Source organism: Aeromonas sp. Y289-2 (genome assembly GCF_027705925.1).
GTDB lineage: Bacteria > Pseudomonadota > Gammaproteobacteria > Enterobacterales > Aeromonadaceae > Aeromonas > Aeromonas veronii.
Window position 1 is genome coordinate 56717 of record NZ_JAPDCH010000007.1, and the last position, 56570, is coordinate 113286.

The 56570-nt window shown below is 56.6% G+C and carries 59 protein-coding genes (1 of these 59 cut by a window edge); 16 read left to right on the forward strand and 43 right to left on the reverse strand.

The annotated features are described in order from the left end of the window. Nucleotides 1-85 carry the 5' portion of a 30S ribosomal protein S6 gene (gene rpsF, locus OKC43_RS12205; protein WP_005308887.1) on the reverse strand. Its footprint begins 302 nt before the window's first position, so 85 of the gene's 387 nt are visible here — the first part of the coding sequence; it begins with the start codon at nucleotides 83-85; its stop codon lies off the left edge, out of view. Nucleotides 86-322: 237 nt separating this feature from the next. Between rpsF and OKC43_RS12210 the strand changes: the two genes are divergently transcribed. The 3 genes from OKC43_RS12210 to OKC43_RS12220 all read left to right on the forward strand — a co-directional run bounded on the left by OKC43_RS12210 (nucleotide 323) and on the right by OKC43_RS12220 (nucleotide 3123). Beyond that, nucleotides 323-1546, forward strand: a complete 1224-nt coding sequence (locus tag OKC43_RS12210; protein WP_236271914.1) for an Nramp family divalent metal transporter — start codon at nucleotides 323-325, stop codon at nucleotides 1544-1546. Nucleotides 1547-1657: 111 nt separating this feature from the next. Then, a complete protein-coding gene (locus OKC43_RS12215; protein WP_236271915.1) occupies nucleotides 1658-2515 on the forward strand; it encodes a hypothetical protein in 858 nt (285 codons plus the stop codon). A 164-nt stretch (nucleotides 2516-2679) separates the two neighbouring features. Further along, entirely contained in the window at nucleotides 2680-3123 is a 444-nt protein-coding gene (locus tag OKC43_RS12220) for a PACE efflux transporter (protein WP_005358045.1), read from the forward strand. Nucleotides 3124-3251: 128 nt separating this feature from the next. On the opposite strand, the gene hupA is transcribed toward OKC43_RS12220, so the two are convergent. Continuing rightward, nucleotides 3252-3524 carry a nucleoid-associated protein HU-alpha gene (gene hupA / locus OKC43_RS12225; RefSeq protein ID WP_005340484.1) on the reverse strand — a complete coding sequence of 91 codons (273 nt, stop codon included), beginning with the start codon at nucleotides 3522-3524 and terminating at the stop codon, nucleotides 3252-3254. Between the two features lie 337 nt (nucleotides 3525-3861). Between hupA and OKC43_RS12230 the strand changes: the two genes are divergently transcribed. Both OKC43_RS12230 and OKC43_RS12235 read left to right on the forward strand, forming a co-directional pair. Then, entirely contained in the window at nucleotides 3862-4344 is a 483-nt protein-coding gene (locus OKC43_RS12230) for an Rsd/AlgQ family anti-sigma factor (RefSeq protein ID WP_005348975.1), read from the forward strand. 100 nt (nucleotides 4345-4444) lie between these two features. Further along, nucleotides 4445-4825 carry a PilZ domain-containing protein gene (locus OKC43_RS12235; RefSeq protein ID WP_005340482.1) on the forward strand — a complete coding sequence of 127 codons (381 nt, stop codon included), beginning with the start codon at nucleotides 4445-4447 and terminating at the stop codon, nucleotides 4823-4825. 81 nt (nucleotides 4826-4906) lie between these two features. On the opposite strand, the gene radA is transcribed toward OKC43_RS12235, so the two are convergent. Continuing rightward, entirely contained in the window at nucleotides 4907-6274 is a 1368-nt protein-coding gene (radA, locus tag OKC43_RS12240; protein ID WP_005340481.1) for a DNA repair protein RadA, read from the reverse strand. 100 nt (nucleotides 6275-6374) lie between these two features. On the opposite strand from radA, the gene OKC43_RS12245 reads away from it, so the two are divergent. Further along, a complete protein-coding gene (locus OKC43_RS12245) occupies nucleotides 6375-8753 on the forward strand; it encodes a PilZ domain-containing protein (RefSeq protein WP_236271916.1) in 2379 nt (792 codons plus the stop codon). A gap of 54 nt (nucleotides 8754-8807) precedes the next feature. Here the strand turns inward: OKC43_RS12245 and OKC43_RS12250 are convergent, their stop codons facing one another. Continuing rightward, complete coding sequence (locus OKC43_RS12250; RefSeq protein ID WP_236271917.1) at nucleotides 8808-9713, reverse strand: alpha/beta hydrolase family protein; 906 nt, start codon at nucleotides 9711-9713, stop codon at nucleotides 8808-8810. A 28-nt stretch (nucleotides 9714-9741) separates the two neighbouring features. Continuing rightward, nucleotides 9742-10752 (reverse strand): phosphoserine phosphatase SerB, encoded by a 1011-nt coding sequence (serB, locus tag OKC43_RS12255; protein ID WP_236271918.1) that lies wholly within the window; start codon nucleotides 10750-10752, stop codon nucleotides 9742-9744. Nucleotides 10753-10871: 119 nt separating this feature from the next. Between serB and OKC43_RS12260 the strand changes: the two genes are divergently transcribed. Further along, nucleotides 10872-11492, forward strand: a complete 621-nt coding sequence (locus OKC43_RS12260) for an AhpA/YtjB family protein (protein ID WP_005340472.1) — start codon at nucleotides 10872-10874, stop codon at nucleotides 11490-11492. Nucleotides 11493-11559: 67 nt separating this feature from the next. Here OKC43_RS12260 and deoD read toward each other — a convergent pair whose 3' ends face one another. The 7 genes from deoD to OKC43_RS12295 all read right to left on the reverse strand — a co-directional run bounded on the left by deoD (nucleotide 11560) and on the right by OKC43_RS12295 (nucleotide 18781). Next, the gene (gene deoD / locus OKC43_RS12265) at nucleotides 11560-12276 is read right to left on the reverse strand and encodes a purine-nucleoside phosphorylase (protein WP_005340471.1); all 717 of its coding nucleotides are present in this window, start codon (nucleotides 12274-12276) and stop codon (nucleotides 11560-11562) included. 76 nt (nucleotides 12277-12352) lie between these two features. After that, nucleotides 12353-13561 (reverse strand): phosphopentomutase, encoded by a 1209-nt coding sequence (locus OKC43_RS12270; RefSeq protein ID WP_139408470.1) that lies wholly within the window; start codon nucleotides 13559-13561, stop codon nucleotides 12353-12355. Between the two features lie 14 nt (nucleotides 13562-13575). Then, entirely contained in the window at nucleotides 13576-14907 is a 1332-nt protein-coding gene (gene deoA, locus OKC43_RS12275) for a thymidine phosphorylase (protein ID WP_005341327.1), read from the reverse strand. Between the two features lie 109 nt (nucleotides 14908-15016). Further along, nucleotides 15017-15790, reverse strand: a complete 774-nt coding sequence (deoC, locus tag OKC43_RS12280) for a deoxyribose-phosphate aldolase (protein WP_005340468.1) — start codon at nucleotides 15788-15790, stop codon at nucleotides 15017-15019. Nucleotides 15791-16214: 424 nt separating this feature from the next. Beyond that, nucleotides 16215-16385, reverse strand: a complete 171-nt coding sequence (locus OKC43_RS12285; RefSeq protein WP_005340467.1) for a XapX domain-containing protein — start codon at nucleotides 16383-16385, stop codon at nucleotides 16215-16217. 125 nt (nucleotides 16386-16510) lie between these two features. Further along, nucleotides 16511-17785, reverse strand: a complete 1275-nt coding sequence (locus OKC43_RS12290) for a NupC/NupG family nucleoside CNT transporter (protein ID WP_005340466.1) — start codon at nucleotides 17783-17785, stop codon at nucleotides 16511-16513. 222 nt (nucleotides 17786-18007) lie between these two features. Then, complete coding sequence (locus tag OKC43_RS12295) at nucleotides 18008-18781, reverse strand: TatD family hydrolase (protein ID WP_164537715.1); 774 nt, start codon at nucleotides 18779-18781, stop codon at nucleotides 18008-18010. Nucleotides 18782-18822: 41 nt separating this feature from the next. On the opposite strand from OKC43_RS12295, the gene OKC43_RS12300 reads away from it, so the two are divergent. Then, nucleotides 18823-19461 (forward strand): type II secretion system protein, encoded by a 639-nt coding sequence (locus OKC43_RS12300; RefSeq protein ID WP_236271919.1) that lies wholly within the window; start codon nucleotides 18823-18825, stop codon nucleotides 19459-19461. A gap of 325 nt (nucleotides 19462-19786) precedes the next feature. Here OKC43_RS12300 and luxS read toward each other — a convergent pair whose 3' ends face one another. Genes luxS through OKC43_RS12320 form a run of 4 tightly spaced genes read right to left on the reverse strand, consistent with a single transcriptional unit; the run spans nucleotide 19787 to nucleotide 22938 of the window. Further along, nucleotides 19787-20296 carry an S-ribosylhomocysteine lyase gene (gene luxS, locus OKC43_RS12305; RefSeq protein WP_236271920.1) on the reverse strand — a complete coding sequence of 170 codons (510 nt, stop codon included), beginning with the start codon at nucleotides 20294-20296 and terminating at the stop codon, nucleotides 19787-19789. A gap of 18 nt (nucleotides 20297-20314) precedes the next feature. Beyond that, on the reverse strand, nucleotides 20315-20908 hold the full coding sequence (locus OKC43_RS12310) for a transglycosylase SLT domain-containing protein (RefSeq protein ID WP_322112498.1): 594 nt from the start codon (nucleotides 20906-20908) through the stop codon (nucleotides 20315-20317). Between the two features lie 59 nt (nucleotides 20909-20967). After that, complete coding sequence (gene glnB, locus OKC43_RS12315) at nucleotides 20968-21306, reverse strand: nitrogen regulatory protein P-II (protein WP_005308848.1); 339 nt, start codon at nucleotides 21304-21306, stop codon at nucleotides 20968-20970. A gap of 9 nt (nucleotides 21307-21315) precedes the next feature. Further along, a complete protein-coding gene (locus OKC43_RS12320; protein ID WP_236271921.1) occupies nucleotides 21316-22938 on the reverse strand; it encodes an NAD+ synthase in 1623 nt (540 codons plus the stop codon). An 11-nt stretch (nucleotides 22939-22949) separates the two neighbouring features. Between OKC43_RS12320 and OKC43_RS12325 the strand changes: the two genes are divergently transcribed. Both OKC43_RS12325 and OKC43_RS12330 read left to right on the forward strand, forming a co-directional pair. Then, the gene (locus OKC43_RS12325) at nucleotides 22950-23633 is read left to right on the forward strand and encodes a pilus assembly FimT family protein (RefSeq protein ID WP_236271922.1); all 684 of its coding nucleotides are present in this window, start codon (nucleotides 22950-22952) and stop codon (nucleotides 23631-23633) included. Nucleotides 23634-23731: 98 nt separating this feature from the next. After that, nucleotides 23732-24259, forward strand: a complete 528-nt coding sequence (locus OKC43_RS12330; protein WP_236271923.1) for a GspH/FimT family pseudopilin — start codon at nucleotides 23732-23734, stop codon at nucleotides 24257-24259. A 27-nt stretch (nucleotides 24260-24286) separates the two neighbouring features. Here the strand turns inward: OKC43_RS12330 and tapY2 are convergent, their stop codons facing one another. From tapY2 to murJ, 12 genes are all read right to left on the reverse strand, one after another. Then, a complete protein-coding gene (gene tapY2 / locus OKC43_RS12335) occupies nucleotides 24287-24568 on the reverse strand; it encodes a type IVa secretion system protein TapY2 (RefSeq protein WP_043826141.1) in 282 nt (93 codons plus the stop codon). Next, entirely contained in the window at nucleotides 24565-28227 is a 3663-nt protein-coding gene (locus OKC43_RS12340) for a pilus assembly protein (protein ID WP_236271924.1), read from the reverse strand. The genes tapY2 and OKC43_RS12340 overlap by 4 nt, the downstream gene beginning before the upstream one ends. A 10-nt stretch (nucleotides 28228-28237) precedes the next feature. Further along, nucleotides 28238-28675, reverse strand: coding sequence for a type IVa pilus pseudopilin TppD (tppD, locus tag OKC43_RS12345; RefSeq protein ID WP_074042661.1), 438 nt, complete (start codon nucleotides 28673-28675; stop codon nucleotides 28238-28240). Continuing rightward, a complete protein-coding gene (locus tag OKC43_RS12350) occupies nucleotides 28672-29667 on the reverse strand; it encodes a PilW family protein (RefSeq protein ID WP_074042660.1) in 996 nt (331 codons plus the stop codon). The genes tppD and OKC43_RS12350 overlap by 4 nt, the downstream gene beginning before the upstream one ends. Further along, complete coding sequence (gene pilV / locus OKC43_RS12355; protein WP_236271925.1) at nucleotides 29664-30233, reverse strand: type IV pilus modification protein PilV; 570 nt, start codon at nucleotides 30231-30233, stop codon at nucleotides 29664-29666. The genes OKC43_RS12350 and pilV overlap by 4 nt, the downstream gene beginning before the upstream one ends. Nucleotides 30234-30235: 2 nt before the next feature. Next, nucleotides 30236-30640: a type IV pilin protein gene (locus OKC43_RS12360; RefSeq protein WP_005348937.1), complete on the reverse strand. Its 405-nt coding sequence runs from the start codon at nucleotides 30638-30640 to the stop codon at nucleotides 30236-30238. A gap of 110 nt (nucleotides 30641-30750) precedes the next feature. Continuing rightward, the gene (ispH, locus tag OKC43_RS12365) at nucleotides 30751-31686 is read right to left on the reverse strand and encodes a 4-hydroxy-3-methylbut-2-enyl diphosphate reductase (protein ID WP_058057986.1); all 936 of its coding nucleotides are present in this window, start codon (nucleotides 31684-31686) and stop codon (nucleotides 30751-30753) included. After that, entirely contained in the window at nucleotides 31686-32138 is a 453-nt protein-coding gene (gene fkpB / locus OKC43_RS12370) for an FKBP-type peptidyl-prolyl cis-trans isomerase (RefSeq protein ID WP_236271926.1), read from the reverse strand. The genes ispH and fkpB overlap by 1 nt, the downstream gene beginning before the upstream one ends. Further along, nucleotides 32135-32632 carry a signal peptidase II gene (gene lspA, locus OKC43_RS12375; RefSeq protein WP_005340447.1) on the reverse strand — a complete coding sequence of 166 codons (498 nt, stop codon included), beginning with the start codon at nucleotides 32630-32632 and terminating at the stop codon, nucleotides 32135-32137. Before lspA ends, fkpB begins: the two co-directional genes overlap by 4 nt. Then, nucleotides 32632-35493, reverse strand: coding sequence for an isoleucine--tRNA ligase (gene ileS, locus OKC43_RS12380; protein WP_236271927.1), 2862 nt, complete (start codon nucleotides 35491-35493; stop codon nucleotides 32632-32634). Before ileS ends, lspA begins: the two co-directional genes overlap by 1 nt. Next, nucleotides 35493-36467 (reverse strand): bifunctional riboflavin kinase/FAD synthetase, encoded by a 975-nt coding sequence (gene ribF / locus OKC43_RS12385; protein WP_139443034.1) that lies wholly within the window; start codon nucleotides 36465-36467, stop codon nucleotides 35493-35495. The genes ileS and ribF overlap by 1 nt, the downstream gene beginning before the upstream one ends. Nucleotides 36468-36622: 155 nt before the next feature. Continuing rightward, complete coding sequence (gene murJ, locus OKC43_RS12390) at nucleotides 36623-38185, reverse strand: murein biosynthesis integral membrane protein MurJ (protein ID WP_005348927.1); 1563 nt, start codon at nucleotides 38183-38185, stop codon at nucleotides 36623-36625. A gap of 191 nt (nucleotides 38186-38376) precedes the next feature. On the opposite strand from murJ, the gene rpsT reads away from it, so the two are divergent. Beyond that, a complete protein-coding gene (rpsT, locus tag OKC43_RS12395) occupies nucleotides 38377-38640 on the forward strand; it encodes a 30S ribosomal protein S20 (RefSeq protein ID WP_005308808.1) in 264 nt (87 codons plus the stop codon). Between the two features lie 49 nt (nucleotides 38641-38689). Here the strand turns inward: rpsT and OKC43_RS12400 are convergent, their stop codons facing one another. From OKC43_RS12400 to rppH, 8 genes are all read right to left on the reverse strand, one after another. Then, nucleotides 38690-38992, reverse strand: coding sequence for an ArsR/SmtB family transcription factor (locus tag OKC43_RS12400; RefSeq protein WP_013724128.1), 303 nt, complete (start codon nucleotides 38990-38992; stop codon nucleotides 38690-38692). A gap of 48 nt (nucleotides 38993-39040) precedes the next feature. Next, on the reverse strand, nucleotides 39041-39973 hold the full coding sequence (nhaR, locus tag OKC43_RS12405; RefSeq protein WP_005340434.1) for a transcriptional activator NhaR: 933 nt from the start codon (nucleotides 39971-39973) through the stop codon (nucleotides 39041-39043). Beyond that, nucleotides 39960-40367: a hypothetical protein gene (locus OKC43_RS12410; protein ID WP_236271929.1), complete on the reverse strand. Its 408-nt coding sequence runs from the start codon at nucleotides 40365-40367 to the stop codon at nucleotides 39960-39962. The genes nhaR and OKC43_RS12410 overlap by 14 nt, the downstream gene beginning before the upstream one ends. After that, nucleotides 40364-41554, reverse strand: a complete 1191-nt coding sequence (gene nhaA, locus OKC43_RS12415) for a Na+/H+ antiporter NhaA (RefSeq protein ID WP_150390236.1) — start codon at nucleotides 41552-41554, stop codon at nucleotides 40364-40366. The genes OKC43_RS12410 and nhaA overlap by 4 nt, the downstream gene beginning before the upstream one ends. Before the next feature lie 223 nt (nucleotides 41555-41777). Next, nucleotides 41778-42572, reverse strand: coding sequence for a thymidylate synthase (gene thyA, locus OKC43_RS12420; RefSeq protein ID WP_005340427.1), 795 nt, complete (start codon nucleotides 42570-42572; stop codon nucleotides 41778-41780). Beyond that, nucleotides 42572-43396, reverse strand: a complete 825-nt coding sequence (gene lgt / locus OKC43_RS12425) for a prolipoprotein diacylglyceryl transferase (protein WP_041201849.1) — start codon at nucleotides 43394-43396, stop codon at nucleotides 42572-42574. Before lgt ends, thyA begins: the two co-directional genes overlap by 1 nt. 76 nt (nucleotides 43397-43472) lie before the next feature. Further along, on the reverse strand, nucleotides 43473-45743 hold the full coding sequence (gene ptsP, locus OKC43_RS12430) for a phosphoenolpyruvate--protein phosphotransferase (RefSeq protein ID WP_150390235.1): 2271 nt from the start codon (nucleotides 45741-45743) through the stop codon (nucleotides 43473-43475). Between the two features lie 14 nt (nucleotides 45744-45757). Continuing rightward, a complete protein-coding gene (rppH, locus tag OKC43_RS12435) occupies nucleotides 45758-46285 on the reverse strand; it encodes an RNA pyrophosphohydrolase (RefSeq protein WP_005340421.1) in 528 nt (175 codons plus the stop codon). Between the two features lie 733 nt (nucleotides 46286-47018). Between rppH and mutH the strand changes: the two genes are divergently transcribed. Together mutH and OKC43_RS12445 are read left to right on the forward strand one after the other, a co-directional pair. Further along, on the forward strand, nucleotides 47019-47693 hold the full coding sequence (mutH, locus tag OKC43_RS12440; protein WP_236271931.1) for a DNA mismatch repair endonuclease MutH: 675 nt from the start codon (nucleotides 47019-47021) through the stop codon (nucleotides 47691-47693). 80 nt (nucleotides 47694-47773) lie between these two features. Continuing rightward, nucleotides 47774-48097 (forward strand): isoamylase early set domain-containing protein, encoded by a 324-nt coding sequence (locus OKC43_RS12445; RefSeq protein ID WP_236271932.1) that lies wholly within the window; start codon nucleotides 47774-47776, stop codon nucleotides 48095-48097. A gap of 108 nt (nucleotides 48098-48205) precedes the next feature. Here the strand turns inward: OKC43_RS12445 and rplS are convergent, their stop codons facing one another. The 5 genes from rplS to ffh form a co-directional block, all read right to left on the reverse strand. Beyond that, on the reverse strand, nucleotides 48206-48553 hold the full coding sequence (gene rplS / locus OKC43_RS12450; protein ID WP_005313505.1) for a 50S ribosomal protein L19: 348 nt from the start codon (nucleotides 48551-48553) through the stop codon (nucleotides 48206-48208). A 32-nt stretch (nucleotides 48554-48585) separates the two neighbouring features. Next, on the reverse strand, nucleotides 48586-49335 hold the full coding sequence (gene trmD, locus OKC43_RS12455) for a tRNA (guanosine(37)-N1)-methyltransferase TrmD (RefSeq protein ID WP_005340400.1): 750 nt from the start codon (nucleotides 49333-49335) through the stop codon (nucleotides 48586-48588). Between the two features lie 34 nt (nucleotides 49336-49369). Then, nucleotides 49370-49891 carry a ribosome maturation factor RimM gene (gene rimM / locus OKC43_RS12460; RefSeq protein ID WP_005340394.1) on the reverse strand — a complete coding sequence of 174 codons (522 nt, stop codon included), beginning with the start codon at nucleotides 49889-49891 and terminating at the stop codon, nucleotides 49370-49372. A gap of 24 nt (nucleotides 49892-49915) precedes the next feature. Then, nucleotides 49916-50164 carry a 30S ribosomal protein S16 gene (rpsP, locus tag OKC43_RS12465; RefSeq protein ID WP_005340392.1) on the reverse strand — a complete coding sequence of 83 codons (249 nt, stop codon included), beginning with the start codon at nucleotides 50162-50164 and terminating at the stop codon, nucleotides 49916-49918. A gap of 177 nt (nucleotides 50165-50341) precedes the next feature. Next, entirely contained in the window at nucleotides 50342-51718 is a 1377-nt protein-coding gene (gene ffh / locus OKC43_RS12470; RefSeq protein WP_005340391.1) for a signal recognition particle protein, read from the reverse strand. Nucleotides 51719-51920: 202 nt separating this feature from the next. On the opposite strand from ffh, the gene OKC43_RS12475 reads away from it, so the two are divergent. Both OKC43_RS12475 and OKC43_RS12480 read left to right on the forward strand, forming a co-directional pair. Next, on the forward strand, nucleotides 51921-52709 hold the full coding sequence (locus OKC43_RS12475) for a cytochrome C assembly family protein (RefSeq protein ID WP_005340390.1): 789 nt from the start codon (nucleotides 51921-51923) through the stop codon (nucleotides 52707-52709). A 42-nt stretch (nucleotides 52710-52751) separates the two neighbouring features. Further along, nucleotides 52752-54032, forward strand: coding sequence for an HlyC/CorC family transporter (locus tag OKC43_RS12480; protein WP_139441869.1), 1281 nt, complete (start codon nucleotides 52752-52754; stop codon nucleotides 54030-54032). Between the two features lie 27 nt (nucleotides 54033-54059). Here the strand turns inward: OKC43_RS12480 and OKC43_RS12485 are convergent, their stop codons facing one another. Continuing rightward, a complete protein-coding gene (locus tag OKC43_RS12485) occupies nucleotides 54060-54530 on the reverse strand; it encodes an Rrf2 family transcriptional regulator (protein WP_058057978.1) in 471 nt (156 codons plus the stop codon). Between the two features lie 111 nt (nucleotides 54531-54641). Between OKC43_RS12485 and hmpA the strand changes: the two genes are divergently transcribed. Then, entirely contained in the window at nucleotides 54642-55835 is a 1194-nt protein-coding gene (gene hmpA, locus OKC43_RS12490; RefSeq protein ID WP_139461348.1) for an NO-inducible flavohemoprotein, read from the forward strand. 99 nt (nucleotides 55836-55934) lie between these two features. Here hmpA and OKC43_RS12495 read toward each other — a convergent pair whose 3' ends face one another. Then, complete coding sequence (locus OKC43_RS12495) at nucleotides 55935-56519, reverse strand: tetratricopeptide repeat protein (protein ID WP_041202422.1); 585 nt, start codon at nucleotides 56517-56519, stop codon at nucleotides 55935-55937. Nucleotides 56520-56570 lie beyond the last annotated feature (51 nt).

The following is a 56570-nucleotide window of genomic DNA, read 5'->3' on the forward strand; positions in this document are numbered from 1 at the left end:
TGGCGCCGGTGTAACGCTCGATCATGCCGGGAACTTGCTCGCTCTGGTCCGGATGAACCATGAAGACGATTTCGTAATGACGCATTTTAGCTCCTTACGGATTAATTCAGCCTCCGCCCAGGTGCAGCCAGACCTCGGAGGCAAGGAACATAAAGGTGTTTAGTCGCTGCTTTTCTAGGGCGGCGTATTGTACGAAATCACATCCCTCACTGCAACTGACCGCCTTAAATGTTTTTCCCGATGGAAATCATCAGAAACAACAATTGATAATGATTATCACTTAGATCTATTCTCTCTCCATATCCTTATGGAGGGTGATGCCATGCAACCCGCACTGACGACTACGATTCCAGCCCGCAAATTCAAACTGACCCTGCTCGGGCCTGCCTTTATCGCCGCCATCGGCTATATCGACCCGGGCAACTTCGCCACCAATATTCAGGCGGGCTCTACCTTTGGCTACCAGTTGCTCTGGGTGGTGGTATGGGCCAACCTGATGGCCATGGTGGTGCAAACCCTCTCGGCCAAACTTGGCATCGTCACCGGCAAGAATCTGGCGGAGCACATCCGCGACCGACTGCCAAAACCGGTGGTCTGGGCCTACTGGGTGCAGGCAGAGATCATCGCTATGGCCACCGATCTCGCCGAATTTATCGGCGCCGCAGTCGGCTTCAAGCTGCTGCTTGGCGTGACCTTGCTTGAAGGAGCCTGCATCACCGCCGTGGTGACCTGGGGGATCCTGATGTTGCAATCCCGTGGCCAGAAACCGCTGGAGTTTGTGGTCGGTGGCCTGCTGCTGTTTGTCGCGGCGGCCTACATCGTCGAGCTGATCTTCTCCCGCCCCCATCTGCCCAGCCTGCTGGAAGGGGCTCTCTTCCCCGGTCTGCCCAACAGCGATGCCGTCTATCTGGCCGCCGGTGTGCTCGGTGCTACCGTGATGCCCCACGTTATCTATCTGCACTCGGCACTGACCCAGCACACGCAGGATCAGGGCTCGGTCAGCCAGCGGCTGCACACCACCCGGGTCGATGTGGCGATTGCCATGACCATCGCCGGTTTCGTCAATCTGGCGATGATGGCGATGGCGGCCGCCGCGTTCCACAGCTCGGGCCACCAGCAGGTAGCGGAGCTGGAATCCGCCTACCAGACCCTCACTCCGCTGCTGGGTAAGGCTGCCGCCACCCTGTTTGGCCTCTCGCTGGTCGCATCCGGCATCAGCTCTACCGTGGTGGGCACCCTGGCCGGGCAAGTGGTGATGCAGGGCTTTGTCCGCTTTACCATCCCGCTCTGGCTGCGTCGCGCCATCACCATGGCTCCCGCCTTCGTGGTAATCGCCATGGGACTCAACACCACCGAAATTCTGGTGTTGAGTCAGGTGATCCTGAGCTTTGGCATCGCGCTGGCCCTGATCCCGCTGTTGATGCTGACCGGCGATCGGGCGCTGATGGGGCAACATCGCAACCATCCGGTCACACAAGCCGTCGGCCGCCTTATCGTTGCGCTGGTGATCGGGCTCAATGCCTATCTGCTGGTCGCCATGATCTAGCGAACCGTAAAACCGAGAAGAGAGGCTCATTAACTCTGGTTAATGAGCCTCTTCGCACTTTGGCGTATGCTGCCGCTTTCTCTTCTCATTTATCGTTGCGGGAGCCTTGCCATGGAACATACCCGAGCCAGCTTCGTACTGGGCCATCATCAAGAGCAGGCCAGCGTGGTCTGCTGCCAGCGCGGTGACACCACGCTGCTGGTCACCGACCTCACCCCCTTTCATCCCCAGAGCCACCTCTGGCCCGATCAGCCAGGGGATGTGGGCCATGTTCGCTGGGAAGGAGGCGAAGCCACCATTGGCCCTTGCCGAATGGGGGCCATCAGCCCGGATGGCGAGCTGTTCGTCGATACTGCCATTCCGGTCAAGCGGGGCGCAGAGGGGTGGCGTTTCGTGGTGGTCCACCCGCTGACCGGTGACCACGCGCTAGCCGTTGGCAGCCAGGTCGAATTGCAAGTAGATAGCGCGGCCCGCCACGCGTTGAGTCTGGGCCATAGTGGCTGCCATCTGGCGGCACTGGCGCTCAATCGAGTACTCACCCCCTACTGGCGCAAGGAGGTAAGCGAGTGCGATGCACTGGGCCAGCCCGACTTCGATCGCCTGGCTATTCAAAGCTCTCGGGTCGAGCCTTGTGGATCGCGGGAGCAGTACCGCATCGGCAAGAGCCTGCGCAAGAAGGGGGTCAACAGCGAGGCGCTGCTGGCAGATCTGGCGCTGATTGAAGAGAAGGTCAACCAGCAACTGGCCGACTGGATCGCAGCCGGAGGCGAGATCCGCCGTAGCCGCGCTGGCGAGGCGATCATCGATTCCCGTTACTGGCACTGCATGCTGGAAGGCCAGGAGGTCACCATCCCCTGTGGCGGCACCCATGTTGCCTCGCTCGCCGAGTTGGGAGAGGTCAAGGTAGAGCTCACACAAGTGGAAGAGGGCTTTGCCATGCTGACCCGGGTCACGCCAACCGGCGCCTGAGTCGCAGACTTGACCACTCAGGGCTAACGCCCAAATTGGCAATAGAGAAGTATCGCAAATGAAGGGGCATCATCATGCCCCTCAACGCCAGTCATGACGGACCGATGCTTCTCTTTTAACCACTCCCTGATTAGAATGCGCCTCCCACAGGAGGCACATCACCCATGAGTAGTACCCAACTACGCACCACCCCGGATCGACTTCGTTATCTGGTTCTCTACGAAGGCATCGGACTGGCACTGGTCGCACCGCTGATCAGCCAGCTGTTCGGTCAGGGCGTCGCCGAGGTCGGTTCGCTGGCCATCTTCTTCTCCATCGTCGCCACAGCCTGGACCTACGGCTGGAACCTGTTGTTCGACAAGGGGTTGCTCAAACTGTGCGGGCGCACCAACAAGCGACCACTGGACCGCTTCCTGCACGCGTTTGGCTATGAGGCGAGCTTTATGATGCTCTCCCTCCCCTGCGTCATGTTCTGGCTCGATTTGGGAGTGTGGGACGCCCTGATGCTGGATCTCGGCTTCGTCGCCTTCTACCTCGTCTACATCATGGTCTTTACCTGGGCCTATGAGCGGATCTGGCCGCTGCCATCCAACCCGCAGACGGCATAAGGCCTCAGCCGCAACGAGGCCGACAGAAGGAAAAGTCAGTAAGGACTAACTAGGAAGGATGGGAGAATCCCATAAAAACAATGCCAGTCAGCAAGCTGACTGGCATTGGACAAAACAGACTTTCGGACTTACTTGACGGCGTCTTTCAGAGCCTTGCCAGCCACGAATGAAGGCACGTTGGCAGCAGCAATCTGGATCTCTTTACCAGTTTGCGGGTTACGACCGGTGCGGCCTGCGCGGTGGGTGACCTTGAAGGTGCCAAAACCGACCAGTTGCACAGCATCGCCTTCTTTCAAGCTCTGGGTAATACCATTGATGATCTCTTCCAGAGCCACTTTGGCCTGAGCTTTGCTCAGATCTGCTTTGGCGGCAATCGCATCGACAAGTTGAGCTTTGTTCATAACATTTCCTTTATGATCGGGCATTTAGCGCTGGGTCACTCTATGCAAAAAAAAACGCACAGGCAAAGCCTTTATCGAGCCGAACGCGTCAAACGCTGGGGTTTTCATCAAGATCTGCGGAAATAGTCACATTCCACACGCGAAAAACCGTGAGCAGGCCTGAAACCTGCTAGCACGCAGACACAATCCGCTGACTATTTCTTCGCCACTTAACATTATCCCCCCATGGCTATTGACGCTTGCCCAGATTTTCCCTAGTTATAGGTTGTGTCACTGCTCAAACGGCTCGGAATACCGAACAATCGGCCAGCCTTTGCCCCACGGAGGGATAGGGATTATGTTGACGAAACTGGAACAGACCAAGCAGGCGCTGGCAGGCAAGCATAAAGCTATCGACGACTGGCTGGATGCAAGGCAAGCGTTGCTGGTTGGATACATGCAGCTGGCAGGCCTCACTCCGGCGCGGACCAAACAACGCAGCCTGCCCAAAACAGAAGAGCTGCATCAGTTTTGCGACCGCCTGGTCGACTATGTCAGTGCAGGCCATTTCGAGATCTACCACCACGTCGTCACCGCCTTCGAGCAAGCCAGCGGCGAAACACTGGAGCTGGCCAAGCGCATCTATCCCCATATTCGTAACAGCACTGAATTCGCCCTCGAGTTCAACGACAAATACAGTGATGCCGACGAGGCCCAATTGCTGCTACTGGATGATGATCTCAATGAGTTGGGTCCGGTTCTGGAAGAGCGGTTCAAACAGGAAGATCGCCTGGTCAAGGCGCTTCATGTGGTGGAATCCTTGAGTACCCAGCAAGCCTGAATGCCATTTTCGGAGCAAGTTCAAGATACTGGCAACCAAGGTGGATTACACTCAGAGCAATGACCCTAGCGTCCACACTTATTGCATACAGGAGATGAGCATGTCTGAGCGCCGCCGTTTTGCACGGATCCTCTACTTGACCATGGCAGAACTCACCCAGGGGGAACAGAAGTGGCAGACCCAGCTTGTCGACGTCTCCTTGCAGGGAGCCCTGCTGATCCGCCCCGACGACTGGGAGAGCCGTGACAACAAGGAGTACCAGCTCAGCTTTATCCTGAGTGGTAGCGATATCGAGATAAAAATGCAGGTCGAGCTGACCCACGAAGCCAGCAAGAAGCTGGGGTTCTACTGCCACCACATCGATATCGACAGCGCCACCCACCTCAAGCGGATGATCGAGCTCAACGTCGGCGACGAAGAGCTACTCCACCGCGAGCTGGAACAACTGCTGAGCGAACATTTGGAACATAGCCAGCCCTGATGGCAGGTGCCAGCCCATAAAAAAGAGCGCCGAGGCGCTCTTTTTCCGTTGTGCGGTTGTCTCGATTGCAATGCTGAGGGATTACAGCGCCTCGAGTGCCTCAGACAGCTTCTTGACCGGCACCACTTCCATCCCTTCGATGGGATGCTTGGGGGCATTGGCGTGCGGCACGATTGCGCGACGAAAACCGTGTTTGGCCGCCTCCTGCAACCGCTCCTGGCCGGATGGCACCGGGCGAATTTCACCAGAAAGACCCACTTCGCCGAACACCACCAGATCCTTGGGCAGCGCCTGATCCCGGAAACTGGAGACCATCGCCAGCAGCAGCGCCAGATCCGCACTGGTCTCCTCGACCTTGACACCGCCAACCACGTTGATGAAGACATCCTGATCCGCCATCTGCAACCCGCCGTGACGGTGCAGCACCGCCAGCAACATGGCGAGCCTGTTGTGATCCATCCCCACCGCCACCCTGCGCGGGTTGGAGAGCTGGGAGTAATCCACCAGCGCCTGCAACTCCACCAGCAGCGGTCGGGTGCCCTCCCAGATCACCATGACGATGGAACCGGGCGCCTGCTCCTGCCCCCGGCTGAGGAAGATGGCGGAGGGGTTGCTCACCTCGCGCATCCCCTGTTCGGTCATGGCAAAGACCCCCAGCTCGTTGACCGCACCGAAGCGGTTCTTGTGGGAACGCAGAGTCCGAAAACGGGAGTCATGGCCACCATCGAGCAGCACAGAGCAGTCGATGCAGTGTTCCAGCACCTTGGGGCCCGCCAGACTGCCATCCTTGGTCACATGGCCCACCATAAAGATGGCCACATGATTCTGCTTGGCGTAGCGGGTCAGCAGTGCAGCCGCTTCGCGCACCTGTGAGACAGAACCGGGGGACGATTGCACATCCGCCACATGCATCACCTGAATGGAGTCAATCACCATGATCTGCGGCTGCTCCTGCTGGGCAATCAGGCAGATCTGCTCGACGCTGGTCTCGGAAAGCATCCGCAGCTTGTCGGTAGGTAGCCCAAGGCGGTTGGCCCGCATCGCCACCTGCTGCAGCGACTCCTCACCAGTGACATAGAGGGTTTTCATCCGCTCTGCGAGACCACACATGGTCTGCAGCAGCAGGGTGGACTTGCCCGCCCCCGGGTTGCCGCCGATCAGAATGGCCGAGCCGGGCACCACACCGCCACCAAGCACCCGATCCAGCTCCTTGAAACCTGAGGTAAAACGAGGAATTTCGGTGGTGGCGATCTCTGCCAGTGTCTGTACCTGACTGCCGACCGCGCCGGCATAACCGGTGTAACGGGCACTCTTGCCTGCGGGACTCACCGAACCGAGGCGCACCTCGGTAATGGTATTCCACTCCTTGCACTCGCTGCATTGACCTTGCCAGCGTGTGAAGTCGGCACCACATTCGGAACAAACATAAGCAGTTTTATTTTTGGCCATTGATAACTCGGGGACAGGATGAATTCCTGCTTGATATACTTGTTTGCGACCGACAGATCAAACCCAGAATCGGAAAAGTGACTTTCCGTGGCAGGAACAAATGGATTCAGAACACCAGCAACATCTGATTGAACAACTCGTCCCCTTGCTGCGGGAGAAAGATTTCGAGGAGATCTTCAACCGCATGACCCAGGAGGAAAACAGCAACAGCCGTTTTCTGATCAAGATGGAGCTCAAGCGCAAGTGCTCCCCCTGCCGCAGGGTCATCGATATGCGCGATGAGCTGGAGGATGAGTGCCTGGTGCATGAGTTTGACGGCATCACTCACTTCATGCCCGCCGATGCGATAGCCCTGTTCCAGTCCCAGTGCTATCTCTACCGCGATATCTATACCCTCGGCGTCTACGAGGCGTTGCAACAGTGGCAAAAACAGCACCACAACGCCCGCGTGGATGGTCAACTGTCGCCGCCGGCCAGCCCCTTCCGGCAATATGATGTCAACACCATTGCCTTTGCCAGCTACTACGGCCGCCGTCAGGAGCGGATGCACTTCAGCTCGCCGGTGCTGATCAAGTTTCAGGACGGGGAGAAGCTGTTCGCCAAGAGTTCCGATCTCTCGCTGGGTGGCATGCGGGTCTCGGTTCCCTATCTGCCGAACTATCACACCGGCGCCCAAGTAGAGGTCTTCTTTACCGGACTGGAGCGGGACACCCCCAATCCGGTGCTGCATCAGTCGGTCGGCTATCAGATCCTCGGCGAAGAGAGCAAAGAGGGGAAATACTGGCTGCGACTGGTGCGCTCCGGCGAACAGCCCGCCTTCGATGCCTTCCTCAGCGACTTTATCGACGCCAACAAGATCCGCTATCGGGTCAGCGTCGACTATCTGCTCTCCGCCGCCATCATCAAGGGGTATGAGCAGTTCTACCTGCCGCGGATGACCGGCATGCCGCTCTTCTTCGGCACCGGCGACAGCCCCAATCTCGAGATTGCCCTGCGCACGGAAAACAACCAGCACCTGCTGGAGTATTGGCGCGATGAGAAAAACCGCGATGCCCTCGCGGGGCTTTTCAGCGCGGAGCGGATGAAACGGCTCTGCCCGGCCCCCGGCACCACCACCGAGACCATCATCTACTGCTTTACCCACACGGTGCGCAGCCACATCTACTTCTTCTCCGCCACCGCCGAGGAGCTGCGCCAGAGTGGCCTCACCGCCCTCTTCTTCCTGGTGGGCTCACGCCGCCCCAGCTGGCGAGTCTACAAGTTCACGCTGGAGGCGTGCGATCTGGTCGAAGCGGATGTGGGACAACTGCAGGGGCAAGACAACCCGCAGTTGCAAGATATCCTGCTGCTCGAGCGGCTCAAGCAGATCGGCTATTGCGGCCTGCTGCAGGAGATCGGCCTGGAGTCCCAGCGAGAAGAGTTCCATCAGGAGGGGGTCAGCAACAACGCCAACGAGCTGCAACGCTTTGGTCACGAGCAGGGGGTTGCCCCGTTCGAGATCGAGACCCTGCACTATGTTCAGCTGCGCAAGGAGTCGCGCTACATCCACAAGACCGCGGTCGCCATCCATCACAACGGCAAATCCTGGATCGGCTGGACCCGCGACATCTCGACACACGGCCTGCAAATCGAGCTGGAAGATGCTTTTATCGGCGAGAAGAACGATGTGGTGACCATCGCCCTGCCCCGCTTGCAGGAGCTCTCCAAGAGCATGGATCTGCAGCGCCTCTCCTACCGACTGGTCAGCCTCAACATGACCCGCACCGTGCTGCACCTCTGCATCGAAGGGGATTCGGATCGCCATACCGGCCGCCAATTCTTCAGCCTGCTGATCGAGAGCAACCAGAACAAGCTCAAGGCGGCGCAGGAGCAGCGCCGCTATCGTGGGCTGGCGCGGGCACTGCGCAACATCTACACCCACCACCTGTTCAACTCGCCGGTCTACGTCAACAAGCTGAAGGGCGCGCCCAAACCGGCCTCCATCGGCAAGTCTCTGCAACCGCGCAGTCTGCAGCGGCTGCTGCAAGCCTGTGCCGAGCTGCCGGAGCAGGAGAACCTCTACCCGCTGTTTCAGGGGGAGCTGCTCAAGGAGCTGCTGATGAACCCGTTGCGTGCCATCGAGCGGGAGGACAAACCGAGAGAGGACGAGGTCTATATCGCCAGCATCCAGACCAAGGCCGGCCTGCCCATCTTCAGCAGCCGGCTGGCCAGCAGCTTTGCCAACGTCAAAGAGAAGCGTCAGTTCATCGAGCTGGCGCAGCAACAGGGGGAGTTCTACTCGGTGCTGGTCGGTATCTCCCGTACCGGACGGCCCGACACCAACTTCATCGCCAACGAGCTGGACTACATCGCCAAGTTCGCCATCCACAAGGCACGCAAGCTGGAAGAGGAGCTCTGGAGCGTGGTGGGGGTAGGCGAACTGACCGATACCACCCAGGCCACCCTGTTCCGCTTTGGCATCACGCCGCCGCTGAACTGATGATCCGGAAACAGACAAAAATGAAACAGGGCGCTCGAGGCGCCCTGTTTTTTGTCATGCCGCCTGCGGGTTGAGCAGCCAATCGAGGATCTGGGGGAAGTGATCCTCCTGGGCCTGCGGGGCGGTCAGCATATTGATGTGGTCATAATCGAGGCGGTTGCCGTTGTCCCGCCCCAATCGGGTGTGACGCGTGGCCGAACCCATCTCGTCGCTGAAACGGCGCACATCGGTCGGGTGACCCAGCACCTTGTCCGCTTTGGCCGAAATCATCCAGAGCGGTGGCCAGTTGACCCGTGCCGCCGCCTCGTCATAGGCAAAACCGTCGTGAGGATCCTGCCAGGGGCCGCACTTGACCCAGGGGATGGTCTCCTGTAGATAGCGCAGCGGCTCGTCGTCAGCACCGATCTTCAGATTGCGAGCCGCCAGAAAACCACGGCGGCGGGCCAGCCAGGGGGCCAGCCGATTCCAGATCAGATCCACCTTCAGCCAGCGCTCGGGATTGTGCACCGACACGCCACGCTTGGTGCCAAAAAACAGCAGGCTGGCCACCTGTTCCGCCAGCTCGGGAAAGCGCACCAGGGTCGAGGCCATGATGACACCGCCCCAGGAGTGGGCCACCCAATGCACCTTGAAGCCATGATGGCGCTCGGCAATCCAGCGGTGCAGGGCGGGCAGATCCTCGGTGATCAGCTCATGCTGACCGTGCTCCGCCTGCTCGGCGATAGCAGGAGTGCTGAGCCCCCGCCCCCGCAAATCAGCCACATAAACCTGATAGCCATGGCGGGCCAGAAAGCAGGCCAACCCTTTGCCCGATTCGGTATAGAAGATCCGGCCGTTCTCGATGGCGCCGTGCACCATCAGGATCGGCTCGCCATGCACGGCGACCCGGGGTTTGATGTGGCGAACATGCAATTGATGGCTACCACAGGGGATAAACAGAGACTGCTGCAACAATTCCATTTATATTGGTTTCCTCCTTGAAACACTGTCAGCGCTTGTCCCAGCGTTGCTCGCTGCAGGCCCGCGCCGCCAGCAGGCAGACCACCCCCTCCAGATCGTGATGATTGAGGGTGGCCGCCGCCTGCGCCCGCACCAGTGGTTTGGCGTGAATGGCAATGCCAAGACCCGCGACCCCCATCATCTTGAGATCGTTGGCACCATCGCCAATGGCCACGGTCTGGTCGGCAGCAATGCCGTACTCCTGAGCAAGCTGCTGCAACACCTCGGCCTTGACGCTGGCGTCGACGATGCGCCCGCTCACCTTGCCGCTCAGCTGGCCCCCCTCCACCGCCAGCTCGTTGGCGAAGATGGCATCTAGCCCCAGCTCGCGCTGCAACTGGCCAGCAAAACGGGTAAAACCGCCGGAGGCGATAGCCACCTTCCAACCCGCCCCTTTGAGGGTATCGACCATCAGCTGCAAGCCCGGCATCCAAGGCATCCATGCCGCCACCTCGTCTAGAATGGTGACCGGTGCCCCTGCCAGCAGGGCCACCCGATTGCGCAGGCTGTCGGAAAACTCCAGCTTGCCCTGCATGGCTGCGGCCGTCACTGCCGCCACCTGCTCGCCAACCCCGGCAAGCCGAGCAATCTCGTCGATGCACTCGATGCGGATCGCGGTGGAGTCCATGTCCATTACCAGCAGGCCGGGCTCCTTCAGGGTCGGTAGCGCGGGCAGATGGCAGAGATCGATCTCCCACTCACCGCTCTTGAGCTCGGCCACCAGCTCGGAAGAGAAGCGATCGCAGCCAAGCAGCAGCAACGGCACGCCCGCCACCTTGGTGGGAGGATAGAGGGTGGCCGCCAACTCCTGCGCAGCCAACAGTGGCGACAGACGCGCCAGATGGGAGGCACCCAGCCCCTTGCCAAACAGCACCAACCAGCCGCCAGCCTGCGGAGCCTCTGTCGGTTGCAACGCATCTGCATTGAGCTGCCAACAGGGTGAGCCGGACAACAACGCGGGCCAATCGGATAACAGAGGGGGGAGCCGGGACAACAACATAAGGGATACGCCTTCCTTGGTGATCAGGGGGTTAACAGTGCTGGCCCAGAGTAGCGTATTGCTTTTTGTACAGGCAAGCGCCAAGATCGCGCCACTCCTTGTTACCAGAGGTCTCACGCTTGCAGCGTCATCTTCCCATCAAACGTGTTCTCAGCCTGGGTGCCGGTATCCTGCTCGGATGCTGGGTGCTCGGTGTGCTCATCCATATGCAGGGTGAAAGCCAGGCCTCGCTGCACAGCGAAGCGCGCAACCGGGCACAGGCGCTGGTCGCCTATGCCGCCCGCGACATGAAACGCTGGATCAAGGAGGAGAAGAGCAGCGAGCTGGAGCGGCTGGCGCGAGATCTGGCGGCGGAGCCGGAGATCCTCGATGCCACCCTCTACGACGGACGCGGCATTCCCCTCGCCCAATCGGAGCAGGCGGTGCCGCTGGAGAGCCTGCTGCCCATCGGCAGCGATAACAAGTCACTGCCGGAGCAGGGCAAGGGGCGGATCCAGTTCGTACAGGAGATCCGGGATGGCGAGCAGACCATCGGCTTCCTGCGCATCACCCTGGAAGAGCAGCAGATGCTGGCAGACAAGGACACCCGGCTCAAGGTGGTGCAGGAGAAACAGCGGCTGATGTTGCTGGTTGCCCTGCTGGCCGGGGTGCTCATCTCCTACGGCGTGCGCCGTAACTACATGCGGGTGCGCAAGCACAAGAAAAAGAGTACGCCCCCTTCGCCGCCTCCGGAAAACTGATGGCGCAACCAGAGAGCAGATACAAAAACGGCGGCCAGAAGGCCGCCGTTTCTTATTCGCGAAGGAATTACTTGTCGCCCAGCAGGACGGAATCCAGTGCGATTTCGATCATGTCGTTGAAGGTCAGCTGGCGCTCTTCAGAGGTGGTCTGCTCACCGGTACGGATATGGTCTGAGACGGTGCAGATAGTCAGCGCCTTGGCACCGTACTCTGCGGCCACACCGTAGATACCGGCGGCTTCCATCTCGACACCCAGGATGCCGTATTTTTCCATGACGTCGAACATGGAGGGGTCCGGGGTGTAGAACAGGTCGGCGGAGAAGATGTTACCGACGCGCACGGCAACGCCCTTGTTCTTGGCGGCCTGCACGGCATTGGCAACCAGGTCGAAGTCGGCGATGGCAGCGAAGTCGTGATCCTTGAAGCGCAGACGGTTTACTTTGGAATCGGTGCAGGCACCCATACCGATCACCACGTCACGCAGTTTCACATCTTCACGCACAGCGCCACAGGAGCCCACGCGGATCAGGGTCTTCACACCGTAATCGGTGATCAGCTCTTTGGCGTAGATGGAGCAGGACGGGATACCCATGCCGTGACCCATGACGGAGATACGACGGCCCTTGTAGGTACCGGTGAAACCGAACATGTTGCGCACGTCGCAGATCTGCTCGACGTTCTCCAGGAAAGTTTCAGCGATGTACTTGGCGCGCAGGGGGTCGCCCGGCATCAGCACGGTATCAGCAAAGGCGCCATCTTTCGCATTGATATGAGGAGTTGCCATTCTCTTGATTCCTTCACACTAGGTTGAGTTTTATTGTTTTATAAATTGCCCGCCGCCGAAGTGGCGGGCGGGTAAATTACAGGAAGCTGGTACCGTACGCCAGTTTCGGTAGGCCATGGTAAGCCGCGATGCTCTGGCCGATATCGGCAAAGGTCTCGCGACGACCGACGGAGCCGGCCTTGACCGGCTTGCCGAAGAACAGCACCGGAATGTATTCGCGGGTGTGGTCGGTGCCACCCCAGGTCGGGTCACAGCCGTGATCGGCAGTCAGCACCACCACGTCGCCATCTTGCAGCAGCTCAAACAGCTCCGGCAGGCGGGAATCGAAATACTCCAGTGCACCGGCATAACCGGCAACATCACGGCGGTGGCCGTAGGAGGAGTCGAAGTCCACAAAGTTGGTGAAGACGATGGTGTTGTCACCGGCCGCTTTCACCTCTTCCAGCGTGCGATCCCACAACTCGGTCAGACCGGTCCCTTTCACCTGCTTGGTGATGCCCTGCTGGGCATAGATATCGGCAATCTTGCCGATAGAGACCACCTGACCGCCCGCATCTTTCATGTAATCCAGCACGGTCGGCGCCGGCGGCAGCACTGAGTAGTCGTGACGGTTGCCGGTGCGCTTGAAGTTGCCCTTGCCAGTACCTACGAACGGACGCGCAATCACGCGGCCGATGTTGTAGGGCTCCAGCAGCTCACGCACGATGTGGCAGAGCTCATAGAGCTTCTCGAGGCCGTAGGTCTCTTCATGGCAAGCAATCTGGAACACGGAGTCGGCAGAGGTGTAGAGGATCGGCTTGCCGGTGCGCATATGCTCTTCGCCCAGATCATCCAGCACTTGGGTACCGGAGGCGTGGCAGTTGCCCAGATAACCCGGCAGACCGGCCTTCTCGACGATGGCATCCAGCAGCTCCTGCGGGAAGCTGTTGTGGTGATCCTTGAAGTAGCCCCACTCGAACAGCACGGGCACGCCGGCGATCTCCCAGTGACCGGACGGGGTGTCCTTGCCGGAGGAGAGCTCCTGCGCAAAGCCGTAGGCACCGACCACCTCGATATCTTTCTTCAGCCCTTCCGGGAAGTAGCCGGAGGCCTGCTCGCAGGCGTGGCCCAGACCCAGCTTGTTGAGGTTCGGCAGATTAAGGGCACCGCGGCCTTCAATTTCACCTGCCGCACACGCCTTGGCGATATGGCCAAGGGTGTTGGCGCCCACATCTCCGAACTTGTCGGCGTCGGCAGCAGCGCCAATACCGAAAGAGTCCATCATCAGAATAAAGGTACGTTTCATGGGTCTTCCCCTTGTTACAAATCGGCCAGGGTGATACGGCGGTACACTTCAGGCAGTGCCTCCGGCCGCTCGCCACCAATCCGGACAGCCGCCTGCACCATGCTGGCAGCCTGAGCATATTGCTCTTCAGTCTGAGCGTGGATCATCGCGATCGGCTTGTCAGCATCGACACTTTGACCCAGGCGGATAAAGTCGGTCAGACCGACCGCATAATCAAGTTTGTCACCGGCAGCGCGGCGCCCCCCGCCCATGGCGACCACGGCCAGACCCAGCTCGCGGGTATCCATGGCGGTCACGAAGCCACTGTTGGCTGCGAAAACCGGACGTACGATGGCTGCCTTGGGCAGGTAAGCGTCGTAACGCTCCATGAAATCGGCCGGGCCACCGAGACCAGTCACCATGCGACCGAAGATCTCGGCCGCCTTGCCGTTATCCAGCACCGCCTGCAGCTTGGCACGGGCATCGCGCTCGTCGCTGGCCAGACCGGCGGAGATCAGCATCTCGGCGCACAGCGCCATGGTCACTTCGTGGATGCGCGGGTTACGGTATTCACCGGTCAGGTAGCGCACAGCTTCACGTACTTCCACCGCGTTACCGGCGCTGGAGGCCAGCACCTGGTTCATATCGGTCAAGAGCGCAGAGGTGCGGCAACCGGCACCGTTGGCCACGGCCACAATGCTCTTGGCCAGCTCTTCGGAGGCTTCGAAGGTCGGCATAAAGGCGCCGGAGCCCACTTTCACATCCATCACCAGCGCTTCGAGCCCGGAGGCGAGCTTCTTGGAGAGGATGGAGCCGGTGATCATCGCGATGGATTCAACGGTGGCGGTAATGTCACGTACTGCATAGATACGCTTGTCAGCCGGGGCAAGATCGCCGGTCTGACCAATGATGGCGACACCCGCCTCTTTCACCACTTTCAGGAAACGGTCGTTGTCGACCGAGGTCTGGTAGCCGGGAATAGCGTCCAGCTTGTCGAGGGTACCGCCGGTGTGGCCCAGGCCACGGCCGGAGATCATCGGCACGAAACCGCCACAGGCAGCGACCATCGGGCCGAGCATCAGGGAGACAACGTCACCCACACCACCGGTGGAGTGCTTGTCGACAATCGGGCCACCCAGATTGAGGTGATCCCAGGTCAGCACCATGCCGGAGTCGCGCATGGCGCAGGTCAGGGCGACCCGCTCATCCATGGTCATGTCTTTGAAGTAGACCGCCATCGCCAGCGCCGCAATCTGCCCCTCGCCGATGGTGTTGTTGGTAATGCCCTGAACGAAGAATTGAATTTCTTGGGTACTGAGCGCTTCACCGTTGCGCTTCTTGCGAATAATTTCTTGAGGCAAAAACATCTTTCATTCCCTCCGCCATTGCTGGCGTTACACAAGCCTGAATCCTTGCCCGCACACCGCATGGTGGGGGCTAACAGGGCGGACAGCCGTCCGCCCTCTCATCAACCTATTAGTAACCGCTGGTGTTGGCCGGCTTGTCGCCATGCCCCAGAGTGGCCAGCAGACTGGCCAGCAGGCTGGATGCACCAAAGCGGAAGGTACGGGCGGACACCCAGTCGTTGCCGAGGATCTCTTCGGCCATGGCCAGGTACTGACCGGCAACGGCGGCATCTTTCACGCCTCCAGCAGGCTTGAAGCCGACTTTCGGATTCTTGGCCTTGATCACTTCCATCATGATGCGTGCCGCTTCTGGGGTCGCATTGACCGGCACCTTGCCGGTGGAGGTCTTGATGAAGTCGGCACCGGCATCGATACAGATTTCTGAAGCGCGACGGATCAGCGCCTCTTCTTTCAGCTCGCCGGTTTCGATGATCACTTTCAGCAGCACGTTGGCACCGCAGGCCTCTTTACAGGCTTTGACCAGATCAAAACCGATCTGTTCATTACCAGCCATGAAGGCGCGATACGGGAACACCACGTCCACTTCGTCAGCACCGTAGGCGACAGCTGCACGGGTTTCGGCCACGGCGATCTCGATGTCGTCGTTGCCGTGCGGGAAGTTGGTCACGGTCGCAATGCGTACGTCGGCTGCGCCGATCTCACGCAGGGTTTTGCGAGCGATAGGGATAAAACGGGGGTAGATGCAGACGGCGGCGGTCAGGCCAGCCGGTGACTTGGCCTTATGGCACAGGTCGATCACCTTCTGATCGGTGTCGTCATCGTTCAGGGTGGTCAGGTCCATCAGGTTCAGGGCGCGCTGAGCGGCCACTTTCAGATCAGTCATTCTGTTCTCCAAAGTCTCGATTTAATCCAGATAACCGGGCACCACCATACCATCCAGCGATGGATGCACAGGCAGTAATCCCCAGCTATACGGGAATGGAATTACAGTGCGAAGGCACCGGCACTATCGGGATGCTATTCAAAACACCCTGCAGGCACTACGACTGTAAATAAGGCAAGAGCCCTGTCACTTTCTTACAAAAGTGCGGACTTGGTTCCATGAAGACTTGAGAAAGGCCGACAACATCTGACCCGACTTCCCAATCAATTCCATTTGACCGCCAACACCCGATTTCATCGAGCATTAGTCATTGCCAGCACCCTGCTGGCAACGCCTATTTCAGCCGAGATACCCCCTGTTTGCAAGCCGGATTTGCCAATTTCAGAGGTACCTCACATCTGGCAAATCTAGGTCTAAAAAAGCCTTACGAAAAGAAACGGGTCAGGATCCAGGAGTAGGCCAATCCCCCCAGATAGACCCCGACGATCCCCATTACCCCGGACAAAACGGGAGGTGCCGGGATCGGCAATTTGAGGAAAGAAAACAACAAACCAACTATAAAGCCGGCCACCATCGCCAGTAGCACTTCATTCATATAACCTCCGATTTGACTCATTTTATTATTAGTTTAGATAGGAAAACGGTTGTCACCGCTCCATACGCGAACGCCACGGCAGATGCCGTGGCGTTCGTGTTTATACCCTGTCAGTCAGACGGCTATTACATGCCGGACAGTGCCAGGAAGAAGCCTGCGATAGTGGCAGACATCAGGTTGGACAGAGAGCCAGCCAATACGGCTTTCAGACCAAAGCGTGCAATGGTACCGCGGCGGTTCGGCGCCATGGACCCCAGACCACCCAGCAGGATGGCAACAGAGGAGAGGTTGGCAAAACCACACAGTGCGAAGGAGATGATCGCCTTGGTGTGATCGGACATGGCCACACCGTTGATCAGCACTTCGTCTTTCAGGTACGGAGCGAAGTTCAGGTAAGCCACGAACTCGTTGACTACCAGCTTCTGACCGATGAAGGAACCAGCAACCACTGCTTCATTCCAGGGCACACCGATCAGGAAGGCCAGCGGGGAGAAGATCCAGCCCAGCAGCAGTTCCAGAGAGAGTTGCGGATAACCGAACCAGCCACCCACACCGGAGAAGATGCCGTTGATCATGGCGATCAGACCGATGAAGGCCAGCAGCATGGCGCCGACGTTCAGGGCCAGTTGCATACCGGCAGAAGCGCCAGCAGCAGCAGCGTCAATGACGTTGGCAGGCTTGTCATCCAGCTCGGCATCGGCAGAGCTTTCGTCGTAGTTCGGGGTCTCGGTCTCGGGAACCAGCAGCTTGGCGAACAGCAGACCACCCGGTGCAGCCATGAAGGAGGCAGCAATCAGGTATTCCATCTTCACGCCCATGGAGGCGTAACCGGCCAGTACGGAACCGGCAACGGAAGCCAGACCACCACACATGACGGCGAACAGCTCGGAGTCAGTCATCTTGGCGATGTAGGGACGAACCACCAGCGGCGCTTCGGTCTGACCGACGAAGATGTTGGCAGTTGCAGACAGGGATTCGGTGCGGGAAGTACCCAGTACTTTCTGCAGACCGCCGCCCAGCAACTTGATGACCATCTGCATGATGCCCAGGTAGTAGAGCACTGCAATCAGGGAAGAGAAGAAGATGATGACCGGCAGAACACGGAAGGCAAAGACAAAGCCGCCGCCACCGAACACTTCAAACATCTTGTTGCTGACCAGACCGCCAAACAGGAAGTCGATCCCGTTCTGGCCGTAGCTGATCACGCTGGATACCGCGTCGGACACGCCGACCAGGATATCGCGACCAACCGGCACATAGAGAACAAACGCCCCCAGACCGGCTTGAATTGCGAACGCACCGACAACGGTACGGACGTTGATTGCCTTGCGATTGCTGGAAAACAGCACCGCGATAAGGACGAGCGTCGCCATCCCTACCAGACCCATGAACAAATTCATTATTATCTTCCTCTAGTAGCACCTAGCTTGTTAGCGAGTTGTTATTAAACCCAACTAATCAAGGGGAGCGCATTATACTAATTAAAGTCCGATAAAATAGAATGCTGGTCACATTTTATCGTTATCAAAATGTCCAAGTGTCACAAAATTAGACAGCAAACGATTTTTACGCTCATTTTTTTCCCTGACAACTAAATCAGGTGTTGCGAATTTGTTTCATGGCTATTGGTCGTGATGGAAAATATGCCGGGCAGTTTCAAATAACACCTTGGCAACATCTGCCGATGATTCCTCCCGCAAGGTCATCAATATTTCCGCTATTTTCGGCAGCGCTTCCGGGGTATTCCGGGTGCCTTGCTCACCTTGTAAGGGCATATCGGGCGAATCGGTTTCCAGCACCAGGGCCTCGAGCGGCATGGCCCGAAATACCTCTCGCGTCTTGTTCGCCCGCTCAAAACTGATTACCCCGCCCACCCCGAGTCGAAAGCCCAGTTGCCAGAAAGCCTCCGCCTGCTGCAACGAACCGCTGAAAGCATGGATCACCCCGCCACGAGGCGGCTTGAAGCGGCGCAACAGCTTGGCCACAGTGTCATTGGCGCGCACCGAGTGGATCATCAGGGGGAGCCCGGCATCAGCAGCCAGCCGGATCTGAGCCTCAAACAGCGCAAGCTGCCCCTCCTGCGGCACGTGAGAACGGAGGTCCAGCCCGCACTCGCCTATGGCTACCAGCCCGGCAGGTTGGCTCATCACCAGCGTTCGCAGCCGATCCATCACCCCCTCACGCTGTTCACCGGCGTACCAGGGATGAACGCCCAGACCATAAAAGAGGCCGTCATGTTGCTCTGCCAGTGCCATCACACGAGTCCAGTTATCCTCTGCGATGGCAGGAATGATATACTCCGTCACCCCTAATGCCCGACAACGGGCCAGCAGTGCCTCCCTGTCCTGGTCGAACACCGGAAAGTCGAGATGGCAATGGGTATCTATCAGCTGCATATCACTCACACCTGTTTGCGGTATTTAATGGGTCATTGAACATGATGAACAACAGAAACAACGGCTTTACCCTGATTGAACTGGTGCTGGTGATCATAGTGCTGGGGATCCTGGCCGTCACCGCCCTGCCCCGCTTTATCAATATCAAGGATGATGCCCTGACAAGCACGGTCTCGGCGACCGCAGGCAGCTTTGCCAGTGCAGTTCAGCTGGCTCATGCTGGCTGGGCAGTGAAAGTACAGGGGCAAGCGATCGCGCTCTATAACCTGAGCAGTTTTGGCAACAGCACGATAGACATCAACCGCTATGGCTGGCCGGCGGGGACAAAAGAGGATTACTACAAACCGGCAGACACACCCTACAAGACCGGCACAGGCAACCATATCTCGGTCAATAATACTGAGGATTGCGAGTTGCTATTTAATAACCTGCTTGATGGCGGCCAAACCGCTGCCAGCGCAGAGCTCAACAGCGGAGTTATTCCAGAAGGGGTTGACTACCTGTCCATCGAGATTAAAACGAAACATATAGATGAAGATGAACCGAACGAATATCACAATAACTGCCGCTATATCCTGCGCGACTCAATCAACCGCTTCCAGACTGGCTTGGAGTATGAAAACGGCCTCGGCTTCGAGTACAACAGCGTTACCGGTGCCGTGACCCGCAATTTTGATTGAGCTCAGCCTCTTCTGCACAAGCTCGCTCTTTGCTTGAATCATCATCATAACGAACCGGCGTGCAGCAGCGCCGGTTCTCCTGGGTGAGCCCCCACTCCTCGCACCACGCGTCATAACGGGCCAGCCAACGCAGCAATACCCCTTTCATCGTCACACCTCCGCCAACAGGTTCAGGTCAAAAACCATCCTAATCAGAGTCAGCAAGAGGAGCAAGTCATCCCCATAACCGCGATCGGGCTGAATAAAATAGAGCCGGTCAGCATGGCTGACCGGCTCTTTTAACATTCCCTGAAGAGATTATCCGATGAGCGACAGCTCATCAGCCTCACAGACTCTTCAGCTTCTCTTCCGGCAGGGCCAGCTCGTCGTTGTGGTTGACGCCGATACCTCGCTCCAGCACATGACGGGCGATGGCGTGCGCCTCTTCCAGCGAGTGCATGCTGTAGGTGCCGCACTGATACTCGTTCAGCTCGGGGATCTTGGCCTGCTCCTGCACGGTCAGCACATCGCTCATGGCTGCCTGCCAGGCTGCGCCAACACGGGCTTCGTCAGGCGCACCGATCAGGCTCATGTAGAAACCGGTACGGCAACCCATGGGGGAGATATCGATGATCTCCACTCCATTGCCGTTCAGGTGATCACGCATAAAACCGGCGAACAGGTGCTCCAGCGTATGGATACCGCGCTCGGAGAGGACCTCCTGATTCGGTACACAGAAACGCAGGTCGAACACGGTAATAGTGTCCTTGTTCGGGGTCTGCATGGTCTTGGCCACACGCACCGCTGGCGCTTCCATACGGGTGTGGTCAACGGTAAAACTGTCCAATAACGGCATTTCTGACTCCTGATTTGGTTACCAGAACCAGCCCCCGCGGGAGAGCTGATCCTTGCATTGACGGTACTGGGCGCCGTAGCGCTGGGCGCGAGCCTCTACCTTGCGAGAGGTCTTCATCAACCACCCCTTGCTGCGATAGCTGCCACGCCGGTAGCCACCCCACCCTTCGTGATAGTTGAGGTACTGGCCATAGGCATCCCACTTGGAGGTGCCATTGAGCCGCTGGGCTTTGTTAGTGTACCAACCCATAAAATCGATGGCGTCGGCAAAGTCATCGCGGTCACTCCAGCTGTTGCCGGTTTCCCGCTGGTAATCCGCCCAGGTTTCATCTTTGACCTGAGCATAACCATAAGCCGAACTGGCCCGCCCGGTCGGGATGAAGAGAAAATACTGCATCGGCGGCTGGGCGTCATGTACGTAAGAGGACTCCTGATACATCATGGCCATCACCACATGGATCGGCGTCCCCCACTTCTCATTCATCTTGAGCGCAGCCTTGTGCCAGTCAGGCTTCTCGCGAAAGATCTGGCACAGATTTTCCGGCTGAGCCGGTGGACGGGTACTGCAAGCAGTCAGGCCCGCCAACAGGCTTGCGACCACCAGCAAGCGCATCCACCCCATCAAATGAGACCACACTTCACGCCTCTGGTCAGGTAAAGAGATAGCCAAGGTCAGATCGCGTCTTCGTTCTCTTCGCCGGTACGGATACGAATGACACGCTCCACCTCGCAGACGAAGATCTTGCCATCACCAATCTTGCCGGTACGGGCGGTGTTCTGGATCGCTTCCAGGCAGGCATCGAGATCCTCGTCCTGCACCACCAGCTCCACCTTCACTTTCGGCAGGAAGTCGACCATATATTCGGCGCCGCGATAGAGCTCGGTATGGCCCTTCTGGCGGCCGAAGCCTTTGACTTCGGATACGGTCATGCCGTTGATGCCGATCTCGGCCAGGGCCTCGCGCACATCGTCCAGCTTGAACGGTTTGATGATGGCTTCAATCTTCTTCATGGTGACTCCTTACCAGTTCTGTTTGCCGAACCCGGATGTAATGGGGTAACGGCGATCCTTACCAAAGTTGCGAGCCGTAATGCGGGGCCCGACCGCCGCCTGACGACGCTTGTATTCGTTGAGATCCACCAACCGGATCACCTTGCGCACCACAGCCTCCTCGAAGCCCTCCGCCACCATGTCGGCGACCGAGGCATCCTCTTCCACGTAACGTTTGAGGATTGCATCGAGGATGTCGTACGGCGGCAGGCTGTCCTGATCCACCTGATCCGGCGCCAGCTCCGCTGAAGGAGGACGGTCGATAACCCGCTGCGGGATCACATAGTCAACCGAGTTGCGATATTCGCACAACTTGAATACCAGCGTCTTGGGCACATCTTTCAGCACGTCGAAGCCACCGGCCATGTCACCGTACAGCGTGGCATAACCGACCGCCATCTCGCTCTTGTTACCGGTGGTCAGCACGATACGACGACGCTTGTTAGAGAGCGCCATCAGCAGCACGCCGCGGCAGCGGGCCTGCAGGTTCTCTTCGGTGGTATCGCGGGCGGTACCTTCAAACAGCGGCGCCAGCTGGGTCATAAACCCTTCGAACATCGGCTCGATGGAGATGGTGTTGAACTCAACCCCCATCCGCTCGGCCTGCTCCTTGGCATCTTCCACACTCATCTGGGCGGTGTAGCGGAACGGCATCATCACAGCCTGCACCTTGTCGGCACCGATGGCATCGGCCGCAATGGCCAGCGTCAGCGCCGAGTCGATGCCGCCGGATAGACCCAGCACAGCACCGTGGAAACCGTTCTTGGTAACGTAGTCGCGCACTGCCAGCACCAGCGCCTGATAGGTCTCGGCCAACGGCTCCAGCGGCGCAGCGGGCTCCCGCTCCTTCACTGGCTGGCCATCAGCAAAACGTACCAGCATCAGCTCTTCGGCAAACGGAGCCAGCTTGTGGGTCAACTCACCCTGGCTGCTGAACACCTTGGAGCAGCCGTCGAAAATCAGCTCGTCCTGACCGCAGACCTGATTGAGGTAGACCAGCGGCAGACCGGTCTGATCGCAGCGCTCGGCCATCAGCTCGCGGCGGATCCAGGGTTTTTCCTGATCATAGGGCGAGGCGTTGATGGTGAGCAGCAGCTCGGCCCCCGCAGCCTTGGCGGCCAGCGCCGGGCCAGGCTGCCACAGGTCTTCGCAGATGAGCAGGCCCAGATTGTGACCACGGAAGGGAACCACACAAGTCTCGGTCGCGGCGGTAAAGTAGCGCTTCTCATCAAACACGCCGTAGTTGGGCAAATCCTGCTTGAAGTAGCGGGCAACCAGCTTGCCTTGCTCATAGAGGGAAGCCGCATTGTAGAGCGCCTCCCCTTCGCGCCAAGGGTGACCCACCAGAATGGCGCAGTTGCCCTGCCATGCGGCAATGCGAGACAGCGCGGCCTCAACCCGGACCATCAGGTCGGCACGCAGCAGCAGATCTTCCGGTGGATAGCCGGTCAGGGCCAGCTCGGAGCAGACCAGCAGATCGGCACCTTGCTGCTCGGCCTGAGCTGCCGCAGCGAGCACTTTGTCAGTGTTATCTTCGATGGCGCCTACCGTCAGATTCAACTGGGCAAGCATCAGAGAGAGGGCTTTTGCCATGGCGATGCATCTTGTATTCGAAAATGATGGGGAATGATAAAGAAAAGGGGGGCAATCTGCCAGTTCAAGACAGGCGTAACCGTGTGACAGCAACCAGCGGGAAGGATAAGCTGTACATAGTCACGGAACGACAGGCCTTCGCAGATATGAAAAACGCCGGATTTACCCTGATGGAGTTGATAATAGCCATTGCGCTGGGCGTCATTCTGTTGGGGATTGGTATTCCTTCCCTCTCTAACCTGCTTGGCAGCAATAATTTGGCGACCCAGGAAAAGAACCTGCTAAACCACTTAAACTATGCGAGACAACATGCTATCTCCAACCAGCAGACCGTCACGCTTTGCCTGACCACCGTGACACTGAGTAATAACATTGCAGTCGAAGGTTGTATCCCTGCCAATCAGCGTGGAACTAACCGGCTACTCGCCTTTATCGATAGTAATGGCGACCTGAAGCTTAATGGTAACGAAGCAACTATTGCTGCCAGTCCAGAGTTTCCTGCAGAACTGACCATTTCCGCCGATGCACAGGCGCTGCGCTTCAACCCGGTCGGCACCATAACGGAAGTCCCGCCTGATGAAGCCAATATTGAAGTTATATTTTCGCTTTGTATTAGCGGTGAAAATAGTGTGACGATTAATGTAATGCATGCTGGACGTGCCCATAGCCAGGCAAGTGGTGCTGTATGTCCATGACCTGCGTTAACTACTGCGAAACACACACGAGCACAAAAGGATCCATTTCAATCCAATAGCTATGCTTAGAGTCTCCTTTGAACAAGGACTCATACGCTATGGCACGAAATGGATTTACCCTGCTTGAGTTTTTAATATCTGCAAGCCTGACAGCCATCCTGTTGACCTTGGGACTGCCGTCATTGGCAAATCTGCTGACATCTACCAACAGCGACATCTACACAAGAAACCTGCAGGACCACCTGATCTTCGGCCAACGGCAAGCTATCACACAGCAGCAACCCGTCACAGCCTGTCTTGCCATGCCTGTCATAAACTCCACAAAAGAAGGCTGTGTACTCGCAAATCAAACCGGCGCCCAGCGCATGCTTGTCTTTATCGACATCAATCAGGATCGCCAATTCGATATTGCAAGTGGCGATATCTTGTTATCAGCAACAGAACCCTTTCTTGAAAAACATACCGTGACGGCCAATCGACAATTTGTGCGATTCAGTCCAGATGGCACTGCGATTGGCACCAACATGACACTCCGGTTTTGTATCGACCAGGCCCCCCGAGTCGATATCATCGTTTCCCCATCCGGCAGAAGCAGAAGCGAAAAAAAGGGGCTGAGTTGTTCTTAGCCCCTTTACCCTACTCAATAACCAACGTTATCTGGGTTGGATTTCATCTTGTTTTTTTGCATCAGCCAGCGAAAAGGTGGCCGCCAAAGGAACGCACTCGATTACCTCTGTGACAAGATGCACCACCCCATCAATCTCATAACCTTTCTGTTTAAACACCCTGACCAGATTTGCCTTGCTCGTATCAGTTACCGGTTGCTGCAACACCATCTGCACGCCACCTTCCAGAGTGACATAACATTTTATGTCTTCCGTTTGGGCATGAACCAACAAGGGCAAGCCCACACACCAGAGCAGCATGCGTTTCATCCCTGTTCTCCTTCATAGAGATAGATTTTCTTGGGAGACATATCCATTTTTGCCTCTTCCGCACCTTGTGAGCATTCTCCTTCACCGGTACAGCGCTCAGGCTCTCCCTTCCCATCATCTTTGAGGATGACCTCCTTGCCCGGAGCACCACCTATAATCCTGATCCGGCCATCATCCCCACCATGAATAACCAGATCATCAGCAACCTTATTTTGCACCTCTACATAACGCTGAATAACTTCCTGATTGTTGCTATCCAGTACATATTTGAAAGAAGTGCCATAGTGCATATCAATCATATATTGGCGCATGGCACCGATCGATTGAATCGTACATTGTTGGAAGTCCTGTACCTGAGGCAGGAAGGAGGTGAAATAAAGCTTGCCTTGCAACACCAAACCAGCCCCCATTGATTTTTCACCGCTTTCATTGAGCCAGAATTTCCATCCCAACTTGCTGGTCAACGCCTTGGTGGTGTTTACAATCTGCTCTTCATTCAAACCCGTAAAGGGATCGCTGGTCACATCGTAGAGATCGTTCAGTGTGATACTTGATGGCACCGCTGGTTCAGACGTTGCCCCAAACAAGGTTGGATTAACATTGTAGTCACGTAGCATCACATACACATTTTGGGTTGTCGCCTCCGAGGAGGGGCGGTTTCTATCACCACTGCCTATCAATACGGCATCAAACGGACGCTCGCTGTAAAGATAATTTGTCCCATCATACTTCCAACCTTTATTGATGGTGCGCACCAATACGGGCTGGGTAAAGAAACGGCGATCATCTTCCAGCTTCTTGGCAGTTCCACTTAAATGTGCATTTCCCAAACTGGCAAACTTGATGGCCGTCCATTTGGATTTTTCTGTCCCCTTCATGTCGATGCGCCAGATCTGACCGCCGGTATCACCCGCATAAACCCGGTCAGATACACCATCTCCATCACTGTCCAGCACAGAAACAGCGCCTGGCATGCTATAAACCATGCCTGCAACCTGTTTGTTGGTTGCACTGGCCACATCTGGGGTAAAGCTTAACAACAGCGTGCCGGCCTCAGCATCCACGATATAAATACCCAACCCTTCACTGTCTTCAGCCCCCTGGCCCAAATAGCTCTTGGCCTGATCATAACCTCCAGAGAATATCAGGACTGGCTTATAGGTTTTTTTACCATTGGTTTCTGTGTAATAACCAGGAATGAACGCAACCTCGGGGATCGACCAAGTTTCGCCCAGGTTGCTGAAACCGGCGCTGTTTTTATCCAACCGCCACATAAGCGAAGGGGAGTCCGGATCGGATATATTCAACGCATAATAGGCCTTGCCACCACCGCGCAACCCGGTAAATAACCACACTTTGTCACCTTGTGACGACTTGATATGACCATCTTTGACTTGCTCATTGACCAGCACAGTGGGCGATGAATCTACACCATATAGATGAGCCGATGAATCCAGGTTTTCTCGCAGCGCTTTCTGATTGGCAATAAATTGATAGGGCATAACGGCCCAGCTTTCATCAACCGTGGTGCCGCTGTCTTTAAACATATGCAAGAAGCCGGCATTACTTCCCATCACAATGCGCAAGTCAGGTGTACATGTAGTCTGTCCTGTCGACTTTGTACAACCGTAGTTGATCACTAATGGCCGTGAATGCAACGGGTCACCAAGAATATGCTCCCGATTATCTGTTCTATCACCATCCTGATTCTCATCAAACGCATCAATACCCTTGGTCCAATTAAGCAGGTCATCCATGCTATCAGCACTATCAAGTTTCATGACAGTGCGTAGCTGCGTCGCCCCGCCTGCCATACCCTCAAGAGCAGACTTGCTAAAGGGAGTTAATGTATTAGTGGAAGGGGGAATAATATAAAGATTGCGATTGGTTTTAGCTGCCAGCATCTCTTGTACCCCACCCTCGGCAACCTTGTTACCATCACTGGTGGATGACCAATAGGTTCTTGCTGACTCAAGAATTGTTCCATCACTGGATATCGCAGGTAAGCCACTCTGATCGACTACATAACCCTTATCTGGATTCAGAACCAGCTTTTTAAGATTGCCCTTCCATCGTGGACCAGAACCAGGCTCAAACATTGCATAATAAATATTATTCAGACTGCGAGTACGGTCAAAGTTATTAGTGGCAATGGCGGGAGAGACCAACGAGGTATTCATTTTCAAGATAGCTAGCAATGATGATTTTAATGCTTCGTTAAGTTGGGTTGCATCGGTTGCTGGATAGTATTTACCCCCACCACGACGAGCGGTCTCTGCCAATAATGCACCGGCCCCCTTAATTGCTTCATCTCCAAAACCCACGGTGAATGTTGTGACTGTTTGTTTGCCTATAGCCGAGGTGTTTACATCATTGTTTTTCATATATCCGGCAAGTGCAGCAAGATAGCTTTTTTCACCAGAAGACCCATAACTAACCAAGCCGCCATAAGCAACCTTATCCTCTGTAGATAACGTGCTGATCAGGTTGGCGACAAGGGAATCTGCTGCTTTATCATTGGTTGGTTCACCATCTGTCATATAGATGATATAACCATTATTGGAACATTTATCATAGGGGGGTTTATATATACCCGATGTTACTTCAGCATTGCTATCCCGCTTTGGAGTACGATTTACATCATCGTCACCAAAGTACACCCCCAAACCGCCAAAGTATCTATATGATTCATATAGTGTTTCACATAAGGGAGTCCAAGTGTCAGAGCTCAAACTATTTACCTTGTCAATCAAATCCTGCGCACCGCTTTTACCAGAGGTGAGGATGGCATCGTTACCTACAATATTGCGGATTATTCTTCCGCCATTTCTACTACCTGGTTCATTGCCATCATTGTAGTTAAAAACAGCCAGACCAAAATCGACAGCTGGCGTAGCCAAAACCAGTTCTTTGACTGCATCCTGAGCAACTTTCAATCGAGTTTGTGTTGACACACCTGTACTACCGTAATACCAACGGACATAATTTGCCGTAAATAATGAGATCTGGGTAGAACTACCACTAGCAAGAGCATTGGCTACATTTGATGTGTAAAACCAGCTTCCCGTTGTGCGATTTGGCTTGTCAACGGGATAACCATCAACAATATATGTTGAATATGGACCTGAATATTGATTGTTTGCGTTTTTCTCATCAATATCTTGCTGGCAATCTGCAATTATTATACTGTAAATATCAAAATCATTTAGAGAACGCCAACGCCCCTTTCTATTTTTATCATATATTTCATATCCCCAAACTCGTGACTGAAATCGGCCCACATTATTTAGAGGGCCTTTAGATGTCGCACATGCATTTAAATTCTCACTAAAACGTTTGGTACTGTTGATAGTGGGAACTTTTCCATCACTGGAGAAATAGATGAAGCGATTACTATTATTAACATCTGGATCATTAGCCAATGATGGATAACTTATCGATGAGTCATAAGGCTCTTTAGCAACTTCGGTTGTATTTTTCATACTCCCCGAGTTATCGAAAATAAAGAGCACCTTAGGGCGGAAGTCCCCCGCCTTGGCAAAGTCATAAATAAACAACTCGGTATCATCGGAATAACCAGTACCTACCGCCAAAGATCCCCCTGATATTCCGCAACACAATACCAGCAAGCTTGTAAACAAACAGTTCCTTATGTTCATCACCCGCTCCCTAATTGGCACTGAGCAAGGGTTGTTCTACCCCGGCAGTAAAGGTCATTTGGCTATTCACCTTGCCATAAGCACTGGATGTGGTGGCTTCAGCATAACGACAAGCTGGCGTTACATTCTGGCTACTGGCTTCAAATTTTCGTTTGCATACACTTTCTGTATTGACTGTCAAAGTAGTAGCAGGAGTGGTAGTGCCTATTGCCGCCGAAGTACCAATTGCCTGCGTTGCAATTTGTGTTGAGAGAGAAGTATCGCTCAATGCAGACTCCAGAGTACCTTCAACTTCGTGCTCCGCTCGTTGCAAACTGGCACTAGAACCCGCCATCTTCAGACTCATACCACTGGATTGCATGACGACTACCGCAATCAGAGTCAAGGGAACCAGAATAACCAGTGCAACAATCAATGCTACACCCTGGTTTTTTTTAACCAATCTCATGTTCCACCTCGGGTGGTTATTTGTTGATTGCGTAATGCAATACTGCTTTCCAAGAGCAGACGGCGATAACCATCACCACCACCATTAACCGTAATATTACCGAGTTGATAGCTATTGTTATTCTTATAGCGACTTGATTCCCGAGCGGCTCTAATCAGTAAGAAAAGCCGAGCCCCCAATACTCGCCCCTCATTCCAGCGCTGTGTTGTCATTTGGTCCGTTGACATATATCTGTCTATGCGTCCATCAGGGATCAAGGAATCGTCAACACCATACATCAGCACCATATGTTCAACGCCCTCAGCCATAGCGCCACCAATCAGAGCAGAGCCACCATTGACGGTCAAATAGCGCTTGCGTAAAACAGGAATACCATCTTCTTGTGATAGGTAATAAATGTAGTGCTGGTATTCCCAGATCTGGCTCTCATTATTGGCACCAAAGAGTGGTCTGGTTTCGCTTCCCTTGATGACTCTCGCCTCCTGACTATTGGTTGCCATATAAAAGCGGTTTGTATCCAATCCCTCTGATGCTGGTATAGGACGCCCTACCAGTCGCTTGATACTGATTACATCGGAGTTTGCCACTCGATCGTTGGCATCAATACAAGTAAAACCACTCAATCCTTTGCTTGCGGAAACCCGTGAAACCCAAAGTCCGCGAATTGGCCCAAGAGGTGATGGCAAACTACCGACAGAGCGCTCATCCAGACAATCACTGGCTGATAAAATGGTACTGCCAGTGCTCAGCGACAGTGAGGAGCCAACTTGTGTTGACTGGCCGGTATAAGCTCCAAAAAAACCAGCCCATTTGATATCCTGGCTAATCAGTCGAATGGCCAATCGACCATTTTCCTGTAATTCACTTTGATCAAAGGCATCTTCAGAGCTGGAGCGAGACATCACAAAAACTGTGAATACCCCCGCCAACAAAAATAAACCGAGCAGCATAGCGACCAGCCACTCTACCAGCGTGAAACCGCGAGAATTCATAAAGTCGTCGTCAGAATAAACTGGCGCCTCGAAAGATTATTTGTTGTCGAGAGTTGACACTCATTGATCAGCGTTGCTGCGGCGGCGGCAGCCCCCCCATCAGATATCTCTTGTTTGCCAGCCCAGAATATCCCGACAGCCAATACATTATTGGCCCGCCGCACCACGCAGCCTATCGGTGAATTCAAGGAAGATGCCGCCCCCGAAACACTGGCCCCAAGCAGGGCTTGTTGCCAGTAGTGAAGGTCGGCGTTACGTAAATCTGCAGCACTGCACGCGCTGATTGTGCCATCTGCGGCGGCGCATGTCGGACGTGGCAAGTTGGCGGCAAGATTAACGGTCACTGCACCGGATGCGGTCCAGCTATCACGATTTATCCGTACTCGTTCGACCATATCGTTAGCCAACCAGCTGGCAATCGTGCGCTGACGAGCTTCATAACTGGCAAATTTGGAATGGGTTTGCAAAGCAACCAGACCAAGCAGCCCCAACGACAGGATTACTGCTGTGATCATCACCTCCAGCAGGCTGAATCCTCTCTCATGTGATGAAACATGAATGGCCATGGCTATTCCCAACAGCTATTGCTAGCTGCACCAGAGGCACTTTTGACGCCCAACTGATTAATCGAAAACACCGTGCAATCGGTATCTTTGGCTTGGGCCGTCGCCGCGCCAGCACTAGCTGACAAGGTGTAGGTGTTACCTGATACGGCAATGGATAATTGATACAGGCCATTCTCAGATGCACTACTGATACCAAGAGCAGCAGCAGAGGATGCATACTGATTGAAATCCATAAAATAGGTTTCTTGCCGATTGGCTGCATTGAGCAGCATGGCCTTGGCTTCGACACGATGACTGGTCAGCACATATTGCTGATAGGCGGGATAAGCGATGGTGCCAAGAATCGCCACGATGGCGATGACAATCATCAACTCAATAAGAGAAAAACCACGAAAGTATCCAATCATACCCCATCCTTGGTGACAGACTGCTTCATAAGTTTAACGCCGAGCCTGTCTCTTGAACAAACCCGGCGTCATTATCAACACACTTTATTCTTAAGCCTTCCTGGCTGCACTCAAATTATTCTAAGTTCGGGAGGAACCTCAAAGACTACGTTCTCTTCACGGCCAGGATGCTCGGCGACCACCTTGCCTCCCAGCTCCCGCAGGCGGGCAATCACGTTTTGCACCAGCACCTCGGGGGCTGATGCACCTGCAGTGACGCCAATCGCCTTCACGCCTTCCAGCCAGCTCGCCTCGATCATCGACGCATCGTCGATAAGATAGGCTCTGGCGCCCACCTTCTCGGCCAGCTCACGCAGACGGTTGGAGTTGGAGGAGTTGCGAGACCCCACCACCAGCATGGCGTCCACCAGCCCCGCCATCTCCCGCACCGCATCCTGACGGTTTTGGGTGGCGTAGCAGATATCGTCCTTGCGCGGCCCCTGGATCTTGGGGAAGTGCTTGCGCAGCGCATCGATCACGTCAGAGGTCTCATCCACACTCAGAGTGGTCTGGGTAACGAAGCAGAGGTCATCCGGATTCTTCACCTTGAGCTTGGCGACATCTTCCGGTGTCTCCACCAAATACATGCCGCCTTCGCGATTCTCGTATTGCCCCATGGTCCCGATCACCTCGGGGTGGCCAGCATGACCGATAAGCACAGCTTCGGAGCCCTTGCGACTGGCGCGATGGACTTCCATGTGAACCTTGGTCACCAGCGGACAGGTGGCATCAAATACCTTGAGGGCGCGGGACTTGGCCATCTCACGCACTGTTTTGGCCACGCCGTGAGCAGAGAAGATGACGATGCTGTCATCCGGCACCTCGTCCAGCTCCTCGACGAAGACAGCACCCGCCTCTTTCAGCTTGTTCACCACATACCGGTTATGCACCACTTCGTGGCGGACATAGATGGGGGCACCGAACTTCTCCAGCGCGCTCTCGACAATGCTGATGGCGCGATCGACACCGGCGCAAAAACCGCGAGGGTTAGCGAGCAGAATATCCATTAATGCACCTTCTCCTTATCATCAACACCCAGGATCTCCACCTCGAAGGTGACGGTATGACCGGCCAGCGGGTGGTTGAAATCGACCGTCACCGACATCCCGGCTACCGCCCGGATGATGCCCGGCAGCTCGCTGCCATTGGGCTGATCGAACAGGATGATGGTGCCGACTTTTGGCTCCACATCGGCGCCAAATTTGGCACGGTCGAGATGGTAGATATTGTCGGGATTGGAGAGACCAAAGGCCTCTTCCGGCGCCAGAGTAAAACTCTTGCTCTCCCCTTCGCACAGGCCCAGCAGACACTGCTCGAAGGTGGGGGTCAGGCTGCCATCGCCCATCCGCAGGCGGGCTGGTTTGCCGTGCAGCGCCGTGCTGTCGGCAACCGAGCCATCTTCCAGCTTGATGGAGAAGTGGAACAGCACGCTGCTGTTAGCGGTGATCTGCTGGCTCATGCCTGCTCCTTTTTCTCACCACGGAAACCGTCCAGCACAATCATGGCGGCCCCGATAAAGATAAAGCTGTCGGCCAGATTGAATGCCGGCCAGTGCGCACGCTGCCAGTAGAAATCGAGGAAATCGACCACATGGCCCAGCACCAGTCGATCAAAGACGTTGCCGAGGGCGCCGCCGATGATGAGTGAATAGGCGATACCGCTCCAACGCTGGGTCACCGACTGCTTGCGCAGCCAGTGGATCAGCAATCCACAGATGGCAAAAGCCAGCACCGCGAAGAACCAGCGCTGCCAGCCCCCCTGATCAGCCAGAAAGCTGAATGCGGCGCCCTTGTTGTAGACGTGAACCAGATTGAAGAAGGGGGTGATCTCCACCCCCGGGTAACCAAATGGCAGCAACTTGACCACGGCGAGCTTGCTCGCCTGGTCCAGTACAAAGGCCAGCACTGCCAGCCACAGCCAACGCAGGCCGCTTTTATGTTGAGTCATGTTCATCAGGCAAATTGACGCGTTTCGCCGTCACCCTCAACGTTGGTCACACAGCGACCACAGATCTCTTCGTGACCCGCGATAGTGCCCACATCTTCTACATGGTGCCAGCAGCGGTCGCACTTGGCGGCGGCAGACTGGGCAACGCTCAGCCACAGGTCATCACGCTCGGTTGCCACAGAGCCTTCCGGCGCAGTGTCAGCCTCAACAACCTTGGCTTTGGAGGTGAGCAGCACGAAACGCAGCTCATCAGCCAGGGCATTCAGGCGTGCAGCCAGCTCCGGCTTGGCGAACAGGGTCAGTTCGGCCTGCAGGGAACCGCCGATACGCTTCTCGCCACGGGCCACTTCCAGCGCCTTGTTCACTTCACCACGCACGGTGAGGATCTCGGCCCAGAAATCGTCGTTGAGGGTTTCACCCGCTTCCAGCCCGAACAGGCCGTCGTACCACTCTTCGGTGAAGACGAACTCGCCGCGCTCACCCGGCAGCAGTGCCCAGATTTCATCGGCGGTGAAGCTCATGATCGGCGCCATCCAGCGCACCATGGCCTCGGCAATGTGATAGAGGGCGGTCTGGCAGGAGCGACGGGCCAGGCTGTCAGCCTTGGCGGTGTACTGGCGATCCTTGATGACATCCAGATAGAAGGAGCCCATCTCGATGGAACAGAACTGCATCAGCTTCTGGGTTACGCCATGGAAGTTGTACTCGTCGAATGCCGCCATGATCTCGGCCTGTACCGCCTTGGCACGGCCCACGGCCCAGCGATCCACCACTACCATGTCGGCAGGTGCCACCATGTCGGTCGCCGGATTGAAGCCGTTCAGGTTGGCCAGCAGGAAGCGGGCAGTGTTGCGAATACGACGATAAGCATCGGCAGAGCGCTTGAGGATCTCGTCCGAGACAGTCATCTCGCCGGTGTAGTCAGTGCTCGCTACCCACAGACGCAGGATGTCGGCACCCAGCTTGTTCATCACGTCCTGCGGGCTGACCACGTTGCCGATGGACTTGGACATCTTGCGACCCTGACCATCCACGGTGAAGCCGTGAGTCAGCACCTGGTTGTAGGGAGCCTTGTCTTTCATGGCCACACCGATCATCAGGGAGGACATGAACCAGCCACGGTGCTGGTCAGAGCCTTCCAGATACATGTCGGCTGGCTTACCGTTAAACTCGGGACGGGCATCAACCACGGAAGCGTGGGTAGAACCGGAGTCGAACCAGACGTCGAGGGTATCAGGCACTTTCTCGTAGTTGTCGGCATCGGCACCCAGCAGCTCGGCCTTGTCCAGATCCCACCATGCCTGAATGCCGGACTGCTCGACCCGCTTGGCGACTTCGTGCATCAGGCGCACGGATTCCGGGTGCAGTTCCTGGGTCTCTTTATGGACGAACAGGGAGATGGGCACACCCCAGGTGCGCTGACGGGAGATACACCAGTCAGGACGGTTCTCGACCATCGCCTGAATGCGGTTTTTACCCCAAGCCGGTACCCAGCCGCTCTGGCCTTGCTGGGCAATACCGTCCTTCTCGATGCGCTCGATCTCTTCCAGTGCGCGCTTGCGCAGACCCTTCTGCTCCATGCTGATGAACCACTGTGGAGTAGCACGGAAGATGATCGGGGTCTTGTGACGCCAGCAGTGCGGATAGGAGTGGTTGAACACCTTGTGGTGCAGCAGGGCGCCGCGCTCGGTCAGCACTTCGATCACGGAGGCATTGGCCTTGAACACATGCTGGCCGGCAAACAGTTCGGTATCCGGCAGGTAAACACCGTTGCTGCCAACCGGGTTGGCCACTTCCAGACCGTACTTCTGACCGACCACGAAGTCTTCCTGACCGTGGCCAGGGGCGGTGTGTACGGCGCCGGTACCGGCATCCAGGGTGACGTGATCACCCAGAACCACCGGCACATCGAAGCTGTAGAAGGGGTGGTTGAAGCGCAGCAACTCGAGCGCGGCGCCCTTGGCATAGCCCAGATTGTGGAACTTCTCGATACCGGCGCGATCCATCACATCCTTGACCAGCTCGGCGGCCAGGATCAGACGCTCGGGGTGCTCACTTTCAACCTGCACCAGTGCGTAATCCAGATCGGCGTGCATGGCGATGGCGCGGTTGGCTGGCAGGGTCCACGGAGTGGTGGTCCAGATCACCGCAGAGATCGGACCCTTGCCGGTGTGGCCTTCGGCGCAGTCAAACTTGGCGGCAACGGTCGCCTCATCAACAGCCTTGAAGCGCACATCGATGGAGGGGGAGTTTTTGTCGTAGTACTCCACCTCGGCTTCAGCCAGTGCGGAGCCACAATCGGTACACCAGTGCACCGGTTTGGAACCTTTGTGCAGGTGGCCGTTTTCAACGATCTTGGCCATGGAGCGGATGATGTTGGCTTCGGTGCCAAAATCCATGGTCAGGTAGGGATGTTCCCAGTCGCCCAGCACACCCAGACGGATGAAGTCGGTCTTCTGCGCTTCGATCTGGGTCTTGGCGTATTTGCGGCACTCGGCGCGGAATTCGGCAGCGGAAACCTTCTCGCCCGGCTTGCCGACCATGCCTTCCACTTTCAGTTCGATAGGCAGACCGTGGCAATCCCAACCCGGCACATAGGGGGAATCGAAACCGGAGAGGCCCTTGGACTTGATGATGATGTCTTTGAGGATCTTGTTGACCGAGTGACCGATGTGAATGTTGCCGTTCGCATAGGGGGGGCCATCATGCAGAATGAAAGAAGGCTTGCCCGCTTTGGCGCGGCGAATAGCGCCGTAGAGATCCTGATCGTACCAACGTTTCAGCATGTTGGGTTCGCGCTTGGCCAGATCGCCACGCATCGGAAACTCGGTTTCCGGAAGATTCAGGGTGTGTTTATAGTCGCTCATCAGTCCTGGGTTCCCTTCTTTTCTAAAAGAGTGCTGGGTAAATTGAATTGTGGCAGCCCGAACCAGGCTCGGGCCGCCAGGGCATCTCGTTCGATCTGCTCTTTCAAGGCAGTGAAAGAGGCAAACTTCTGCTCTTCGCGCAGCTTGTGGCGAAGCAGCACCTTGACCTGCTGACCATATAGATCACCAGAAAAATCAAATAGATGTACTTCCAATCTGGCTTGTGTACCGCTCAAGGTCGGCCGTACACCCACATTGGCTACACCGGGGAAGGTCTTGCCGGAACATATCACTTCCACCGCAAACACGCCACCGACCGGGATCACCTGACGCTTGAGGGCCAGATTGGCGGTGGGAAAACCTATGGTGCGCCCCAGCTTGTCGCCGTGAGCCACCCGGCCGCTGATGGTGTAGGGGCGGCCAAGCATCAGCTCCACCTCCGCCATCCGGCCCGCTTTCAGGGCCTCGCGTACGAGGGTGCTGCTGACCCGCTGCCGTTCGAGCTGGAAGCTCTGGGTACTGATCACCTCAAAGCCGAAGCGATGACCCGCCTCCTCCAGCAGGTGGAAATCCCCTTCCCGCCCCTTGCCGAAGCGAAAATCATCGCCGACCACCAGATAGCGCACCCCGAGCTTCTCCACCAGCAACTGCTCGATGAAGGTCGAGGCCGCCTGCTCGGCAAAACGGTGGCTGAAGCGCACGCAGAGCATGCGATCGATATGCAGCCCCTGCAGCGCTTCGTACTTTTCCCGCAACCGGCTCAGGCGCGCCGGCGCCTCGCTACCGGCAAACAGCTCCAGCGGCTGCGGCTCAAACAGCATGACGCAGGCGGGCAATCCCAGCTGGGCCGCTTTCTCCTTGAGACGTGCCAATACCGCATGGTGACCCTGATGAACCCCATCAAAGTTGCCAATGGTTAATACACATCCCCGGTGACGGGGCTTGAGATTGTGAATGCCGCGAATAAGCTCCATCAGTGCCTTGTGCGTTGCTGCCATGGAAATCGGCGGATTATATATCAGGCAGCAGGCAGGGTCAGCCCTCATAGCCTGATTTCAACTATCCGGGCCCAGTCCCGCCCATCTGCGGCGCCATGAGGCACTGTCCCCATGGCGCCGCAGGATCACGGCTACTGCTGCCCCGATTTAAGGTGACGCGGCCGAATGCCCAGCAGCAGCAACACCACGGCATAGACCGCAGCCCCCAGCGACAGCAGCATGGTCAGCTGCAAACTGGCCTTGCCCATGCTCCATGCGCCCCACTGAGCCAAATCTGGCGACAGATAGGCGAGCACGCCCCCCATCAGCACGCTGGCGACCAGCAGCTTGAGGCAGAACACGCCAGTATGGCGGGAGGGACGATAGACGCTCTGCTGGTACAACCCCTTGAACAGCAAGGCCGCATTCAGAGTGCCCGAGCAGGCGGTCGAGAGCGCCAGCCCCACGTAACCGAGCGGGTAGATAAAGATGAGGTTGCAGACCATGTTGGCAATCATCGACATCACCCCGATCCGCACCGGCGTCTTGGTGTCCTGACGGGCGTAGTAACCGGGTGCCAGCACCTTGATCAGCATCAGGGAGAGCAGACCGGTAGTGGAGGCCAGCAGGCTCGCGCTCGACATGCTCACTTCATGCAGGCCGAACTCGCCGCGCATGAACAGCACTCGCAAAATGGGCTCGCGCATCACCGCAATGCCTATCATGGCGGGCAGGCCGAGCAGCATTACCATCCGCACCCCCCAATCCATGGTGCGGGAGAAGTCGGCCGGATCGGCATCCACATGCTTCTTGGCCAGCGCAGGCAGGATCACGGTACTGATGGCTACCGCAAACAGCCCTAGGGGGAACTCCAGCAGGCGATCCGAGTAGTAGAGGTAACTAATGGCACCGGTCGCCAGGAAAGAAGCCAGCATGGTGTTGACCAGCAGATTGATCTGGCTGACCGAAACCCCGAACAGGGCGGGGATCATCAGGGTGCGGATCTTCACCACCCCAGGGTGATTCCATCCCCACTTGGGCCACACCAGCATGTTGATTTGGCGCAAAAAGGGGTACTGGAACAAAAACTGCACCAAACCGCCCAAAAAGACACCAATCGCCAGCGAGATCTCAGGTTTGTCCATCAGTGGCGCAATCCACCAGGCCGCCGCAATCATAGTGATGTTGAGAAACACCGGCGTAAACGACGAGACCGCAAAGCGGCCGAAGGTGTTGAGGATAGCCCCCGCCATGGCGGTAAAGGTGATGAACCAGAGGTAAGGGAAGGTGATTTTGAGCATCAGACTGGCGAGCTCGAACTTCTCGGCCGCAGGGCCGCCATGCAGCCAGTCCCAGAACCAGCCCCAGCCAAACAGCGCGGTCAGCACACCAGACCCCAGCACACCGAGCAGGGTGACCACAGTCACTATCCCCCCCAGCGTGCCCGCTACCGCCGCCAGCAATTCACGCACCTCCCCCTCGTCGCCATTTTTCTTGTACTCCGTCATCACGGGAACAAAGGCCTGGTTGAAGGCACCTTCGGCGAACAGACGACGCAGAAAGTTGGGAATGCGATTGGCAAAAAAGAAGACGTCGGCGGCCACCCCGGCACCGAGCAGATTTGCGATGACCACATCGCGAACCAAGCCCATTACGCGGGATGCCAGCGTCATTCCGGACACTATCATGCCGGATTTGATCAATTTCTTACTCAAGACGAGGCCTCTGGAACTGTCAGAATGAAAAGAATGCTGCTAGAATCGGCCGACAGTTTAACCGTCTCCCTACTGACACACCACCGGGAGGCGGTGTTTATTTGCACAAATCATTTGACAATATGTGGTTGGAAGGGCATATTTCCGGGCCTTTTCAATACACTCGCTAAGACAGTTTTAGGAGTTTTACCTTGGCTAACATCAAATCTGCTAAGAAGCGCGCTCTTCAGTCAGAAAAACGCCGTCAGCACAACGCCAGCCGTCGTTCCATGACCCGTACCTACCTGAAGAAAGTCATTGCTGCTATCGCCTCTGGCGACAAAGCTGCTGCGACTGCCGCTTTCGCTGTTGCTCAGCCGATCATGGATCGTATGGCGACCAAAGGCCTGATCCACAAGAACAAAGCAGCTCGTCACAAGAGCCGCCTGTCTGCCCAGATCAAAGCTATGGCTTAATCAGCGTCTGCTGATCAAAGCTGAAAAAACCGGCCTTAGTGCCGGTTTTTTATTTATCTGCGCTGCAATAAAGTCGATGCAGCAAACTGATCATTTCACGCACCTCATGGCTGCGCAGCGAATAGTAGACCGTCTGGGCCTCTTTGCGCGTTGTCACCAGCTCATCCCGCCGCAGCAGCGCAAGATGCTGTGACAAGGCCGACTGACTCAATCCCAATCGCTCGTTGAGCTCCCCCACCGACAGCTCCCGCTCCAGCAACTGGCACAGAATAAACAGCCGCCGTTCGTTGGCCAGCGCCTTGAGCAAGGCCACCGCTTTACTCGCATTGGCTTCCATCTCTTCAAGTTGCATCACATCTCTCCTCTACCACTCGCCGATGATACGTGGTGACGGGCCGTTTTAAAACGACAGGGTGGCAGGCTGGATGGCGGAGAAGTTCTCCTGGCCGGAAAAGAGAAAGGTAAAATCGCTCTCGCAGACCCGCTTCACCGCCGGATGCTGGATCATCCGCTCGGCGAAGATGACGTAATACTCCTCCATCAGATCCTGGGTTTCCCCGATCAGCATCACCCCCTCCCCCTCAAGGATCTCCTCCCGATAGATGGTGGGAGCCATGAAAATCCCCTGATTGAAGAAGCCAAACGCCTTCATCAAGGCGGCATCATCAAACTCGCCAAGAATGCTGGGGGAGACCCCCTGCTGCTCGAACCACTGGGTCAGCTGACGCCCCATGGCGGTACGGCGACCGGGGATCAGCAGCTTGCGCTCCTCCAGACAAGCGGGAAAGGGCTTTTCGGGCAGCGGCGCCTTGCAGAAGAAGCTGACGCCACAACCGCCGAGCCGCTTGGATAACAGGCCCGCATGCTGGCTGGAGTCCACTGGACAGTCGGAGAGGATCATATCGAGCTTGTGTTCGCTCAGCTGTTCCAGCAGCAGTTCGTGGGTCGATTCGAAACAGCGCAGATGGATGGAGCCATCATTGGGGATGACAGAGAGAAGCACGCGGCTGGCAAGGCGCTTGGAGAGGGCATCGGCGATGCCGACGTCGAACAGGATCTGGCTCTCCTTGCGGTAGTTGACGATATCGAGCATCTCGTAGGAGAGGCTGAACATCTTGTCGGCATAGCGAAACACCAGTTGACCCAGCTCGGTCGCCTCTAGGGAGCGCCCCTTGCGTTTGAGCAGCTTGCCACCGAGGCGCTGCTCCAGCAGCTTGATCTGGCCGGTGACGGTTTGCGGGGTCAAAAAAAGGGCTTCCGCTGCCTGGGTAACGGAGCCCTTCTTCTGAGTCATCCAGAAATAGTAGAGATGGTTGTAGTTAAGGTGTGACATCCGATGGGGTTCCCGCTTGACGCGGACTCCGGTAGCAGCTGAGTTCAACCGCCAGAATGTCATACATGTCGCTAATCGAGTCAACCTTGTTCGCGCCAAACTGCTCCATCAGACTTGCCTTGAGGCGTGCCTTGTCAGGCATCCGGTCAGCGCAATAACGCTTGTTGGAGCGCTTGACCATCTCGCCAGCCCGGCTGCTTAGCGCCCGCTCGGAGAAGGTCTCGCCAAAGCGCGCCTTGGCCTGCTTGTCCCCCAGCAGCAGGGCGCTGTCTACCACCCCGTTGAGATAGGCAGAGCAGTTCGCCGAAGTGGCGTCCTGCTTGCAATCCTCCAGCCCGCCGGCCCATGCCGCGGGGCTCAACAACAGCATCAACAACCCTGTATGCAGCTTCATAGTCCCTCCGTACTCTGTTCCCCTTCTCCCTTGGGAAGGGCCATGCGCAAGGCCAGATAGCCGACTACCGCCGCCATGGTGGAGCCCACTAGGATCCCGAGGCGAGAGTAGCTGCCGTAATCCAGCCCACCGTGCTCGAAGGCGAGAGACGCGATAAACATCGACATGGTGAATCCGATGCCACAGAGGATGCTGACCGCAAAAATCTGCTTGAAGTTGACCCCGGGCGGCAACTGGGCGATGCCCAGCTTGACCGACAGCCAGCTGATGGTGAACACCCCGAGCGGCTTGCCGATAAACAGCCCCAGCATGATCCCCATAGGCACCGGACTCAGCAGGGAGGAGAGACCAATCCCTTCCAGCGATACCCCGGCGTTGGCAAAGGCAAACAGCGGCAGGATCAGATAGGCACTCCAGGGGTGCAGTTGATGCTCCAGATACTTGAGCGGCGAGGCGTAACGCTTGCCGTTAAGCGGAACCATAAAGCCCACCACTACACCCGCCAGGGTCGCATGGACGCCAGACTTGAGCACCGCAACCCAGAGCACCAGACCAATCAACATGTAGAAGCTGATCCTGTCTTCACCACGGCGATTCATCCAAAGCAGAGTGAGGGTTGCCAGAATACCGATGGCCAGCGCCTCAAGCGACAGCTGCTGGGTATAGAAGAGCGCGATGATGATGATGACACCCAGGTCATCCATGATGGCCAGCGCCAGCAGGAATACTTTCAGGCTCACCGGCACCCGCTTGCCAAGCAGCGCCATCACCCCGAGGGCAAAGGCGATATCGGTCGCAGCCGGGATCGCCCAGCCAGCGCGCGCCACTTCATCCGAATAGTTGAAAAAGGCGTAGATCAAGGCCGGAGCCAGCATGCCGCCCACCGCCGCAATAGCCGGGAAAGTCGCCTGAACCCGGGTCGAGAGCGCCCCTTCCAGCATTTCACGCTTCACTTCCAGACCAACCAGCAGGAAGAAGATCGCCATAAAGCCATCGTTGATCCAGAGCAGCAGCGGCTTGTTAATGTCGAGGGCCGCGATGCGCACCTGCACCGGCGTATCGAGAAACGCCTGATACCCGCCAGCCAGCGCGGTATTGGCTAAAATCATTGCCAGCATGGCAGCCATGATCAGAATAATTCCGGAGGCGGCCTCCAGCTTCAGGAACTTTTTGATTACGTCACTCATGGTTAAATTTTCCACCGTATTGCTTTGGTTTGAGTCTATCCCTTGCAACAACCAATGGAAAATCGTTTCTTGCTGCTCAATACAACGAAAAAACCGAAGGCAAAATAGAACATACCTGCTATAAGCAGGTTTTTCCTCGTCTCTGGCTACCGTCTTATTAATCAATAAAATGAATTTTCAATTATTTAACTGCATAAAAAAGGCGCCCTGAGGCGCCTTGCTATCAGATGGCGACGGGCGCCTTGATGCCGGGATGGGGGTCATAACCCTCGATCTCGAAATCCTCGAACTTGTAGTCGAAGATGGAGTCAGGTTTGCGCTTGATCACCAGGGTCGGCAGCGGGCGCGGCTCGCGGGAGAGCTGCAGAGCTGTCTGCTCCATGTGGTTGGAGTAGAGGTGCACATCACCGCCAGTCCAGACGAAGTCACCCACTTCCAGATTGCACTGCTGGGCCATCATGTGGGTCAGCAGGGCGTAGCTGGCGATGTTGAACGGCAGGCCGAGGAACACATCGCAACTGCGCTGGTAGAGCTGGCAGGAGAGCTTGCCGTCCGCCACATAGAACTGGAAGAAGGCGTGGCAGGGAGCCAGCGCCATCTTGTCAAGTTCACCCACGTTCCAGGCGGAGACTATGATGCGGCGCGAATCCGGGTTGTGCTTGATGTCATCCACCGCCTTCTGGATCTGGTCGATGACAGACCCGTCAGCGGCAGGCCAGGAGCGCCACTGAGCACCGTAAACCGGCCCCAGATCGCCATTCTCGTCGGCCCACTCATCCCAGATGCTGACGCCGTTTTCCTTCAGATAGGCGGTATTGGTATCGCCATTGAGGAACCAGAGCAGCTCGTGAATGATGGAGCGCAGGTGGCACTTCTTGGTGGTCACCAGCGGGAACCCCTCCGCCAGATTGAAGCGCATCTGATGGCCGAACAGGGAGACAGTACCGGTGCCGGTACGGTCTGACTTGACGGTGCCCTCATCGAGAATTTTCTGCATCAGGTCGAGATAAGCTCGCATTATTTCGCCTCCTTCATGGCATTACCGAACAACTGCGGACGCTTGTAGGCAGCCCAAATCATCAGGGCACCGGCGATAATCATCGGGGTGGAGAGGATCTGGCCCATGCTGATCTCCTGGAAGTAGAGACCGAGCTGGCTGTCCGGCTGGCGCACAAACTCCACCAGGAAGCGGAACAGGCCGTAGAACAGCAGGAACATGCCGGAGATGGCGCCGCGCGGCGGATTCTTGCGCCAGAACAGGTTGAGGATGATGAACAGCACCACCCCTTCCAGGGCGAACTGGTAAAGCTGGGAGGGATGACGCGGCTCGGGGCCGGCCTCCGGGAAGATGATGGCCCAGGGCACATCGGTGACCCGGCCCCACAGCTCGCCGTTGAGGAAGTTGCCGATCCGGCCGACGCCGAGACCAAACGGAATGAGCGGTGCCACAAAATCGGCCACGGTGAAGAAGTGGCGCTTGGTCTTGTGGGCAAACCAGATCATCGCGGTGATCACCCCGATCAGCCCACCGTGGAACGACATACCGCCGGTCCAAATCTTGAACAGATAGGTGGGATCCGCGAGGAAGAGATCGAAGTTGTAGAACAGCACGTAACCGACACGGCCACCGAGGATCACCCCGAGGAAACCGTAGAACAGCAGATCCGATACCTCGTTGCGGGTCCAGCCGCTGTTCGGTGCATCGGCGCGACGGCCGGCAAGCCACATGGCAAATGCGAAACCGAACAGGTACATGAGACCATACCAGCGTACCGATAGTGGTCCCAAACTGAATGCTACGGGATCAATCTGCGAGAAAACCCAATATCCATCGTGCTGCATATGCGGCCCCAGTCAAAATAAAAGCCGCATTTTCCGATCATTCGTCAGCAGGGACAAGGCATGATTATCAATCACTCTATTTCGATTTATGACCGGCTCGCAGCAAACCGCCCAAACCATGCTCCTCCAGATAGCGAGCAAACAGGCCGCGCAGCACGTGGGGATTGTCATGTTTGAGGCCATCGGCCATCAGTTCGGTCAACTCGCTCAGGGTGGATTGACGCAGCACGTACTTGATCCGGGCGATGTTGTGGGTGTTCATACTGAAGCGGCGATAGCCCATGGCCAGCAGCAGCAATACACCTACCGGATCACCGGCCAGCTCGCCACACACCGACACCGGCTTCTGGTAGCGATGGGAGGCATCAACCAGCTGTTGCAGGGCGCGGATCACCGCAGGATGGAAGGCATCATAGATGTTGGCAACCCGGGAATTGTTGCGATCTACCGCCAGCAGGTACTGGGTCAGGTCGTTACTGCCCACCGACCAGAAATCGATGAGCGGCGCCATCTCCGGCAAGATAAAGAGGGCTGAGGGCACCTCGATCATCACCCCGAGGCTGGGGTAGCGGATCACCGCATCACGGCTGGCTGCCTCTTCCGACACTTCCCGCCACGCCTGATCCAGCAGGCGACGGGAGGCCTTGATTTCGCTGACGCTGCTGATCATCGGCAGCATGATGGCCAGATTGTCCAGCCCTTCGCTGGCCCGCAGCATCGCCTTGAGCTGCACCAGAAACAGTTCGGGGTGATCCAGGGTGATCCGGATCCCCCGCCAGCCAAGGAAGGGGTTTTCCTCGACGATGGGGAAATAGGGTAACGGCTTGTCGCCGCCCACATCCAGCGTCCGCATGCAGACCGGCCGGTTGCGGTAGGTCTCCAGAATGCCGCGATAACGGGCTGTCTGCTCCCACTCGGAGGGGAAGCTCTCCTGCAGCATAAAGGGGATCTCGGTGCGATAGAGACCGACCCCGTCCGCCAGCTGGTTGAGGGAGATCTCGGTATCGGCGCTGAGACCGGCGTTGAGCAACAGGGAGACCTTGGTGCCGTCGGCGGTTTCGGATGGCAGGTTGTCGACACTGCGCACCAAGGTATCGAGCGCCCGCTCTTCGCTCAGCAGCTGACGATACTCAGTCAGAATCACCTGATTGGGTTCGATGAAGAGATCGCCGCTGTAACCATCGACAACCAGCATGCGACCGCCGATGTCGCCGAGGGGCAGATCGACCCCCATGATGGCGGCGACCCCCATGGCGCGGGCCAGAATGGCCGCATGGGAGTTAGTTCCCCCCTTGAGCGAGACCACCCCGGTCAGATACTCGCGGGGCACTTCCGCCAGAATGGTGGCTGTCACCTCGTCGGCGACCAGCACCACCGGCTCGCCGATGGAGATATGTTCCGGTTCATTCTGCACCAGTCGGCTGATCAGTCGCTGGGCAATATCCTTCACGTCGGTGGAGCGCTCCTGCAGGTAGGGATCCTTCATCCCCTTGAACTGCTCGATCAAGCGATCACTGATGAGCTTGACCGCAGAGACCGCAGTCCAGTGCTCCTTGCTCACCTTGTTGCGAATCGGCTTGATGTAGCCGGGATCGTTCAGCAGATGGAGGTAGATATCGAAAATCGCCACCGAATCCTGGCTGTAGCTCTCGCGAAAACGCAGCGCCAGACTCTCCAAGTCGTGCCGCACCTCCTCAACCGCCAGCTCCAGCCGTGCCAGCTGGCTGGCATGGTCTTCATCCTTGCGCGGGGTAATGGACGAGAGCGCCTTCCGGGGCCGCCACACCCAAGCCTTGGCCATGGCGATGCCGCTGGCACCGGCAATACCACGCAGCGGCTTGCTCCAGTCGGTCTTCTGCAACCACCCCTTGGCTTGCGCCTGGGCGATCCGCGCCGCCAGCTGGGCCGCCAGGGTGACCATGAAGGACTCTTCCCCCTCATCGAAGCGGCGGCTCTCCTTCTGCTGCACCACCAGAATGCCGACTACCTGACGCTGATGCATGATGGGAGCGCCGAGGAAGGAGCGGAACGCCTCTTCGGCAACATCGGGCAGGAATTTGAAACTGGGGTGCGCGGGGGCATCAGCCAGGTTGATCAGTTCTTCCCGCTGACCCACCAGACCAACGATACCCTGCTCGTAGGGCAGGGTCACCTTGCCGACCGCGGACGGGGCCAAGCCGTCGGTAGCCGCCAGGCGATAGCGGCGCACCTCGGGTTCCGAGACATAGACGGAGCAGCAGTCCACTGCCATGGCGTGCCGGGTCTGGCTCACCAATGCTTGCAAGGCCTGCTCGAGGGTATTGGCCTCGGCCATGCTCTCGACGATACGTCTCAGTTCCGTTAACAACTAATCTGTGCTCCTTAACGGGCGCGGTTGCGCCGCCCATCCTTCTTGTTGACCTGCACTGCCGGCACTGGCATCGCCAGCGGGGCAAACTCTTTCATGACCCGGCGATAAACCTCCCGCTTGAACGAGACGACCTGACGCACCGGGTACCAGAAGCTGACCCAACGCCAGTCGTCAAATTCGGGATGGCCATGACAGCCGAACTGGATCCGCGACTCCTTGCCCGAATTCAGCTGTAACAGGAACCATTTTTGTTTTTGGCCAATACAGACCGGTGAACTGTCCCAGCGGACAAGACGTTTGGGTAAACGGTACTTTAGCCAGTTACGACTGGTGGCCATGATGGTCACATCTTCGGGCTTGAGGCCAATCTCCTCATACAGCTCTCGATACATGGCCTGCTCTGGCGTTTCACCATCATCAACCCCCCCCTGCGGAAACTGCCAGGAGTGCTGCCCATAGCGTTTAGCCCACAACACTTGTCCTTCACGGTTACAGATCACGATACCGACATTGGGACGAAATCCGTCGCCATCAATCACGTGATCACCTTATAAAGGCTGAATCTATAAGGAGATTGTTCCACATTCACTCCGTGGCAGCAAACAAGGAGTGAATCCCCTGTTTCATGAATAACTTTCGATTTCAAACATACTTATAAACAAATCCAAGGATCCGCGCCCTCAAGTTGCCCACCCAGGCTGTGCATAAAGCTGTTAGCAAACGGGTATATACAGTACTTTTTAACTGTACGCGAAAAGTGCCTCTCCGTATCACCACGCGACATTAAATATAAAAAATCATTACTTTTTATAAGCTTGAGACAAAACAACTGGATCTAGATCCATGCCACCCCAAGAGCCAGATCCATGATCCGGATTGTGAACAAGTTCAACTGCTCAAAGATCCACCGCGGCGAAATTATCCACAGGAGTGGCACAATATCTACCCCGTTTACCCTGTAAAAATGGGGTGGCATTCACAATTTTTTGTAACATATCAGCGACTCCAACCACTTTCATCCACTTATCCAAGATTTCTGTGGATAACTGTGTGTAACATCATGCACAAACCCTTGGACAACTATTTCGAGGTCAAACCAGACCTGGCTTACTGCTCGATAAAACAGACAAAACCCTTTAAAATCATAATGATGAACTGATAGCCCCCAAATTCTCTGCATTTGATCTTATCCACTCAGGATCGGTTATAAAAACAGCGATCCTTCTCGGGATCCTCCCCTGTTAGAATATGGCGAGCAAGATGGAGCCAAACATGCCAAGTAATCCCCAATCCGAGCAGGAGTTATTGAGCCGCGCCTATGCCATGGCCGGCTTCACGCTGGCACAGCTGGCCGCCGAGGCTGGCATCGCGGTGCCCAAAGACCTGCGCCGTGACAAGGGGTGGGTCGGTCAGTTGATCGAGCTGCAACTGGGGGCCAGCGCCGGGAGCAAGCCGGAGCAGGACTTCCCGGAGCTGGGGATAGAACTCAAGACGATCCCCGTGGATCCTCAAGGCAAACCGCTGGAGACCACCTTCGTCTGCGTCGCCCCGCTGATCGGCGTCAGCGGCCAGCGCTGGGAAGAATCCAACGTGCGTAACAAGCTCTCCCGAGTGCTCTGGATCCCGGTGGAAGGCAGTCGGGAGATCCCGGTTGGCGAGCGGCGGGTCGGCATGCCGCTGATGTGGAGCCCGAATGAAGAGGAAGATCGGCTACTACGTCAGGACTGGGAGGAGCTAATGGACATGATAGTGCTGGGAGAAGTGGAGCAGATCAGCGCACGCCACGGCCAAGTGATGCAACTGCGGCCCAAGGCGGCCAACAACAAGGCGCTGACTCGCGCCATCGGCCGCGATGGTCAACCCATCATGACCCTGCCCCGCGGCTTCTATCTCAAGATCGACTTTACCCACAGTTTGCTGCAACGCTATTTTGCCTTGCCGACTTGATCTGCCTTATCAACATCTTTGTCATATGGTGGTATAAAAATAGACAGGAGCCATTTTTAACTCACAGACAAGGAGGCGTCATGCCACTGATCAAACAGTTTTTAAAGTCCAAGCCCGAGGTCAAGGTGACCTTTGCAGTAGAGAAAGAGGCGGCTGCAGGGGCGGAACAGGTGATGCTGATCGGCGAGTTTACCCAGTGGAAACCGGTCGAGCTTAAACGCATGAAGAGCGGCGAGTTCAAAGCCACCCTCAATCTACCGACCGACGGCCCGGGGTACTTCGAATATTGCTACCAGCTCATCACTCCGGCAGGGGAAACCCTCTACGAGAATGACTGGGCAGCGGACGACTATGTGCCAGGCCCCTTCGGGCGAGACAACTCGGTAGTTCGGGTCATCCAGTAACGGCTCCCAGATAGCCAATAGACGGATACAAAAAAGGCTCGCCATTGGCGAGCCTTTTCACTACCTGTCGAGCTATTTGCCGACATACCGACACCAATTCGAATCGAATTAGTTGAGCTTCTCTTTGATACGAGCAGCTTTGCCGGACAGGTTGCGCAGGTAGTACAGTTTGGCGCGGCGAACATCACCACGACGCTTCAGTTCTACACTGTGGATCAGCGGAGAGTGAGTCTGGAATACACGCTCAACACCTTCGCCGTTGGAGATCTTGCGAACGGTGAAAGCAGAGTGCAGACCGCGGTTACGCTTGGCAATAACGATGCCTTCGAAAGCCTGCAGACGCTCTTTACCACCTTCTTTAACACGAACTTGAACACGTACAGTGTCGCCCTGGGCAAAAGCCGGGATGTCGGTACGCAGTTGCTCTTGTTCAAGCTGCTGAATAATCTTGCTCATTGTCTTTCCTTACCTAGGATAAACTGAAAACTCTACTTAACGCTGTCACGCACTTCGCGGACATACTCGGCAAGAAGTGATTCTTGCTCGTCAGTCAGAGCTAGGTTGTTAATAAGTTCCGGCCTTCTTTGCCAGGTTCGTCCGAGCGACTGCTTGAGACGCCAGCGTCGAATCACTTCGTGATTGCCGCTTGTAAGCGCCTCGGGCACCGCCAATCCATCCAACACCTCTGGCCGAGTATAGTGGGGATGATCCAGCAAGCCATCCGTAAAGGAGTCCTGCTCGGCACTGGCCTGATCACCCAAGACTCCTGGAACCAGACGCGAAACCGCATCGATCAGGGTCATGGCAGGCAACTCGCCACCACTTAACACGTAATCCCCGATAGACCACTCTTCGTCGACTTCGGTTTGTATCACGCGTTCATCGATACCTTCGTATCGACCGGCTACCAGAATCAGTTTCTGATTCGTCGCCAACTCGGTTACGCCCGCTTGAGTCAGCTTGCGCCCCTGAGGAGAGAGATAGATGACTTTCGCCCCGTCTCCCGCCGCTTGCTTGGCTGCATGAATCGCGTCACGCAGCGGCTGAACCATCATTAACATGCCGGGCCCACCACCATAAGGACGATCATCGACCGTACGGTGTTTATCGTGGGTAAACTCCCGGGGGTTCCAGCACTCAATCTGCAGCAGGCCACTCTTGACGGCCCGACCCGTTACCCCGTGCTCGGTAATGGCTCGGAACATTTCAGGGAAGAGGCTAATGACCCCAATCCACATAAGAAACCTCCGGCACCCGTGTTAGCGCGGGAAACTAGAAACCAGGATCCCAATCAACTTCGATTGTTCGAGCAGTCAGATCAATATTCTTGATCACCTGCTCTTCCAGGAACGGAATCAACCGCTCCTTTGCACCAAAGGCATCTTTTACATTGGCCTCAACCACCAACACATCGTTGGAGCCGGTTTCCATCAATTCGGTCACCTTGCCCAGGTCGTATCCCTTGGTGGTCACCACGGAGCAACCAATCAGGTCACGCCAGTAGAACTCACCTTCAGGCAACGCAGGCAACAGATCAGCGGGTACGCCAATCTCGACATTGGTCAATGCCAGGGCATCTTCGCGCACATCGATACCATCGAGTTTGCAGATCAGACCCTTGTTGTGACGTTTCCAGGATGAAACCCGAATTTCACGCCACGCCCCGTTCTGATTAATCAGCCAGGGGTTGTAATCGAAAATCGCTTCGGCAACATCGGTGAAGGAGTTCACTTTAAGCCAGCCCTTGATGCCATAAACGGTACCCAGGGTGCCCAGAACTACAGGTTTTTCCACCTTAACTCCTTACCGTTGGGCTGATTAAGCAGCTTTTTTAGCGTCTTTGATCAGCTTGGCAACGCGGTCAGAAACAGCGGCACCAGTAGCAACCCAATGCTCGATACGAGCCAGGTCCAGGTTCAGCTTTTCAGCTTGACCAGCAGCAACCGGGTTGAAGAAACCAACGCGCTCGATGAAGCGACCGTCACGGGCGCAACGGCTGTCAGAAACTACTACCTGGTAGAACGGACGCTTTTTCGCGCCACCACGTTGTAAACGAATGGTTACCATATCGTCCTCATTAACATCTAATGAACAAGGCCCGCAAACACGCGGACCCTAGCTTAAAATAAGCCGCGTAATTCTACTTGGATTCGTAATAATTGCAACCAAGCCAGCCATTTTTTGCGCAGAGCGGCAATGAAAAGGGGCCTGCAACTGCAGACCCCCATCAACACGCAGGCCGGATCAGAACGGACCGCGACCGCCACCGAAACCGGGGGGCATCATGTTCTTCATCTGGCTCATCATCTTGCGCATGCCGCCCTTGCCGGACATTTTCTTCATCATGCGCTGCATCTCGGTGAACTGCTTGAGCAGCTTGTTCACATCCTGCACCTGCATGCCGGAGCCTGCGGCGATACGGCGTTTGCGGGAACCCTTGATGAGATCGGGGTGAGCACGCTCCTTGGGGGTCATGGAGCTGATGATGGCCTCCATTCGCACGGTGAGCTTGTCATCCATCTGATCTTTCACGTTATCCGGCAGACCGGACATGCCGGGCAGCTTGTCGAGCATCCCCATCATGCCGCCCATGTTGCGCATCTGGGCCAGCTGCTCGCGGAAATCTTCCAGATCGAAACCCTTGCCGCTCTTGACCTTGCTGGCCAGCTTGGCCGCTTTCTCTTTATCGACGTTGCGCTCAACTTCCTCGATAAGAGAGAGCACATCGCCCATACCAAGGATGCGGGAGGCGAGGCGATCCGGGTGGAACGGCTCCAGCGCATCGGTTTTTTCGCCCATACCGATAAACTTGACCGGCTTGCCGGTGATGTGGCGCACCGACAGGGCAGCACCACCACGGGCATCGCCGTCCGCCTTGGTAAGGATGACACCGGTGAGCGGCAGCGCTTCATTGAACGCCTTGGCGGTGTTGGCGGCATCCTGGCCGGTCATGGCATCCACCACGAACAGGGTCTCGACCGGCTTGATGGTGGCATGCAGATCCTGGATCTCGGCCATCATCTCGCTATCAACGTGCAGACGACCGGCAGTATCGACGATCACCACGTCATAGAATTTCTTGCGCGCCTGATCGATGGCGGCGGTGGCGATATCGACCGGCTTCTGGCTGGCATCGCTTGGGAAAAAGTCGACGCCGATGTCGCTGGCCAGGGTCTCCAGCTGCTTGATCGCTGCAGGGCGATAGACGTCGGCACTGACCACCAGCACCTTCTTCTTGCTGCGCTCTTTGAGCAGCTTGGCCAGTTTACCAACTGTGGTGGTCTTACCGGCACCCTGCAGACCGGCCATCAGGATGATGGCGGGCGGCTGGGCAGCCAGGTTGAGCTGTTCGTTGGCCTCCCCCATCACGGTGACCAGTTCACCGTGCACAATCTTGATGAATGCCTGGCCCGGGCTCAGGGATTTGGCCACTTCCTGCCCGACTGCGCGCTCTTTGACACGCGCCACAAAATCACGCACGACCGGCAGGGCGACATCCGCCTCGAGCAGCGCCATGCGGACTTCGCGCAGGGTTTCCTTGATATTGTCTTCGGTCAGGCGACCACGGCCACTGACATTGCGCAAGGTGCGCGAGAGTCGTTCAGTCAAATTCTCAAACATGACGGATTCCGGTTCTTGGCGTAATAAATTGGGGGCATTATAACCCAGAGCGGGCGCGAGGACGATTATTCGCCGCACCGCAGCAGCAGGGACCTTCTCCCTATATATGGGCAGATCGGCCGTTGCACAACTGGCGAGCACTTCTCGTGCAAGGTATACTGCCCCTCTTACCCTCAAAAGCTTGTGCAACAACGACCTGGTTATGATCGTAATCTCTGTTCTGGCCCTGGCGTTTTATCTGCTGGCCATCATCGCCTCCCTGCATCTGTTACTGAGCGCCAAGCCGGTGGGACAGCGCTCCCTGTTTGCCTGTATCGGATTGGCCCTGATCGCCCACGCCAGTGCCCTCGGTTCAGAGGTATTGCAGAGTTACGGCCAGAACCTGAGCATGCTCAACGTTGCCTCACTGGTCAGCCTCATCATCAGTTGCTTCATGACTTGCGTAACCCGCCGCTTCAACGGCTGGATCCTGCTGCCGGTAGTCTACAGCTTCTCGGCCCTGTTGCTGGCTGCCAGCGCCTTGATCCCTGGTCGCTATATCACCCATCTGGAGGCCCACCCCCAGCTGCTGCTGCACATCGGCCTCGCCCTGATGGCCTACTCGGTATTGATGATCGCCTGTCTGTTTGCGCTGCAGCTCGCCTGTCTGGACAAGCAACTAAAATCTCGAAAAATCAGTAATCTGCCAGCCATGCCGCCACTGATGACGGTGGAAAAACGACTGTTTCAGTTGATCTCTGCAGGGGTGCTGCTACTGACACTTTCCATCGCCTCCGGCCTCTTCTTCCTCGAAGATATGTTCGCCCAGGGCAAGTCTCACAAGGCCGTGCTCTCCATCCTGGCATGGTGTGTCTACGTGCTGCTGCTGTGGGGTCATCACACCTATGGTTGGCGCGGCCGTAAAGTCATCACACTCAGTCTGATCGGCAGCTTCATCCTGACTCTTGCCTACTTTGGCAGTCGCTTCGTCAAAGAAGTGCTGTTGAGCTGACACCTATACTCTTTTAGCCATACCATCCAACAGGAGCCCTTTTTGGACAGCATCTCAACGAGTACATTACTGATTGTTCTCGTTATCTTGATCCTTCTTTCCGCCTTTTTCTCCAGTGCCGAAACCGGCCTGATGTCCATCAACCGCTACAAACTGCGGCATCTGGCACAGACCAAACACAAAGCCGCACGTCGCGTCGAGCAACTGCTCGCCCGCCCCGATCGCCTGCTGGGGCTGATCCTGATCGGCAACAATCTGGTCAATATCCTCGCCTCCGCCATCGCCACCATCGTCTGTATCCGGCTGTTTGGTGATCTCGGGGTCGCCATCGCCACCTTCGGCCTGACTCTGGTGGTGCTGGTATTCGGTGAAGTGACGCCAAAGACCCTGGCAGCCATGTTTCCGGAGAAGATCGCCTATCCCGCCTCCTGGATCCTCAAGGGGCTGATGGTGCCGCTCTCGCCGCTGGTCTGGCTGATCAACGGCATCACCAGCGGCCTGCTCAAGATGCTGAAGATCAATCCCAACAAGGATGACTCCCTCAACACCGAGGAGCTGCGCACCATCGTCAATGAGGCGGGTAACCTGATCCCCCAGCGTCATCAGGAGATGCTGCTGAGCATTCTGGATCTCGACAAGATGCTGGTCGAGGACATCATGGTGCCGCGCAGCGATATCTACGCCATCGACATCAACGATGACTGGAAGAGCATCCAGCGTCAGCTGGCCCACTGCGCTCACACCAAGATCCTGCTCTATCGCGACAATATCGACGACGTTGTCGGATTTTTACACGCTCGCGATGCCCTGCGGCTGGTAGCCAGGGATCAGTTCAACAAATCGAGCCTGTTGCGGGAAGTGGACGAGATCTATTTCATTCCGGAAGGAACGCCGCTCAACGTGCAGCTGGCCAAATTCCAGCGCAACAAGGAGCGAATTGGCCTGATCGTCGACGAATACGGCGACATTCAAGGTCTAATCACTCTGGACGACATTCTGGAAGAGATCGTCGGCGACTTCACCACCTCCATGACGCCAGCGCCGAGCGACGAGATCCACCCCCAGTCAGATGGTTCTTATCTGGTCGAAGGCTCAGCCAATATTCGTGAGCTGAACAAGGAGATGAACTGGCATCTGCCCATCGACGGCCCGCGTACCCTCAACGGTCTGATCCTCGAATATCTGGAGGAGATCCCCCAGCCCAACATCGGGATCCGGCTGGCCGGTTATCCTATCGAAATCCTCGATGTGGAGAACAACATGGTAAAGATGGCGCGGATCATGCCGGCATCGTACCGGGCGGAGTCGGATCCGCAAGATTGAAAAAGGGCTGCCAGTGGCAGCCCTTTTCTATTGCTCATCGTCATCATCCGGCTCCAGCACCAGCGTCGGGATCAACTCGCCAAACACCCGTTGCAACTCGTCGCGGTTGGCCAGCAGGTCTTGCAGCGTATAGCTGTCCATCACTGCCAGAAACGCATCCATCGCCTCTTTCAGCGCACTCTTGAGCAGACAGACAGAGACGATGTGGCAAGCGGGCGAGCCGCAGTCAATGCCGTCCAGATTGCCTTCCAGCGCCCTGATCACCTGCCCGATATTGATGGTGGCGGGATCGCAAGCCATGCGAATACCGCCATTCTTGCCCCGCTGGGATTGCAGATAGCCCAGCTTCACCAGCTGATTGACCACCTTCACCATGTGGTTGCGGGAAACGCCATACAGGGCCGATACCTTGGCAACGCTCGACAACTCCCCTTCCGGCAGGGTGGCAAGATAGAGCAGGGCTCTCAATCCAAAATCTGTATAACTGGTTAGTCTCATAAAACCTGATTAGCGCGATGCGAAAAGTGGAGTATTGATTCAAATCAAATAAACATCTAGGATGCCACTTATTAAATGACATTTTATATGTTCAATTAGAACGAGGCCCCTATGCTAGATCAAACCACCGTTGCCGTCATCAAAAGCACTATTCCGCTGCTCGAATCGGCAGGCCCTGCCCTCACCCAGCACTTCTACCAGCGGATGTTCAGCCATAACCCGGAGCTGAAAGATATCTTCAACCTGGCCCATCAACGCAGTGGCGGCCAGCCGCTAGCCCTGTTCAATGCAGTCGCCGCGTATGCCAAGAATATTGACAATCTGGGGGCACTCGCCGGTGCGGTCGAGCGGATTGCGCACAAACATACCGGATTCCTGATCCAGCCGGAACAATATCACATTGTAGGTAGTCATCTCTTGGCCACGCTCAAAGAATTGGGCGGAAGTGCGGTCACCGACGAAGTGCTGGAGGCTTGGGGCAAGGCGTATGGCGTGCTGGCAGACATCTTCATCGGCCGCGAGCGAGAGATCTATCAGGAGAAGGCCAATCAGGATGGCGGCTGGCAAGGTACCCGCACCTTCATCATCAAGGAGAAGCGAGCCGAGAGCGACCTCATCACCTCCTTCCTGCTGGCGCCGGAAGATGGCAAGCCGGTACTGACCTTCAAACCGGGCCAATACCTCAGCATCAAGCTGGTTCACCCCGAGCTGGAATATCAGGAAATCCGCCAATACTCCCTCTCCGATGCCCCCAACGGGCAGGATTACCGCATCAGCGTCAAGCGTGAGCCGCAGGGTCAGGTCTCCAACCTGCTGCACGATCACCTGCAGGCGGGTGACAAGATCGAGGTGATGCCCCCTACCGGCGATTTCTACCTGAAAGCCGACAGCCAGACCCCGGTCGTACTGCTCTCCGCCGGTGTCGGCGTGACGCCGATGATGAGCATGCTCAACCAGCTGCTGGCGAACGGCCATCAGGCTGATGTCACCTGGCTGCACGCCTGCGAACAGGGCGCTGTACACGCCTTCCGGGAGGATATTCAGCAAAAATCCCGCCAGCATCCCAACTTGCTGAGCCGGATCTGGTATCGGGAGCCGGAGGCCAGTGATGTGCAGGGTCAAGATTACGATCTGGCCGGCACCATGGATCTGACTGCCGTGAAGGAGCGCATCACGCCAGAGGCCCACTACTACTTCTGTGGCCCTGTCGGCTTCATGCAAGAGATCAAGCGGCAGCTGCTAGCGGCTGGGGTGCCAGCGGGGCAGCTCCATTACGAAGTTTTTGGCCCCCATCAAGATCTCTAAGGCGCGGGCAGCCATATAACAGAGGGAGGTTCCGGCCTGTCATGGCACGGCGGCTGGAACCGGACCCACAGGTGCAGATCTGTGGGTCATTTTTTTGGATCAGTGCATCGCCTTGGCGCGGGCCACCACGTTGGCAGGCATCCGGTTGCCAAGACGGTTGAGCAGACTCGCCGCCTTCTGGTGCAGCGCCTTGTCACCTATGACGGAGCCATGGAGCCAGCGATAGGCGTCCTCATAATCGAGCGGACTGCCCATCCCCTGCAACAGCATCTCGACCCACTCGATGCGGGCCCGCAGAAAACCGAGGCTGGCCGCCTCGCGCATCAGAGTTTCGGCTCGCACCAGATCCTTCTGCACCAAAGTTCCTTTCCAGTAATAGCGACCCAGCTGCTCCAGCGCCGGCGCCAACCCCTGATTGGCTGCCTCCCACATATATTGCACCCCGAGCTCGGCATTGGGTTTGGTACAGACACCCCACGCCAGCATATCCCCCCAAAGGAATTGATAGGCCGGGATCTTCATCACCGAGGCGCGCGCTTCGATATCCTGAGTCAGCTGACAGCGATCCTGCTTCACCTGAGTGAGGTGGCGCCCCTGCTCAATCCAGTTAAGAAGCTCGTCCTGACGATAGAGCGGCACCGCCTGCAACTCGCCAGCGGCCAGAGGTGCGGGAGGCGCAACCACAGCAGCAGGTTCCGCCGGTTTTGGCAGCGGCGCGGCCCCCTCGCCACTGTT

What these genes read in the sequence shown, in the direction of transcription:
- OKC43_RS12210 (WP_236271914.1), top strand. Translation starts at nt 323, where the DNA reads ATGCAACCCGCACTGACGACTACGATTCCAGCCCGCAAATTCAAACTG.
- OKC43_RS12215 (WP_236271915.1), top strand. Translation starts at nt 1,658, where the DNA reads ATGGAACATACCCGAGCCAGCTTCGTACTGGGCCATCATCAAGAGCAG.
- OKC43_RS12220 (WP_005358045.1), top strand. Translation starts at nt 2,680, where the DNA reads ATGAGTAGTACCCAACTACGCACCACCCCGGATCGACTTCGTTATCTG.
- hupA (WP_005340484.1), bottom strand. Translation starts at nt 3,524, where the DNA reads ATGAACAAAGCTCAACTTGTCGATGCGATTGCCGCCAAAGCAGATCTG.
- OKC43_RS12230 (WP_005348975.1), top strand. Translation starts at nt 3,862, where the DNA reads ATGTTGACGAAACTGGAACAGACCAAGCAGGCGCTGGCAGGCAAGCAT.
- OKC43_RS12235 (WP_005340482.1), top strand. Translation starts at nt 4,445, where the DNA reads ATGTCTGAGCGCCGCCGTTTTGCACGGATCCTCTACTTGACCATGGCA.
- radA (WP_005340481.1), bottom strand. Translation starts at nt 6,274, where the DNA reads ATGGCCAAAAATAAAACTGCTTATGTTTGTTCCGAATGTGGTGCCGAC.
- OKC43_RS12245 (WP_236271916.1), top strand. Translation starts at nt 6,375, where the DNA reads ATGGATTCAGAACACCAGCAACATCTGATTGAACAACTCGTCCCCTTG.
- OKC43_RS12250 (WP_236271917.1), bottom strand. Translation starts at nt 9,713, where the DNA reads ATGGAATTGTTGCAGCAGTCTCTGTTTATCCCCTGTGGTAGCCATCAA.
- serB (WP_236271918.1), bottom strand. Translation starts at nt 10,752, where the DNA reads ATGTTGTTGTCCCGGCTCCCCCCTCTGTTATCCGATTGGCCCGCGTTG.
- deoD (WP_005340471.1), bottom strand. Translation starts at nt 12,276, where the DNA reads ATGGCAACTCCTCATATCAATGCGAAAGATGGCGCCTTTGCTGATACC.
- OKC43_RS12270 (WP_139408470.1), bottom strand. Translation starts at nt 13,561, where the DNA reads ATGAAACGTACCTTTATTCTGATGATGGACTCTTTCGGTATTGGCGCT.
- deoA (WP_005341327.1), bottom strand. Translation starts at nt 14,907, where the DNA reads ATGTTTTTGCCTCAAGAAATTATTCGCAAGAAGCGCAACGGTGAAGCG.
- deoC (WP_005340468.1), bottom strand. Translation starts at nt 15,790, where the DNA reads ATGACTGATCTGAAAGTGGCCGCTCAGCGCGCCCTGAACCTGATGGAC.
- OKC43_RS12285 (WP_005340467.1), bottom strand. Translation starts at nt 16,385, where the DNA reads ATGAATGAAGTGCTACTGGCGATGGTGGCCGGCTTTATAGTTGGTTTG.
- OKC43_RS12290 (WP_005340466.1), bottom strand. Translation starts at nt 17,785, where the DNA reads ATGAATTTGTTCATGGGTCTGGTAGGGATGGCGACGCTCGTCCTTATC.
- OKC43_RS12295 (WP_164537715.1), bottom strand. Translation starts at nt 18,781, where the DNA reads ATGCAGCTGATAGATACCCATTGCCATCTCGACTTTCCGGTGTTCGAC.
- OKC43_RS12300 (WP_236271919.1), top strand. Translation starts at nt 18,823, where the DNA reads ATGATGAACAACAGAAACAACGGCTTTACCCTGATTGAACTGGTGCTG.
- luxS (WP_236271920.1), bottom strand. Translation starts at nt 20,296, where the DNA reads ATGCCGTTATTGGACAGTTTTACCGTTGACCACACCCGTATGGAAGCG.
- OKC43_RS12310 (WP_322112498.1), bottom strand. Translation starts at nt 20,908, where the DNA reads ATGCGCTTGCTGGTGGTCGCAAGCCTGTTGGCGGGCCTGACTGCTTGC.
- glnB (WP_005308848.1), bottom strand. Translation starts at nt 21,306, where the DNA reads ATGAAGAAGATTGAAGCCATCATCAAACCGTTCAAGCTGGACGATGTG.
- OKC43_RS12320 (WP_236271921.1), bottom strand. Translation starts at nt 22,938, where the DNA reads ATGGCAAAAGCCCTCTCTCTGATGCTTGCCCAGTTGAATCTGACGGTA.
- OKC43_RS12330 (WP_236271923.1), top strand. Translation starts at nt 23,732, where the DNA reads ATGGCACGAAATGGATTTACCCTGCTTGAGTTTTTAATATCTGCAAGC.
- tapY2 (WP_043826141.1), bottom strand. Translation starts at nt 24,568, where the DNA reads ATGAAACGCATGCTGCTCTGGTGTGTGGGCTTGCCCTTGTTGGTTCAT.
- OKC43_RS12340 (WP_236271924.1), bottom strand. Translation starts at nt 28,227, where the DNA reads ATGAACATAAGGAACTGTTTGTTTACAAGCTTGCTGGTATTGTGTTGC.
- tppD (WP_074042661.1), bottom strand. Translation starts at nt 28,675, where the DNA reads ATGAGATTGGTTAAAAAAAACCAGGGTGTAGCATTGATTGTTGCACTG.
- OKC43_RS12350 (WP_074042660.1), bottom strand. Translation starts at nt 29,667, where the DNA reads ATGAATTCTCGCGGTTTCACGCTGGTAGAGTGGCTGGTCGCTATGCTG.
- pilV (WP_236271925.1), bottom strand. Translation starts at nt 30,233, where the DNA reads ATGGCCATTCATGTTTCATCACATGAGAGAGGATTCAGCCTGCTGGAG.
- OKC43_RS12360 (WP_005348937.1), bottom strand. Translation starts at nt 30,640, where the DNA reads ATGATTGGATACTTTCGTGGTTTTTCTCTTATTGAGTTGATGATTGTC.
- ispH (WP_058057986.1), bottom strand. Translation starts at nt 31,686, where the DNA reads ATGGATATTCTGCTCGCTAACCCTCGCGGTTTTTGCGCCGGTGTCGAT.
- fkpB (WP_236271926.1), bottom strand. Translation starts at nt 32,138, where the DNA reads ATGAGCCAGCAGATCACCGCTAACAGCAGCGTGCTGTTCCACTTCTCC.
- lspA (WP_005340447.1), bottom strand. Translation starts at nt 32,632, where the DNA reads ATGAACATGACTCAACATAAAAGCGGCCTGCGTTGGCTGTGGCTGGCA.
- ileS (WP_236271927.1), bottom strand. Translation starts at nt 35,493, where the DNA reads ATGAGCGACTATAAACACACCCTGAATCTTCCGGAAACCGAGTTTCCG.
- ribF (WP_139443034.1), bottom strand. Translation starts at nt 36,467, where the DNA reads ATGGAGCTTATTCGCGGCATTCACAATCTCAAGCCCCGTCACCGGGGA.
- OKC43_RS12400 (WP_013724128.1), bottom strand. Translation starts at nt 38,992, where the DNA reads ATGCAACTTGAAGAGATGGAAGCCAATGCGAGTAAAGCGGTGGCCTTG.
- nhaR (WP_005340434.1), bottom strand. Translation starts at nt 39,973, where the DNA reads ATGTCACACCTTAACTACAACCATCTCTACTATTTCTGGATGACTCAG.
- OKC43_RS12410 (WP_236271929.1), bottom strand. Translation starts at nt 40,367, where the DNA reads ATGAAGCTGCATACAGGGTTGTTGATGCTGTTGTTGAGCCCCGCGGCA.
- nhaA (WP_150390236.1), bottom strand. Translation starts at nt 41,554, where the DNA reads ATGAGTGACGTAATCAAAAAGTTCCTGAAGCTGGAGGCCGCCTCCGGA.
- thyA (WP_005340427.1), bottom strand. Translation starts at nt 42,572, where the DNA reads ATGCGAGCTTATCTCGACCTGATGCAGAAAATTCTCGATGAGGGCACC.
- lgt (WP_041201849.1), bottom strand. Translation starts at nt 43,396, where the DNA reads ATGCAGCACGATGGATATTGGGTTTTCTCGCAGATTGATCCCGTAGCA.
- mutH (WP_236271931.1), top strand. Translation starts at nt 47,019, where the DNA reads ATGCCAAGTAATCCCCAATCCGAGCAGGAGTTATTGAGCCGCGCCTAT.
- OKC43_RS12445 (WP_236271932.1), top strand. Translation starts at nt 47,774, where the DNA reads ATGCCACTGATCAAACAGTTTTTAAAGTCCAAGCCCGAGGTCAAGGTG.
- rplS (WP_005313505.1), bottom strand. Translation starts at nt 48,553, where the DNA reads ATGAGCAAGATTATTCAGCAGCTTGAACAAGAGCAACTGCGTACCGAC.
- trmD (WP_005340400.1), bottom strand. Translation starts at nt 49,335, where the DNA reads ATGTGGATTGGGGTCATTAGCCTCTTCCCTGAAATGTTCCGAGCCATT.
- rpsP (WP_005340392.1), bottom strand. Translation starts at nt 50,164, where the DNA reads ATGGTAACCATTCGTTTACAACGTGGTGGCGCGAAAAAGCGTCCGTTC.
- ffh (WP_005340391.1), bottom strand. Translation starts at nt 51,718, where the DNA reads ATGTTTGAGAATTTGACTGAACGACTCTCGCGCACCTTGCGCAATGTC.
- OKC43_RS12475 (WP_005340390.1), top strand. Translation starts at nt 51,921, where the DNA reads ATGATCGTAATCTCTGTTCTGGCCCTGGCGTTTTATCTGCTGGCCATC.
- OKC43_RS12485 (WP_058057978.1), bottom strand. Translation starts at nt 54,530, where the DNA reads ATGAGACTAACCAGTTATACAGATTTTGGATTGAGAGCCCTGCTCTAT.
- hmpA (WP_139461348.1), top strand. Translation starts at nt 54,642, where the DNA reads ATGCTAGATCAAACCACCGTTGCCGTCATCAAAAGCACTATTCCGCTG.